Annotated in this window: 53 protein-coding genes and 1 pseudogene (1 of these 54 running past the window's edge); 24 read left to right on the forward strand and 30 right to left on the reverse strand. The window is 70.8% G+C overall.

Going from position 1 to position 56,594, the window contains the following annotated elements:
- Positions 1–91: 91 nt before the first annotated feature.
- Positions 92–730, reverse strand: a pseudogene (locus tag IE178_RS32170) (NsdA family TPR-like regulatory protein); the annotation flags it as partial.
- A 21-nt stretch (positions 731–751) separates the two neighbouring features.
- Positions 752–937, reverse strand: a complete 186-nt coding sequence (locus IE178_RS32175) for a hypothetical protein (RefSeq protein WP_193514705.1) — start codon at positions 935–937, stop codon at positions 752–754.
- Between the two features lie 158 nt (positions 938–1,095).
- On the opposite strand from IE178_RS32175, the gene IE178_RS32180 reads away from it, so the two are divergent.
- From IE178_RS32180 to IE178_RS32190, 3 genes are read left to right on the forward strand one after another with little or no spacing between them, the layout of a single operon-like run.
- A complete protein-coding gene (locus IE178_RS32180) occupies positions 1,096–1,515 on the forward strand; it encodes an ATP-binding protein (protein ID WP_193514737.1) in 420 nt (139 codons plus the stop codon).
- Positions 1,512–1,721 carry a hypothetical protein gene (locus IE178_RS32185; protein WP_184765880.1) on the forward strand — a complete coding sequence of 70 codons (210 nt, stop codon included), beginning with the start codon at positions 1,512–1,514 and terminating at the stop codon, positions 1,719–1,721. Before IE178_RS32180 ends, IE178_RS32185 begins: the two co-directional genes overlap by 4 nt.
- Positions 1,722–1,723: 2 nt before the next feature.
- Positions 1,724–1,906: a hypothetical protein gene (locus IE178_RS32190; protein ID WP_193514706.1), complete on the forward strand. Its 183-nt coding sequence runs from the start codon at positions 1,724–1,726 to the stop codon at positions 1,904–1,906.
- Between the two features lie 180 nt (positions 1,907–2,086).
- On the opposite strand, the gene IE178_RS32195 is transcribed toward IE178_RS32190, so the two are convergent.
- Positions 2,087–2,719 (reverse strand): histidine phosphatase family protein, encoded by a 633-nt coding sequence (locus IE178_RS32195; protein ID WP_193514707.1) that lies wholly within the window; start codon positions 2,717–2,719, stop codon positions 2,087–2,089.
- Positions 2,720–2,838: 119 nt separating this feature from the next.
- A complete protein-coding gene (locus IE178_RS32200; protein WP_184765877.1) occupies positions 2,839–3,444 on the reverse strand; it encodes a YdbC family protein in 606 nt (201 codons plus the stop codon).
- Positions 3,445–3,601: 157 nt separating this feature from the next.
- Here IE178_RS32200 and IE178_RS32205 point away from each other — a divergent pair, with 157 nt between their 5' ends.
- The gene (locus tag IE178_RS32205) at positions 3,602–4,135 is read left to right on the forward strand and encodes a TerD family protein (RefSeq protein ID WP_184765876.1); all 534 of its coding nucleotides are present in this window, start codon (positions 3,602–3,604) and stop codon (positions 4,133–4,135) included.
- A 396-nt stretch (positions 4,136–4,531) separates the two neighbouring features.
- Here the strand turns inward: IE178_RS32205 and IE178_RS32210 are convergent, their stop codons facing one another.
- The 4 genes from IE178_RS32210 to nrdR all read right to left on the reverse strand — a co-directional run bounded on the left by IE178_RS32210 (position 4,532) and on the right by nrdR (position 11,201).
- Positions 4,532–5,638 carry a hypothetical protein gene (locus tag IE178_RS32210; protein WP_318280369.1) on the reverse strand — a complete coding sequence of 369 codons (1,107 nt, stop codon included), beginning with the start codon at positions 5,636–5,638 and terminating at the stop codon, positions 4,532–4,534.
- A 109-nt stretch (positions 5,639–5,747) separates the two neighbouring features.
- Positions 5,748–7,199: an amidase gene (locus IE178_RS32215; RefSeq protein WP_184765935.1), complete on the reverse strand. Its 1,452-nt coding sequence runs from the start codon at positions 7,197–7,199 to the stop codon at positions 5,748–5,750.
- Positions 7,200–7,584: 385 nt separating this feature from the next.
- Positions 7,585–10,479: a vitamin B12-dependent ribonucleotide reductase gene (locus tag IE178_RS32220; protein WP_184765874.1), complete on the reverse strand. Its 2,895-nt coding sequence runs from the start codon at positions 10,477–10,479 to the stop codon at positions 7,585–7,587.
- Positions 10,480–10,643: 164 nt separating this feature from the next.
- Positions 10,644–11,201 carry a transcriptional regulator NrdR gene (gene nrdR / locus IE178_RS32225; protein WP_184765873.1) on the reverse strand — a complete coding sequence of 186 codons (558 nt, stop codon included), beginning with the start codon at positions 11,199–11,201 and terminating at the stop codon, positions 10,644–10,646.
- Positions 11,202–11,776: 575 nt separating this feature from the next.
- Between nrdR and lexA the strand changes: the two genes are divergently transcribed.
- Positions 11,777–12,556: a transcriptional repressor LexA gene (gene lexA / locus IE178_RS32230; protein WP_184765872.1), complete on the forward strand. Its 780-nt coding sequence runs from the start codon at positions 11,777–11,779 to the stop codon at positions 12,554–12,556.
- Between the two features lie 213 nt (positions 12,557–12,769).
- Here lexA and IE178_RS32235 read toward each other — a convergent pair whose 3' ends face one another.
- From IE178_RS32235 to IE178_RS32250, 4 genes are all read right to left on the reverse strand, one after another.
- Positions 12,770–14,767, reverse strand: coding sequence for an ATP-dependent DNA helicase (locus tag IE178_RS32235; protein WP_184765871.1), 1,998 nt, complete (start codon positions 14,765–14,767; stop codon positions 12,770–12,772).
- Positions 14,768–14,992: 225 nt separating this feature from the next.
- Positions 14,993–15,733: a GNAT family N-acetyltransferase gene (locus IE178_RS32240; protein ID WP_318280371.1), complete on the reverse strand. Its 741-nt coding sequence runs from the start codon at positions 15,731–15,733 to the stop codon at positions 14,993–14,995.
- Entirely contained in the window at positions 15,628–17,400 is a 1,773-nt protein-coding gene (locus IE178_RS32245; RefSeq protein ID WP_318280372.1) for an IucA/IucC family protein, read from the reverse strand. Before IE178_RS32245 ends, IE178_RS32240 begins: the two co-directional genes overlap by 106 nt.
- Before the next feature lie 205 nt (positions 17,401–17,605).
- Positions 17,606–18,010, reverse strand: a complete 405-nt coding sequence (locus tag IE178_RS32250; protein WP_193514710.1) for a hypothetical protein — start codon at positions 18,008–18,010, stop codon at positions 17,606–17,608.
- A gap of 367 nt (positions 18,011–18,377) precedes the next feature.
- On the opposite strand from IE178_RS32250, the gene IE178_RS32255 reads away from it, so the two are divergent.
- Together IE178_RS32255 and IE178_RS32260 are read left to right on the forward strand one after the other, a co-directional pair.
- Positions 18,378–19,598, forward strand: coding sequence for a trypsin-like serine peptidase (locus tag IE178_RS32255; protein ID WP_193514711.1), 1,221 nt, complete (start codon positions 18,378–18,380; stop codon positions 19,596–19,598).
- A gap of 134 nt (positions 19,599–19,732) precedes the next feature.
- Positions 19,733–20,941 carry a trypsin-like serine peptidase gene (locus tag IE178_RS32260; protein WP_193514712.1) on the forward strand — a complete coding sequence of 403 codons (1,209 nt, stop codon included), beginning with the start codon at positions 19,733–19,735 and terminating at the stop codon, positions 20,939–20,941.
- Positions 20,942–21,006: 65 nt separating this feature from the next.
- Here the strand turns inward: IE178_RS32260 and hflX are convergent, their stop codons facing one another.
- The 6 genes from hflX to miaA form a co-directional block, all read right to left on the reverse strand.
- On the reverse strand, positions 21,007–22,500 hold the full coding sequence (gene hflX, locus IE178_RS32265) for a GTPase HflX (RefSeq protein WP_184765866.1): 1,494 nt from the start codon (positions 22,498–22,500) through the stop codon (positions 21,007–21,009).
- A gap of 158 nt (positions 22,501–22,658) precedes the next feature.
- The gene (locus IE178_RS32270; protein WP_193514713.1) at positions 22,659–24,326 is read right to left on the reverse strand and encodes a M1 family metallopeptidase; all 1,668 of its coding nucleotides are present in this window, start codon (positions 24,324–24,326) and stop codon (positions 22,659–22,661) included.
- 143 nt (positions 24,327–24,469) lie between these two features.
- On the reverse strand, positions 24,470–26,629 hold the full coding sequence (locus IE178_RS32275) for a RelA/SpoT family protein (RefSeq protein ID WP_184765864.1): 2,160 nt from the start codon (positions 26,627–26,629) through the stop codon (positions 24,470–24,472).
- 300 nt (positions 26,630–26,929) lie between these two features.
- Positions 26,930–27,823, reverse strand: coding sequence for a diaminopimelate epimerase (gene dapF, locus IE178_RS32280; RefSeq protein WP_184765863.1), 894 nt, complete (start codon positions 27,821–27,823; stop codon positions 26,930–26,932).
- Between the two features lie 66 nt (positions 27,824–27,889).
- Positions 27,890–28,393 carry a hypothetical protein gene (locus tag IE178_RS32285; protein WP_184765934.1) on the reverse strand — a complete coding sequence of 168 codons (504 nt, stop codon included), beginning with the start codon at positions 28,391–28,393 and terminating at the stop codon, positions 27,890–27,892.
- Positions 28,394–28,501: 108 nt separating this feature from the next.
- Positions 28,502–29,440 carry a tRNA (adenosine(37)-N6)-dimethylallyltransferase MiaA gene (gene miaA, locus IE178_RS32290; protein WP_193514714.1) on the reverse strand — a complete coding sequence of 313 codons (939 nt, stop codon included), beginning with the start codon at positions 29,438–29,440 and terminating at the stop codon, positions 28,502–28,504.
- Between the two features lie 183 nt (positions 29,441–29,623).
- On the opposite strand from miaA, the gene IE178_RS32295 reads away from it, so the two are divergent.
- Both IE178_RS32295 and IE178_RS32300 read left to right on the forward strand, forming a co-directional pair.
- Positions 29,624–29,896, forward strand: a complete 273-nt coding sequence (locus IE178_RS32295) for a hypothetical protein (RefSeq protein WP_184765861.1) — start codon at positions 29,624–29,626, stop codon at positions 29,894–29,896.
- A gap of 23 nt (positions 29,897–29,919) precedes the next feature.
- A complete protein-coding gene (locus IE178_RS32300; RefSeq protein ID WP_184765860.1) occupies positions 29,920–30,192 on the forward strand; it encodes an antitoxin in 273 nt (90 codons plus the stop codon).
- A gap of 147 nt (positions 30,193–30,339) precedes the next feature.
- Here IE178_RS32300 and IE178_RS32305 read toward each other — a convergent pair whose 3' ends face one another.
- The 3 genes from IE178_RS32305 to IE178_RS32315 all read right to left on the reverse strand — a co-directional run bounded on the left by IE178_RS32305 (position 30,340) and on the right by IE178_RS32315 (position 33,317).
- Positions 30,340–31,056, reverse strand: coding sequence for a class III extradiol dioxygenase subunit B-like domain-containing protein (locus tag IE178_RS32305; protein WP_193514715.1), 717 nt, complete (start codon positions 31,054–31,056; stop codon positions 30,340–30,342).
- 125 nt (positions 31,057–31,181) lie between these two features.
- Positions 31,182–32,705, reverse strand: a complete 1,524-nt coding sequence (miaB, locus tag IE178_RS32310; protein WP_193514716.1) for a tRNA (N6-isopentenyl adenosine(37)-C2)-methylthiotransferase MiaB — start codon at positions 32,703–32,705, stop codon at positions 31,182–31,184.
- Positions 32,706–32,909: 204 nt separating this feature from the next.
- Complete coding sequence (locus IE178_RS32315) at positions 32,910–33,317, reverse strand: pyrophosphohydrolase domain-containing protein (protein WP_184765857.1); 408 nt, start codon at positions 33,315–33,317, stop codon at positions 32,910–32,912.
- A 105-nt stretch (positions 33,318–33,422) separates the two neighbouring features.
- Between IE178_RS32315 and IE178_RS32320 the strand changes: the two genes are divergently transcribed.
- Positions 33,423–34,418 (forward strand): TAXI family TRAP transporter solute-binding subunit, encoded by a 996-nt coding sequence (locus IE178_RS32320; RefSeq protein WP_193514717.1) that lies wholly within the window; start codon positions 33,423–33,425, stop codon positions 34,416–34,418.
- A gap of 88 nt (positions 34,419–34,506) precedes the next feature.
- Here IE178_RS32320 and IE178_RS32325 read toward each other — a convergent pair whose 3' ends face one another.
- Both IE178_RS32325 and IE178_RS32330 read right to left on the reverse strand, forming a co-directional pair.
- The gene (locus tag IE178_RS32325) at positions 34,507–35,940 is read right to left on the reverse strand and encodes a sensor histidine kinase (RefSeq protein WP_193514718.1); all 1,434 of its coding nucleotides are present in this window, start codon (positions 35,938–35,940) and stop codon (positions 34,507–34,509) included.
- Between the two features lie 9 nt (positions 35,941–35,949).
- On the reverse strand, positions 35,950–36,636 hold the full coding sequence (locus IE178_RS32330; RefSeq protein ID WP_184765854.1) for a response regulator transcription factor: 687 nt from the start codon (positions 36,634–36,636) through the stop codon (positions 35,950–35,952).
- A gap of 285 nt (positions 36,637–36,921) precedes the next feature.
- On the opposite strand from IE178_RS32330, the gene IE178_RS32335 reads away from it, so the two are divergent.
- The 8 genes from IE178_RS32335 to IE178_RS32365 all read left to right on the forward strand — a co-directional run bounded on the left by IE178_RS32335 (position 36,922) and on the right by IE178_RS32365 (position 43,620).
- The gene (locus tag IE178_RS32335; RefSeq protein ID WP_184765853.1) at positions 36,922–37,698 is read left to right on the forward strand and encodes an amino acid ABC transporter ATP-binding protein; all 777 of its coding nucleotides are present in this window, start codon (positions 36,922–36,924) and stop codon (positions 37,696–37,698) included.
- Positions 37,699–37,779: 81 nt separating this feature from the next.
- A complete protein-coding gene (locus tag IE178_RS32340) occupies positions 37,780–38,622 on the forward strand; it encodes a glutamate ABC transporter substrate-binding protein (RefSeq protein WP_193514719.1) in 843 nt (280 codons plus the stop codon).
- A gap of 111 nt (positions 38,623–38,733) precedes the next feature.
- Positions 38,734–39,411 (forward strand): amino acid ABC transporter permease, encoded by a 678-nt coding sequence (locus tag IE178_RS32345; protein WP_193514720.1) that lies wholly within the window; start codon positions 38,734–38,736, stop codon positions 39,409–39,411.
- Positions 39,408–40,313 carry an amino acid ABC transporter permease gene (locus IE178_RS32350; protein ID WP_193514721.1) on the forward strand — a complete coding sequence of 302 codons (906 nt, stop codon included), beginning with the start codon at positions 39,408–39,410 and terminating at the stop codon, positions 40,311–40,313. The genes IE178_RS32345 and IE178_RS32350 overlap by 4 nt, the downstream gene beginning before the upstream one ends.
- Positions 40,314–40,607: 294 nt before the next feature.
- Complete coding sequence (locus tag IE178_RS32355; RefSeq protein WP_193514722.1) at positions 40,608–42,269, forward strand: FAD-dependent monooxygenase; 1,662 nt, start codon at positions 40,608–40,610, stop codon at positions 42,267–42,269.
- A gap of 153 nt (positions 42,270–42,422) precedes the next feature.
- Complete coding sequence (locus tag IE178_RS36380; RefSeq protein ID WP_309506048.1) at positions 42,423–42,470, forward strand: hypothetical protein; 48 nt, start codon at positions 42,423–42,425, stop codon at positions 42,468–42,470.
- Positions 42,471–42,571: 101 nt separating this feature from the next.
- Positions 42,572–43,123 carry a cupin domain-containing protein gene (locus tag IE178_RS32360; RefSeq protein WP_193514723.1) on the forward strand — a complete coding sequence of 184 codons (552 nt, stop codon included), beginning with the start codon at positions 42,572–42,574 and terminating at the stop codon, positions 43,121–43,123.
- A 44-nt stretch (positions 43,124–43,167) separates the two neighbouring features.
- Positions 43,168–43,620, forward strand: coding sequence for a rhodanese-like domain-containing protein (locus IE178_RS32365; protein ID WP_318280373.1), 453 nt, complete (start codon positions 43,168–43,170; stop codon positions 43,618–43,620).
- A 6-nt stretch (positions 43,621–43,626) separates the two neighbouring features.
- Here IE178_RS32365 and recX read toward each other — a convergent pair whose 3' ends face one another.
- Complete coding sequence (recX, locus tag IE178_RS32370) at positions 43,627–44,439, reverse strand: recombination regulator RecX (protein ID WP_193514724.1); 813 nt, start codon at positions 44,437–44,439, stop codon at positions 43,627–43,629.
- Between the two features lie 3 nt (positions 44,440–44,442).
- Positions 44,443–45,564, reverse strand: a complete 1,122-nt coding sequence (gene recA, locus IE178_RS32375; RefSeq protein WP_193514725.1) for a recombinase RecA — start codon at positions 45,562–45,564, stop codon at positions 44,443–44,445.
- 300 nt (positions 45,565–45,864) lie between these two features.
- Between recA and IE178_RS32380 the strand changes: the two genes are divergently transcribed.
- From IE178_RS32380 to IE178_RS32395, 4 genes are read left to right on the forward strand one after another with little or no spacing between them, the layout of a single operon-like run.
- Positions 45,865–46,377, forward strand: a complete 513-nt coding sequence (locus tag IE178_RS32380) for a hypothetical protein (protein WP_184765846.1) — start codon at positions 45,865–45,867, stop codon at positions 46,375–46,377.
- Entirely contained in the window at positions 46,374–46,757 is a 384-nt protein-coding gene (locus IE178_RS32385; protein WP_193514726.1) for a transcriptional regulator, read from the forward strand. Before IE178_RS32380 ends, IE178_RS32385 begins: the two co-directional genes overlap by 4 nt.
- On the forward strand, positions 46,754–47,665 hold the full coding sequence (locus tag IE178_RS32390) for an ABC transporter ATP-binding protein (protein ID WP_184765844.1): 912 nt from the start codon (positions 46,754–46,756) through the stop codon (positions 47,663–47,665). The genes IE178_RS32385 and IE178_RS32390 overlap by 4 nt, the downstream gene beginning before the upstream one ends.
- Positions 47,662–48,579 (forward strand): ABC transporter permease, encoded by a 918-nt coding sequence (locus tag IE178_RS32395; RefSeq protein ID WP_193514727.1) that lies wholly within the window; start codon positions 47,662–47,664, stop codon positions 48,577–48,579. The genes IE178_RS32390 and IE178_RS32395 overlap by 4 nt, the downstream gene beginning before the upstream one ends.
- A gap of 34 nt (positions 48,580–48,613) precedes the next feature.
- Here the strand turns inward: IE178_RS32395 and IE178_RS32400 are convergent, their stop codons facing one another.
- Positions 48,614–49,876, reverse strand: coding sequence for an AI-2E family transporter (locus IE178_RS32400; protein WP_184765842.1), 1,263 nt, complete (start codon positions 49,874–49,876; stop codon positions 48,614–48,616).
- A 59-nt stretch (positions 49,877–49,935) separates the two neighbouring features.
- On the reverse strand, positions 49,936–50,130 hold the full coding sequence (locus tag IE178_RS32405) for a DUF3046 domain-containing protein (protein WP_184765841.1): 195 nt from the start codon (positions 50,128–50,130) through the stop codon (positions 49,936–49,938).
- Between the two features lie 78 nt (positions 50,131–50,208).
- Between IE178_RS32405 and IE178_RS32410 the strand changes: the two genes are divergently transcribed.
- Complete coding sequence (locus tag IE178_RS32410) at positions 50,209–51,153, forward strand: hypothetical protein (protein WP_193514728.1); 945 nt, start codon at positions 50,209–50,211, stop codon at positions 51,151–51,153.
- A gap of 93 nt (positions 51,154–51,246) precedes the next feature.
- Here IE178_RS32410 and IE178_RS32415 read toward each other — a convergent pair whose 3' ends face one another.
- The 3 genes from IE178_RS32415 to IE178_RS32425 are packed head-to-tail and all read right to left on the reverse strand — an operon-like array spanning position 51,247 to position 53,167.
- The gene (locus IE178_RS32415; protein WP_193514729.1) at positions 51,247–51,555 is read right to left on the reverse strand and encodes an AzlD domain-containing protein; all 309 of its coding nucleotides are present in this window, start codon (positions 51,553–51,555) and stop codon (positions 51,247–51,249) included.
- A complete protein-coding gene (locus IE178_RS32420) occupies positions 51,552–52,172 on the reverse strand; it encodes an AzlC family ABC transporter permease (RefSeq protein ID WP_438874431.1) in 621 nt (206 codons plus the stop codon). Before IE178_RS32420 ends, IE178_RS32415 begins: the two co-directional genes overlap by 4 nt.
- Entirely contained in the window at positions 52,169–53,167 is a 999-nt protein-coding gene (locus IE178_RS32425; RefSeq protein WP_438874432.1) for an AraC family transcriptional regulator, read from the reverse strand. Before IE178_RS32425 ends, IE178_RS32420 begins: the two co-directional genes overlap by 4 nt.
- Positions 53,168–53,264: 97 nt before the next feature.
- On the opposite strand from IE178_RS32425, the gene IE178_RS32430 reads away from it, so the two are divergent.
- On the forward strand, positions 53,265–56,594 hold the 5' portion of the coding sequence (locus IE178_RS32430) for an ATP-dependent helicase (protein WP_193514731.1). The gene runs 1,617 nt beyond the window's last position; 3,330 of the gene's 4,947 nt are visible here — the first part of the coding sequence; it begins with the start codon at positions 53,265–53,267; its stop codon lies beyond the right edge, outside the window.

The following is a 56,594-nucleotide window of genomic DNA, read 5'->3' on the forward strand; positions in this document are numbered from 1 at the left end:
GCGGGTACTTCCTCGGGGCAGGCATCGTCTGGGCTCCTCTCATGACACCCATCTGACCTGCTGTCACCTTTCCCCGCATCTCGGGGGAACCTCACAGGGACCGCAGGGCCGCCGCCCGATCACCGAGATTCGAATGCCCCACAGCCGTTCTGGCGTGCGCGAGCGAGGCGAACAGCGGGTCCCTCCGGGTGATGGCCGTGGCCTGGGCCGCGTAGCCGGCGTCCACAGCCTGTGTGTGCTGGCCCCGCTGGTGGGCGAGCATCGCGTACGAGTTCCAGACCCTCAGCTCCACCACGGGGTCCTTGGCCATCCCCGCCAGGTACAACGATCGGTCGAGGTACCCCTGAGCCCGGTCGAGCTGACGGGCGTCCAGAGCAGACCAGGCGGCGGTCGCGGTGTAATCGGCGGCCAGCGAGAAGAGCCGTTGCCGGATCCTTTGGGAGGCGGCCAGCTTGAGCTTGTCCAGGGCCTCCTCAGCTCCCGCCAGGGCGGCCCGCTCCAGGCCCTCGTGGCCTCCTCGGTTGTCGTCCAGGGCCATCAGGGCATCCAGGCCAGATCGAAGCCGGATCACGTCGGAGGTCCCGACGCGGGTGGGCCGCGAGTCCTGTGGCACCACAACGGCAGCGGCCGTGCCAGTGGTGGCGGTGAGGAAGTTCCTGCGCCTCACGGGAGCCTCCGCTTGGATGGTGGGGCAACTTGCCGCTGGCGGGCAGAAGCCCAGCTCCTCGGCCGTACATCCGAATACTGTTTCTTAGGCTTCCCGCTGGCGGGGGTGGGGCCAGCGGGTTTTTCCGGTCAGCCAATTCCGGACGGTGCGGTCACTCACCGTTCCGTCGTATCCACGAGAGCGCAGGAAGGCGTTGACGGCCTCGGCTAACTCGGCCTGCTTGAAGCCAGCTTCCTGCATGAGGCTGATGAGGTTCGCGTTCCCCTCCACGTACTCACCGTAGCCACTGATGCCAGGACAGTGAGGACGAGAACCAGGAAATTTCCGGTGGGCCGCGATGCACACCCGACCGACTTTTCCTCCTCCTCGTGAACGAGCGGTCGTTGACTGAACCAAGGCAGTCGTACACCGACACCCCTGAGGTTCGAATGATCGTGGCGAAGCCGCACCACACCGGGCGCCCCGGGTACTCCGAGACACTTCCGGGTCTGGAGGAGAGCGCCGAGGCCGCCCGCAAGCTTGTACGAACAGCCCTGGCTGCGTGGCACCTGGAGGAGCTGACGGACACCGCGATACTGCTCGTCTCGGAGCTGGTGGCCAACGCGGTCAAGCACACGAACAGTCGTGTGATCCGGGTCGTCATCACGCGGCCCAGTGAGCGGTTCGTACGGATCGGGGTCGTCGACAGAGCCCGCGTACTGCCGGAGCTGGCCAAGCCCAGTGACGACCTCCTCACCAGCGGCCGGGGCCTTCTCCTCGTCGATGCCCTGGCCGAGCGGTGGGGCACCGACCTCTACCGCTGGGGCAAGCAGGTCTGGGCTGAGCTGATGAACGAGCCGGCCCGGTGACCGGTGAGAAGTCCCCGTGGGTCGGGGATCAGGTGTACGACGCCAACGCGGACAGGGAGGGCGTCATCAGCGACGTGAGGAACGGGACATACATCCTGCGGCCCGTCCACAGTTACTGGGGACAGACCTGGACGGCTCCGGACCCCGAGAAGCTGACCGTCACCGTGCCGCGCAAGGAACGGATCAAGAGGGAGCGGGAGGTGTAGCCGTGCAGAGCCGCGCGTTCCCCTGGCTGAACGATCTTACGGACGAGCAGGCGTACGAGGTCCTGGACGAGGTGATCCAGGCGGCTCACGACGCCGGGACCCACACCGCCTTCCTCCACACGCTGGACGCCCTTGTGGAGCAGCACACGCCCACCCCCACACTCCCTCGCGGGGTCATGCCGTAAAGGCTCCCCCGTCCCGTGAGGGCAGAGAGGAGCCCCGGCCGTCGGTGCGGTCGGGGCTCCTCGTGTGGTCCTACTGGCAGCCCTGCCTGGTGAGGAGCCGCAATTCTGGGACCTAGCTCTTCGCGTAAGCGCGTTTGTGCAGGTCAGGCGGGAAGAAGCACTGAAAATTCAAAGGGTTCCCTACTTCCACCGCTTGAAGGGGCGGTCGAGGGTGTACTTGCCGTCGTCCCCCAGAACGAGCATCCGCATCTCGGCGTTCCCCGGGTTCGCCAGCGACTCGAATTCCGCCACGGTCCAGTGGAACCACCGCATGCAGAACAGCCGCATGGCCAGACCGTGGGTGACGATCAGGACGTTCGGCGGATGGTCGGGGGCCTCGAAGCTGCGGAACAGGCTTTCCAGGAAGCCGCCGACCCGGTCGTAGACGTCGGCTCCGGACTCGCCCTGGGCGAAGCGGTAGAAGAAGTGCCCGTACGCGTCCCGGTAGGCCTTCTGCAGACGCACGTCCTCGCGGTCCTGCCAGTTGCCCCAGTCCTGCTCGCGCAGCCTCGGCTCCTCCCGCACGCGTATCAGTGCCGGGTCGAGACCGAAGGCGCTCAGCGTCTGGTGCGTCCGGCGGTAGGGGGAGACGTAGACGCTGACGCGCTCGCGGCCGAACAGTTCCCTCAGCTGCTCGCCCGTCCCCTCCGCCTGCTGTCTGCCCCGCTCGGTCAGAGCCAGGGCGTGGTCGGGTTCGCGCTCATAAACGGAGTCATCAACATTGCCCGTTGATTCGCCGTGCCGGACAAGGACGATGCGCCGTGGTCGTGCCATGCCGAAACCCTAGATCGGGTGACCGCCCGGCGAGCACTCGTGCGGGCCTCATACGGCGTAGGTCACACACGTCCCGCACCGCATGCCACGCAAGAGCACACCTTTTCCGCGTCCGGACGTCAGACCGTCCAGGCCGCTTCCATGTCCACGATGTCTCCCGCGAGCGCGGCGACGTCGGCCTCCGTCTGCGCTCTCAGGGCGAGGCGCTCCACTCGCTCGGTGCGGTACTTGCCGTGCTCGGCGGCCGCCCGCCACATCGACAGCACCAGGAACTCGTTGCCGGGCGCCTCGCCGAACAGTCCCCGGACCATGCCGGGCGAGCCGGCCATCGCCGGGTTCCAGACCTTCTCCTGCATCAGCACGAAGTGCTCCGCCCGCTCCTCGTGCACCCGGCACAGCGCCACCCTGAGCAGGTCGGCGTCCGTGAAGCGCGGTTCGAAACCGGTCTTCACGTCGAAGCGGTGGTCGAAGAGTCTGACCTGGGCGTCCTTGAAGGTTCCCGACTGGGTTGAGGCGAGCCGGTCGTGGGAGCGCGCCATGAAGGAGTCGTAGAAGGCGCGGCTCTCCCAGAACGAGAAGATGTGCGCCACGTCCGACCGCCCCCGGCTCCAGCCTCCGCCCTGCCCGCGAAACCCCGGCTCCCCCAGAAGCCCCGCCCACTTTCGCTGCCCCCGCTCGAACCCTCGGCGGTCCACCACGGTGCAGCGAATCCACTTGACCAGCACCGCGCCATCGTAAGGCCAGGGAGCGTGGCGTCGGTCACCCTCGGGTGGACTGGTTCCCGGCGCCCACCGCCGCGCGCGTGGCAGGATGGACAACCTGCCGGGAGCACCCGGCAGTTGGGGTGAGCCGGCAGGACGGTCACGGGGAAGGGGAAGACTGGTGAACGGCCTCAACAAGGGCATCCGCAAGGTCGAGATCTCGCTGAGGTGGGACCCGAGTCCGTCGGGGCAGCCCTCCACCGACCTGGATCTCGTCGCCGCGCCCTATCCGGCGGGCGACCCACATGGTGATCCCGCCTATGTGGTGCACTTCGACAGTCGCTCCCCCGACGGCACGATCACACTGAACCGGGACAGCAAGGACGGCCAGGGCTTCGGTTACGACGAGGTCATGACGCTGGAACTGGACCGGCTCGACCAGCGGTACGCACGCGTGGTGGTCGGTGTCGTCATCCAGCAGCACCAGGCGCGGCGGACGTTCTCCGGTGTGGGCAATCCCGGTCTGCGCATCCGCGAGGGATACACCGTCCTGGCCGAGGACGACTTCGGCGGTGTCCTCGGGGACACGGCGGCGACGGTCGCGGAGTTCGTCCGGGACGGTTCGGGGGCCTGGCAATTCCGCCCGGGGGTCCAGGGCTTCGAGGGCGACCCGGCGTCCTTCACACGCACGATGGGGGCGGCACGCCGGCCGTGACGGGGTCCGGGCCTGCCGGACCGCCTGTTCCGCGCGTGATGTCCTGGCCGGGGGCACGGCCCTTGCTCGTCCGAGCCGGCCTGCGAGGATCACCGCATGATCGAGCGAAAGGGCACCTGGGCCGTCGTCCGGTGACACGCTCGCGTCGTACGACCACGCGGTGCGCGCGCTGAACGGTTGTCCGGCGCACTCCACGGCACGAGGCATCACACTGCGCCGGCTGTGGAGTCTCCTGTCGATCCACCGACAGCTGAACACGCCCACTGCGAGCGCGCTGTGCCGTGACAGGCGCGGTGAGGCGGGGAAACCTCCATGAGGATTCCCCGCCTCACCCCTCACTCAGTGGCCCTTGTTCCGCCCGGAACAGTGGCGGAGGGCGCGTATTCCCCAAGTGCGCTATTCCTCGGCTCTCGGCTCGTCGTTGCGGAAGGCACGCAGGTCGAGCTCCGGTGCCTTGGAGTCCGCAAGCCAGGTCAGCCGCCGGTCCCCGGCCGCGAGGCCCTCCCGTGCCGTGCCGCACCAGTCCGCACGGTCGACCAGGGAGAGATACGACGTCCGGGCCTCGTCCCAACGCGTCTTGAGTGTGGCGTCGTCAGACCAGGCGGGTGCCTCCTCGGTCAAGTACTGGGCGGTGGTCGCCGCCACGAAGTAGCGCTCGGCTGTCGGTCCCAGTTCTTTGATGTGGCGGACGTGCGCCTCCAACACCGCGAGCGCATCAGGGTACTGGCGCAAAGAGGTGCCCATGCCCTCGCAGCACTGCATGACGTGGAGGATCCGACCCGTGTGATCCACGACTTCGGCGTCGTCCCCGAACTGCGTGATGACCTCGTGGAGCATGGTCACTCGCGCGACTGCGGCGGCGAAGTAACCGTTGAGGTAATCCCCGTCGACGGCTCTGCGCAGCAGCCACGGCCGGACGGCCGGGTGATCGTCCACGTGTCGGCACAGCGCGTCCACTGCATGGACTCGGCCCCAGGCGGTCACCCGTTCCGCGAGCCAGATCAGTGCCTCGACACCGCCCGGCAGGCGATCCAGGGCCCGCACCGCCAAAGGGCCGAAGGCGTTCGAGAGGAGGCCGATGGTCTGGATCAGCCGGATGTCGTCCACCGTACCGACCTCGGCGAGCAGGGCGAGCCCGACGGCCACGGGAGCGAGGTCGGTCCCGTGCCGGACCAGCCACCGACCGGTTTCGCGGGCCCTGGCCGCCGATGCCCTCAGGGCCGCTGCGCCGATGCGCTCGTCGTAGCGACACGACACCGGGACGTCGCGGAGTTCGATGGCCAACCGACGGGGTGAGACCCGAGTGTCGAGAAAGTACGCGTCAAGGATGTTCGCGGCCTCGGCATCGCCGCACCTGTGGTCGAACGGCTGCTCCCACTGTCGTCGGCGTCGACGCCGCTCCGCGTCGGGAAGCGGCTCTCCGCTACGGAAAAGAGGTTCGTCCGGTGTCAGACGATGCAGCCGGAGGACATGCTGGAACAGCGTGGCCGGGGTGCCGGGCACTCCGGTTTCGGGCATCTCACTCATGAGCGGGGGGAAGACTCGATTCTCTCGTTCATGCCCGGAAGCCTGGCACCGCCACGCCCTCCGCGACAAGCCGTACCGGCTCCTGTTACCTCGGTGCCTGGAAGCCGCCGATCTTCTGCTCAAGCAATTCGGCCAGCCGCAGCGGGGTGCGGTCCTCGAACATCGGGCCGATGAGCTGCACTCCCACCGGCAGACCCTCGGGCGACCGGCCCGCTGGTATAGCGGTGGCGGGCAGACCGGGCATAGTGGCCAGACCGGCCCAGACGAGCTGGTCGAAGTACGGATACTCGACGCCGTCGATGTCGATCCGACGTTTCATCAGGTCGGGATGGTGGTCGTGCGGGAACGCGGGAGTGGGCGTGATGGGGCACACCACGGCGTCGAACTCGGCGAAGAACTGCCGCCAGCCATGGCGGTGGAGCTCGCGAGAGCTGTTCGCCTCGATCCAGTCGCGGTGGCTGAACACCATGCCGCGCAGCCGCGCCGCATCGAGACTCCGGTCGTCTGCGCTCAGTCCGGCGGCGCGGGCCTGCAGCTGCTCGTAGGCTTCGACGGGAAAACGTGCGACGGAGCCCGAGAACAGGAACTTCGTGTAGAGCACCGCGGCTTCGGTCAGATCGGGCAGCAGCGGACTGTCCCGCTCGACGCGAGCACCGCCGTCGACAAGCGCGTCGGCCACCCGCCCCACGCCCGCCCGCACGGCGGACCCGGTCGGAATGAGCGGATGCTCGTCGAGGACCAGGACCCGGAAGTCGCGGAGCCGTTCGTGGCGCGCGGGCGGCAGCGTCAGGTGGTACGCCACACCGAGCGTCAGCGGGTCCGGTCCGGCCATGACGTCGAGCAGGAGCGTGAGGTCGCGAGCGGTGCGCGCCATCGGACCGACGACGGCGAAGTCGTGCTCGACCGGCAGGGCCGGCCCAGGCGGCAGGACCATGCCGCGGCTCGCCGCCAGCCCGAGTGTCGGCTTGTGCGCGTAAATGCCGCAGAAATGCGCGGGGGTGCGCAACGAACCGGCGAGGTCGGAGCCGATGGACAGCGCGCCGAACCCGGACGCCAGGGCCGCCGCCGAGCCGCCGGAGGATCCGCCCGACGTACGACGGTGGTCCCACGGGTTGTTGGTGGTGCCGTAGATCCCGTTGAAGGTCTGCACGTCCTGCAGCCCCACGGGCACATTGGTCTTGCCGAGCACCACCGCGCCCGCGGCCTTGAGCCGCGACACCTGCACCGCGTCCTCGGCCGGCACGAAGTTCCGGTGCGGCGGCAAACCCCAGGTCGTGGGCAGCCCCGCGATGTCGTACGACTCCTTGACCGTCACCGGAATGCCCAGCAGCGGCCGGTCCTCACCGCGGGCACGCGCCCGGTCGGCACCGCGCGCGGCGGCCCGTGCACGGTCGAAGTCCGGCACACAGATCGTGTTGATCGCATCGTCGTCCCGTTCAATACGGGCGATCGCCTCGTCGGTCAGCTCCGCCGAGGTCACTTCACCGGCACGCAAGGCAGCCGCGAGTTGTTCGGCCGTCGAAAAATTCCAGTCCATGAATTCGACCGTATGGGCCGGTGGGAGGGGGCACGAAATGCCGCTTCGCACAACGGGGTGGATGTCTCCATACTCGTCTGCCTGGCGGTCCTCGACCCGATGGCCGTGGTGCTGGTGGCAATCGTTCGCCCGCGGGCGTCCGGCCGGCCGGCGGTGTGACGGCGCTGGACGTCATCACGAAATGGATCGTCAACCGGCCGCAGTCGCGGGAGAGTCCGGCGTCGCTCGAACTCGACGCGGAGTTGCGCGTAGGGGCGGGTGCCATAAACGCGGTGCGAGACACCGGAGAGGGTGCCGACCGATGGTCGGCACCCTCTCTCACGTGCTAATCAGCGTCCTCAGCGGCAGATGCTCGAAGTCGCGTCAGACGGGATTCCGCTCGTTCTCAGCTGCAACCGCTCGTCGAGCCGCAGCCCTCGCAGATGTAGCAGGAGCCGGCGCGCTGCATCTTCGTACCGCAGGAGAAGCACAGCGGAGCGTCCGCCTGGATGCCGAGCTGCATCTCGACCAGCTCCGCGCTGGTGTGCGCCTGCTTCGGGGCGGGCTTGGCCACCTCGACCTCGGCCTTCGGCGTGGACACCGCCTTCAGCTCCTGGGCGCGCGGCGCCGACTGGGCCAGGCCCTCGACGTCGACCTCGTCGTCGGTCGGCTCGTACGAACCGGTCTCCAGGTGACGCTGACGCTCCTCGGCGGAGTGGATGCCGAGCGCGGAGCGCGTCTCGAAGGGCAGGAAGTCCAGCGCCAGGCGGCGGAAGATGTAGTCGACGATCGACTGCGCCATCCGCACGTCCGGGTCGTCCGTCATACCGGCCGGCTCGAAGCGCATGTTGGTGAACTTCGAGACGTACGTCTCCAGCGGCACGCCGTACTGCAGGCCCACCGAGACGGCGATGGAGAAGGCGTCCATCATGCCCGCGAGGGTCGAGCCCTGCTTCGACATCTTCAGGAAGACCTCGCCGAGACCGTCGTCCGGGTAGGAGTTGGCGGTCATGTAGCCCTCGGCGCCGCCGACCGTGAAGGAGGTGGTGATGCCGGGACGACCCTTCGGGAGACGCTTGCGGACCGGGCGGTACTCGACCACCTTCTCGACCGCGGTACGGATCGTCTCCTCGGCCTTCTCGGTGATCTCGGCCTTCTCCTTCTCCTTGGTCTTGGCGGAGAGGGGCTGGCCGACCTTGCAGTTGTCGCGGTAGATGGCGAGCGCCTTGACGCCGAGCTTCCAGGCCTCGAAGTAGATCTCCTCGACCTCCTCGACGGTCGCCGTCTCCGGCATGTTGACCGTCTTGGAGATGGCACCGGAGATCCAGGGCTGGATCGCGGCCATCATGCGGACGTGGCCCATCGGGGAGATGGCGCGCTCGCCCATGGCGCAGTCGAACACCTCGTAGTGCTCCTGCTTGAGGCCGGGGGCGTCGATCACATTGCCGTGGTCGGCGATGTGGGCAACGATCGCCTCGATCTGCTCCTCCTGGTAGCCCAGGCGGCGCAGGGCCTGCGGGACGGTGCCGTTGACGATCTGCATCGAGCCGCCGCCGACCAGCTTCTTGAACTTCACCAGCGCCAGGTCGGGCTCGACACCGGTGGTGTCGCAGGACATCGCCAGACCGATGGTGCCGGTCGGGGCGAGCACGGAGGCCTGGGAGTTACGGAAGCCGTTCTTCTCGCCGAGGCGGAGCACGTCCTGCCAGGCCTCGGTGGCGGCGGCCCACACCGAGGTGTCCAGGTCGTCCATGCGGACGGCCGTGCCGTTGGCGTCGGCGTGCTGCTTCATGACGCGCTTGTGGGCGTCGGCGTTACGGGCGTAACCGTCGTACGGGCCGACGACCGCGGCGAGTTCGGCGGAGCGCCGGTACGCCGTGCCCGTCATCAGGGAGGTGATCGCGCCGGCCAGGGCGCGACCGCCGTCGGAGTCGTAGGCGTGGCCGGTCGCCATCAGCAGGGCGCCGAGGTTGGCGTAGCCGATGCCGAGCTGGCGGAACGCGCGGGTGTTCTCGCCGATCTTCTGGGTCGGGAAGTCCGCGAAGCAGATCGAGATGTCCATCGCGGTGATGACCAGCTCGACGACCTTCTGGAAGCGCTCGGCCTCGAAGGACTGGTTGCCCTGGCTGTCGTCCTTCAGGAACTTCATCAGGTTCAGCGAGGCCAGGTTGCAGGACGTGTTGTCCAGGTGCATGTACTCGCTGCACGGGTTCGACGCGGTGATCCGGCCGGACTCGGGGCAGGTGTGCCAGTTGTTGATGACACCGTCGTACTGGATGCCCGGGTCGGCGCAGGCCCACGCGGCCTCGGCGATCTTGCGGAAGAGCGCCTTGGCGTCGACCTCCTCGATGACCTCGCCGGTCATCCGGCCCCGCAGACCGAACTTGCCGCCCTGCTCGACCGCCTGCATGAACTCGTCGTTGACGCGGACCGAGTTGTTGGCGTTCTGGTACTGGACGGACGTGATGTCGTCGCCGCCCAGGTCCATGTCGAAGCCCGCGTCGCGCAGGACGCGGATCTTCTCCTCTTCCTTGACCTTGGTCTCGATGAAGTCCTCGATGTCCGGGTGGTCCACGTCGAGGACGACCATCTTGGCGGCGCGGCGGGTGGCGCCACCGGACTTGATCGTTCCGGCGGAGGCGTCGGCTCCGCGCATGAAGGAGACCGGGCCGGAGGCGTTGCCGCCGGAGGAGAGCAGCTCCTTGGAGGAGCGGATCCGGGACAGGTTCAGGCCGGCGCCGGAACCGCCCTTGAAGATCATGCCCTCTTCCTTGTACCAGTCGAGGATCGACTCCATGGAGTCGTCGACGGACAGGATGAAGCAGGCGGACACCTGCTGGGGCTGGGGCGTGCCCACGTTGAACCACACCGGGCTGTTGAAGCTGAAGATCTGGTGCAGGAGGGCGTACGCCAGCTCGTGCTCGAAGATCTCCGCGTCGGCGGGCGAGACGAAGTACTTGTGGTCCTCACCGGCCTTCCGGTACGTCTTCACGATGCGGTCGATCAGCTGCTTGAGGCTGGTCTCGCGCTGCGGGGTGCCCACGGCACCCCGGAAGTACTTGCTGGTGACGATGTTGACCGCGTTCACCGACCAGAAGTCGGGGAACTCGACGCCGCGCTGCTCGAAGTTGACCGAGCCGTCGCGCCAGTTGGTCATGACGACGTCACGGCGCTCCCAGGCCACCTCGTCGTACGGGTGGACTCCCGGAGTGGTGTGGATGCGCTCCACGTGCAGTCCCTTGCCGGCCTTGTTGCTCTTGGCTCGGGAACTCCGTGCCGGACCGCTCGCCGTCTCTGTCATGCCGCCTCCCTCTACGGGCGAAAACGCCCTGAAGTGCCCCGATGTTCCCGGGACACGGTGTTCTGTCTGGTGCTGCGGGCGCCCACTCACCTGCCCGCAACAGGTCTTCTCATCGCCGCCGCCCGGCCGGTCCCCGCATCTGGCGTCGGGGGCCGGCCCGCCGGTCAGTCGGCGGCGGGGGCGGGTTCGGGGACCTGGGCAGTCCCTCGGGACCCGCCGTCGTCTTCCTGGCTCCCCGGAACGGCCCCCTCGCCGTCCCCGTCGTCCACGGCGGGGCGCTCCGCCCGCCGGAGTTCCGCGATCGCGGCCTCGAAGTCCTCGAGCGAGTCGAACGCCCGATAGACGGACGCGAACCGCAGATAGGCGACGAGGTCGAGCTCCTGCAACGGGCCGAGTATGGCCAGCCCCACGTCGTGGGTGGTCAGCTCGGCACTTCCGGTGGCCCGCACCGCCTCCTCGACGCGCTGGCCGAGCTGGGCCAGGGCGTCCTCGGTGACCGGCCGTCCCTGACACGCCTTGCGCACCCCGTTGATGACCTTGGTGCGGCTGAACGGTTCGGTGACTCCGGACCGCTTGACCACCATGAGCGAACACGTCTCCACGGTCGTGAAGCGACGGGAGCAGTCCGGACACTGGCGGCGCCTGCGGATCGACGTGCCGTCGTCGGTCGTACGACTGTCGACGACGCGGCTGTCGGGGTGCCTGCAGAAGGGGCAGTGCATGAACTCCCAACCCTCCTCACAGCAGACTCAAGGGCCTCGCCAGGCCTCTTGGGCCTCACGAAGCAGCACCAGCATAGGCGATCGCGGAGGGCGTCGAGACCCGGGGGACCACAACTTCTGGGCTGCTGCCGCAATGCAACCACTAGATGTGGGGATTGGCTCATACACGCACGCCCTGCACGCGTGTCGCGCCCGGCAGATCCGGGGACCGGGCCGACATCCGCCTGCGCAGTACCCCCGCACGTCCGCCGCACTCCCCCGCGGGCGCCGCGCGAATGGGGAGATGCCGTGTTCGAGGCGAGGAGGCAGCGTGCGACTCCCGAAGAGAGCGGGCCCCCCACCCGCATCACGGGGTGCCCGATGGCAGACTGGGGCCCCGACCGGGGAGGTCATCACCTCGGCGGTGAAGAGTACAACAATAGGCCCGTTTGTCCGGCGCGAAGCGTGGCGGCCAATACACCTCGACAAGAGATTGCGTAAGGCAATTCGCGAATTTTCACTCGAACGTGTGTTTGGCGCAACCTTTCGAAAGCAACTACCGTTGTGCTGCAGGGAGACCATCGAGAGGGGCCGACGTGACCACCACCGCAGACAGTGCCGCCATCACTGCCCAGGACCGCTCCCAGGGCCGACTCGAGCCGGTGCATGCGATGAATGAAGCCACGAATCCCGAGGGGCCCAAGCGCTCCCTGCCGGGCCGACCTCCCGGCATCCGGGCGGACAGCTCCGGGCTCACCGACCGCCAGCGCCGGGTGATCGAGGTCATCAGGGATTCGGTGCAGCGACGGGGCTACCCGCCGTCGATGCGCGAGATCGGCCAGGCGGTCGGCCTCTCCAGCACCTCCTCCGTGGCACACCAGCTGATGGCACTGGAGCGCAAGGGCTTCCTGCGCCGCGACCCGCACCGCCCGAGGGCGTACGAGGTGCGCGGCTCCGACCAGGCATCCTCCGTGCAGCCGACGGACACCGCCGGCAAGCCGGCCGCGTCCTATGTGCCGCTGGTCGGCCGTATCGCCGCCGGCGGCCCGATCCTCGCCGAGGAGTCCGTCGAGGACGTCTTCCCCCTGCCCCGGCAGCTCGTCGGCGACGGCGAACTGTTCGTGCTGAAGGTGGTGGGTGACTCCATGATCGAGGCCGCGATCTGTGACGGCGACTGGGTCACGGTCCGCCGCCAGCCGGTCGCCGAGAACGGTGACATCGTGGCGGCGATGCTCGACGGCGAGGCGACCGTCAAGCGTTTCAAGCGCGAGGACGGCCACGTGTGGCTGCTCCCGCACAACGCGGCCTATGAGCCGATCCCCGGCGACGACGCGACCATTCTGGGCAAGGTGGTGGCCGTTCTGCGCCGCGTCTGAGCACGGCGCGGGGCCGGCCTCGACCGCCGCCCCGCCCCTTGACCGGGCCCCGGAACCCCTGCGCCGGTTCCGGGGTCCTGTGCTGTCCGGGCGGGCCTCCCTGGTCAGGGCATGCGTTGCTTGACGGGCCCTCGTCGCTCGACGTCCTCCGTTGTCTCGGGACGGTGGCGTGTCGTCGCGTCACGACACGCCGGCCGGGAGCTCCGCTGCCGTCTACGCCTTGGCCGGGGCCTCCGCCTCGGCCTCCGTCCGCTTCGCCGCCGCGTCGATCGCGGCCAGCGACTTCCTGACCTGGTTGCGGTCCGTGGTGTACCAGAAGTCGGGCAGCGAAGCCTTCAGATAGCTCCCGTAGCGAGCGGTCGCCAGCCGCTGGTCCAGTACGGCCACCACGCCCCGGTCACCCGAAGCACGCACGAGTCGCCCGGCGCCCTGGGCCATGAGCAGCGCCGCGTGGGTCGCGGCGACCGCCATGAAGCCGTTGCCGCCCGCTTCCTCCACGGCCTTCTGGCGGGCGCTCATCAGGGGGTCGTCCGGACGCGGGAAGGGGATCTTGTCCATGACCACCAGCTGGCAGCTCGGGCCCGGGACGTCGACCCCCTGCCAGAGCGACAGCGTGCCGAACAGACAGGTCCGGGGGTCGGCCGCGAAGTTCTTGATCAGCTCGCCGAGCGTCTCCTCGCCCTGGAGAAGGATCGGGAACTCGGGAATCCGGGAGCGCAGCTCCTCGGCGGCGAGCTGCGCGGCCCGCATCGAGGAGAACAGCCCCAGAGTGCGGCCGCCCGCCGCCTGGATCAGCTCGGTGAGCTCGTCCAGCATGTCCGCGCGATCACCGTCACGGGCCGGCCGCGCCAGGTGTTTCGCGACGTACAGAATGCCTTGCCTGGGGTAATCGAACGGCGAGCCGACGTCCACGCCCTTCCACTGAGGGAGGTCGTCACCCTCCGCCCCCTCGGCGCCGAGCCCCAGAGACGCTCCTACTCCGTTGAAGTCGCCGCCCAGCTTCAGCGTCGCGGACGTCAGGACGACGGAACGGTCCGTGAAGAGCTTCTCGCGCAGCAGGCCCGAGACGGACATGGGGGCGACCCGCAGGGAGGCGCCGAAACGATCATGGCGCTCGTACCAGACGACGTCCCATTCGGACCCGTTCGTGATCCGCTCCGCCACGTCGTGCACGCTCTCCACGGCGGCCAGCGCCTGTTTGCGGACCGCGTCCTCGTCCTGGACGGATTTGTCGCGGGTCGTCCCGATCGCGGAGATGACGGTCCGGCTGGCGTCGCGCAGCGCCATGAGCGCGTATCCGAGGTCCTCCGGGATCTCCTCCAGCCGACCGGGGAGGGCCAGCTCCATGAGCCGCTCGAACCCTTCGGCGGCGGTCTGGAGCTGGTCCGCGGCCTTCTCGTTCACCAGCTTCGCGGCGCGGCGCACCGCGCGGTTGACCTGCCCGGGGGTGAGCTCCCCGGTGGCGACTCCGGTGACCCGGGAGACCAGCTCATGGGCCTCGTCGACGATCAGCACCTCGTGCTGCGGGAGCACCGGCGCGCCCTCGATGGCATCGATGGCGAGCAGGGCGTGATTGGTGACGACCACCTCGGCCAGCTTGGCGCGCTCGCGGGCCATCTCGGCGAAGCACTCGGCGCCATAGGCACACTTCGTGGCGCCCAGGCACTCCCGTGACGACACCGACACCTGGGACCAGGCCCGGTCGGACACGCCCGGTGTGAGGTCGTCCCGGTCGCCGTTCTCCGTCTCGTCCGACCAGTCGCGCAGGCGCAGCAGGTCCTGTCCCAGCTTGCTGGTGGGGGCGGCCGCTTCGAACTGGTCGAAGAGCCCCTCCTCCTCGTCCTGCGGTACGCCCTCGTGGAGACGGTGCAGACACAGATAGTTGGACCGGCCCTTGAGCATCGCGAAGTCCGGGCGGCGACGCAGCAGCGGATGCAAGGCCTCCACCGTGCGCGGAAGGTCGCGTTCCACGAGCTGGCGCTGCAGGGCCAGGGTGGCCGTGGCCACGACGACTCGCTCCCCGTGGGCAAGGGCGGGCACCAGATAGCCCAGCGACTTTCCGGTGCCGGTGCCGGCCTGGACCAGCAGATGGGCGCCGTCGTCGATCGCCTCGGCGACGGCTTCGGCCATGGTCACCTGGCCGGGACGCTCCGTGCCGCCGACGGCGGCGACAGCGGCGTGCAGGAGTTCGGGGAGTGAGGGCTTCGTCATAGCGCGACCACCCTACGACCCGGCACTGACATTCGTGCGCTCACGGCGGAAGCGGGGGGTGCGATCAAGACGAGGGCTCCTGGGTCGGGACGGGCGCACCGGAGAAGTGGCCCGGGCGTGGACGGACAGGTCGTGCCGAGGCGTGCGGCCGGGACGTCTCTGTCATGCGCGGTAACCGCGGCGGCGCGAGCGGTCTGCCTGATGTGAGAGCACAGTGACGGAGCGCTACATCAGCCGACGCAGGGAGCGGTCCCGGATCATGAGGGCGGCCCGCTTGGTGGGCAGATCGACCTCGGCCGAGAAGCGAAACCCGGCGTTGAGGAAGGCGGCGACGGAGGGAACGTTGCGCAGGTCGGGTTCCGCGACGACACGTGCCGAGGCCGGCCTCTTGTCGAGGACGAGGTCGGCGACGGCTCGGAGCAGGATGCTGCCGAGGCCGCGTCCTCGATCGCCGACGGCCCCGAGGAGGAGGTGGAGTCCGCAGTCGTGAGATCGGGCCGGGTAGTGCCGGGCCAAGCGGTCGAGATCCGCCCGGTAGATCTCCCAGTAGCTCATCGGCGTACCGTCCAGCACGCCGATGCACGGAACGCTGCGTCCATCGCCGTCGAGTTGCGCCCGCAGGTGGCGCTCCGTCACGGCCGGCGGTCCGGACAGCTCCCAGAACGCGGCGACGGCGGGGTCGTTCATCCACGGCGAGAGGAGCGGCAGATCTCGTTCGACCCGGACGGGGACGAGCTGGAACAGGCCTGCGGCGGTGCCCGTCGGGCCCCAGTCCCCGATGTGGTCGAGCGGGTCGTCGGGGGCCTGGATGCTGTTGTCCCCGCGATGTGTGCCGGCCCCGTCGGGCGAGCGGTCGCGCATCATGGGTGGAGGGGGTTCGTGAGGGAGACATAGACGGACTGGGTGTCGACCGGGCCGACGAGTTCGTCGAGGCCGTGCAGCCGGGTCAGCAGGTTGGCCTTGCAGCGCAGGACGGGTGAGTCGAGCAGACGGGCGGGCAGCGTGCTGCGCGTCCGGGCCGGTCCGGAGGACACCCCGGCGAGGAACCGGCGGAAGGCGGCGAGCAGCAGCCGTTCGTCGGCGAGGCGCTGGGAACCGAAGGCGCCGACGAGACCGAAGACGTTGTTGATGCCCACGTAGTAGGCGAAGCGTTCGTCGGTGACCTCGTCGGGGACGAAGGTGTCGCTGTGCTCGCCGATGCCGGGCAGCCGGGCAGCGAGGTCCGCGCGTCGCGACTCGCGGAAGTAGTAGCCCTGGTTGTCCCGGTAGCGGCCGCCCGTGGGCCAGCCCTCGGTGTCCAGCAGGACCAGGGTGTTCTGCTGATGCGCCTCCAGGGCGATGCCGGCCTCTCCGTCCAGCCACAGCACGGGCCGCACCACGTGTTCGAGGTACCGCAGGAACCACTCGGCGGCGACGGTCCCAGGGGTGCGCCCCGTTCGGGCGGCGAGGCGGGTGATGAGTTCGGCCAGCCGGGACCTCATCCGTGCGTGAGGGCGGGGGGAGACGAGTCCGGCGAGGCAGGCGACGTCGTCGTGCGGCCGGAACGGGTTGTGCCGGATCACCAGGTCGAGCCCGCGCACCGGGTCGCCGGCCGGCCCGTTCACGGCGAGCCAGGCCGGGTCCCGGACGATGTCGAAGCCGGGGTGCGCGGCCCGCCACTGCCGGGACAGTCCGGTGCGCAGCAGCCGGTGCACCTCGACGCCTCGGTGGAGTTCCTTGCGGAGGTTTTCCCGCCGGGAGTTGGTGATGCGCAGGCCCAACGACAACTTGAGCATGGCGGGCGCACCGGTCCGGTGGACGGTGCGTACGGAGGAGGTGGGGTGCCAGGGGGCTCCGTGGCTGCCGAGGTCGCGGAGCAGTCCGGCATCGAGCAGGACGGCGGTCTCGGGACGGTGGCAGACCTGGCGCAGTTGCCAGGGGTGTACGGGAAGAGCCGCGTATCCGGCGGGCAGGGGCAGTCCGGTTCCGGCGAGCCGTGCGGTGAGGTGGGCGGCGGTGACGGGGCGGCCTCGCTCGGTCCAGGCGGAGTCGGTGGCGAGCGCAGCGGGGGCGACAGCCATCCAGTGCAGGGGGAAGGAGCCGCGCAGCTCGGGTGAGTACTGCTGTGCCTCGGCGTCGGAGAGGCCTACGCGGCTCTTCGGATCCGGGTGCAGCGGATGCCCGAGGACGAGTGCCTGTTCCGCGGCGAGAAAGAGGTCGGGGTGGTCGGCCGGGTCCGACCGTCGGCCGGTGACGAAGGAGACGACACGCCGGACGGAGTCGGCGACGCGCGCGGCGAGCTCGGTGCCGTCGCCGAAGGCCGGATCCGAGGAAGCGGGAGCGCAGGGAGATGTGTCGGTGGCAGGAGACGGGCCGGGGGTCCGCTCGGGCCGGGTGCCGGGGCGAGCTGGTTGTGGAATGCCGGCGTTCTCCCTGCTCAGGAGGGCTGCGAGCAGGACGGCGTCGACCGGTGGGGCGGGAGCCGGTGCGTCGGCCAGGTACGGGAGGCCGAAGCGGTGCCAGCCCGTCGGGGACCAGTACAGGACGGGGACGAGCAAGGCCGTGCCACTGGACGGCAGGAGGATGCGCAGGATGTCACCGTCCGGAGCGGGAAGACCGGTCTCACGGACCCAGCAGCGCAGCAGGTTCTCCATGGCCGCCGCCTGGGCCACCCTGTGGGGGTCCGGATGCTCCGGGGGGCACGTGCCCGTGCCCCGGAACCGCTCGATGTGGGGCCGCTCCCTCTCCTGGTACGGAACCACGGAGCTCGTGCGGTCGGCCGGAGTGGGGGTCGTGTGCAAGGCGGGTCCTCGTCGAGTGGGTCGGGGGCGTGCGGTGGGGGGGTCCGGGGGGCGTCGGTCATGCCCGGCCCGCGCCGGGCCGGGCCGTCCGCCGGACCGGCCCGTTGGGGAGGGGACGGAGGGCCGCGGCTGTGCCTGGCCGCTCTTCAGCCCGCCCGCGCGGAAGGGCCGTCGGGGAGGTGCCGGTCCGGCCGACGCACGTCAGGGTCTCGCCGGCGGTCAGCGGGACGGACCGGTCGGCTGTGCGACGCCGCGTGCGCCGCAACCAGTCGTCCGGCGCCTGAAGCACCCGGCCGTCTGCCCGCACCGGCTCGACGATCACCCCGGCGGGAAGCGGCTCGCCCGACGCGAGGCCGTCCATCACGGACTCGTTCCAGTGGGCGGCGCGTCCGGCTCCGTGCCCGCCGCCGGAGCCGTCCGTCGTCCGCCCGGTCCCGCGTCCCTCGTCCGTGGATCCCGCCACCGTCCTCCACCCTCCACCGAACTCCCGCCGCACCAGGGGCCTGAGGGCTCCGCACGCAGGCAGCCCAGCCCCCACCGCTACCAACCCCGGACCACTCACCGGGTTACGGGTTGCCTCGTTTTCCCCGGCCACTTGGGCCCGCGACTCCGGGGCCCCGCGGACTCAAAACGGCAGATCTCCGGACGAGTGTCCAGGTCAGGTGGCTTGTAGCCGAACCGTTGCCGTTCCGTCGGACGTCCCCCACAGCGACCGCATAGTGTGTGGTGCCGTTCCCGAAGGCCGTGGGAGCACCTGCGCGCCCCACGCGGATACCGGGTGCGACGACGGCCGAAGCGCCCAGTTCGTTCATCTCAGGGGGAGTCAGATCATGCGATCCATACGGCCGTCGTCCACCACTCGCCGAGGGGGGACGGCGCGCCGCAGAACCTCCCCCGTTCTGGCCGCCGTCGCAGTCGCCTCGGCGCTCGCCCTCACCGCCACCGCCTGCGAGTCGGGGAACACCGACGCGAGCGCCGACACCTCCGCGACCGCCGGTGCCGACGACGGCAAGCTCAAGATCCCGGACGACATCAGAGACCGGCTCAAGGAGCACGGGATCGACATCGACAAGTGGAAGAACGGCGCCTGGAAGAACTGGGACAAGGACGACTGGCTGCGCGAGGCTCAGGACTACGTCAACCCGATCATCGAGGACCTCTGGGACCCGGACCGCATGCGGGACGCGGAGCAGCCGGACCAGGGAGTCGACGAGAGTGACATCTCCGGCGACCAGGGCGTGACCGACCCCACGCCGGAACCGGTGCAGGCGGCGGCCATCTCGCCGTCGTTCCACGCCAACGCGCCCACGGCGGGCAAGGTGTTCTTCGACTCCCCCGAGGGCACGATGGTGTGCTCGGCGACGGTGGTGCGGGACCCGGCCAACCCGGGCAAGTCCAACATGGTGTGGACGGCGGGCCACTGTGTGCACGCGGGAGCGAAGGGTGGCTGGTACCGCAACATCGCGTTCGTGCCCTCGTACAACGACTCGGGCAAGTCGGCGAAGGAACTCGAGAGCGCCACCAAGGAGGAGGTCGCTCCGTACGGCGTCTGGTGGGGTGACTGGGCACAGACCTCGGACCAGTGGATCGAGCAGGGCGGCTCCACGGGCGGTGACGGCGCCTCGTACGACTTCGCCGTCATTCATGTGACGCCGGAGAAGGGCAGTGACGGCAAGTCGCTGGAGGAGACGGTCGGTTCGGCGCTGCCGGTGGACTTCGACGCCCCGGCGGTGCCGGAGGTGAAGGAGATGACGGCGATCGGTTACCCCGCCGCTCCTCCGTACGACGGTCAGACGCTGTACCGCTGCCAGGACCGGCCGGGCCGGCTGTCGCTCAACGCCTCCGACCCGACGATGTACCGCATCGGGTGCAGCATGACCGCCGGTTCGTCCGGGGGCGGCTGGGTCGCGACCGGTTCGGACGGGAAGCCGGCGCTGGTGTCCAACACCTCCATCGGCCCGGTGACGTCGGGCTGGCTGGCCGGCCCGCGGCTGGGTGACGAGGCCAAGGGCGTGTACGACGCGGTCAGCGAGAAGTTCACCGGACAGTGACCGGCGTACCCGGTCCCCGGGTACGCCGCGCACCCGGGGACCGGGCGGGGCGGTGGCCCCAGACGCCATCGCGCCCGCACGGGCATTCATGCGCGGCAGGACATTCATTTCGCCACAACGGGGGTCATCGCACCATGCGTTCCACTCGTACGTCCGCTCCGCTCAGGCGTGGACGTCGCACCGTCCTCACCGCCACCGGGCTCGTCGCCGCCCTGGCGCTCACCGCGACCGCGTGCGGCGGTAGCGAGAAGGACCAGGCGAGCGACAAGCCCGACGCCACCACCTCGGGAACCGCCGGCAGCGACGGCGGCACGGTCCAGATCCCGTCCGACATAGCGGACAAGCTCAAGGAGCACGGGATCGACGTGGACAAGTGGAAGAACGGCGGCTGGGAGGACTGGGACAAGGACACGTGGCTCAGGGAGGCCAAGGACTTCGTCAACCCGGTGATCGAAGGCCTGTGGAAGCCGGAGCGTATGCGTTCCGCCGAGGAGGCCGACAAGACCGTGTCGACCAAGGACGCCTCGGCCTCCGAGGGCGTCAGTGACCCGGAGCCGGCTCCGGTCGAGGCCCAGGCCGAGAAGACGCCGTACCACGACAACGCGGCCCCGGTCGGCAAGGTCTTCTTCGACTCCCCCGAGGGCCCGAGCGTCTGCTCCGGCACCGTGATCAAGGACGTGAACCACCCGGGCAGGTCCAACCTGGTCTGGACGGCCGGGCACTGCGTGCACGCCGGTGGCAACGGCGGCTGGTACCGCAACCTCGTCTTCGTCCCCGCCTACAACGACCTCGGCAAGTCCGGGACGGAGCTGGGCAACGCGAACCCGTCCGAGGTCGCCCCCTACGGCAACTGGTGGGCGGACTGGGCCTCGACCTCGAACGGCTGGATCCAGGGCGGCTCGGAATCGGGCGGCGACGGAGCTCCGTACGACTACGCCGTGCTGCACGTGAAGCCGGAGCAGGGCAGCAAGTCCCTGGAGGAGACGGTCGGTGCCGCGCTCGACGTGGACTTCTCGGCCCCGTCGGCGGCCGAGGCGGGTCAGATGGGCGCCTGGGGCTACCCGGCCGCGCCGCCCTACAACGGCCTGCAGATGTTCAAGTGCCTTGACGCTCCGGGCCGGTTCTCGCTCAGCCCCGGCCTGCCGACGATGTACCGCATCGGCTGCACCATGACCGGCGGCTCGTCCGGCGGCGGCTGGTTCCGGGTGCAGGACGGCGAGACGGTGCTGGTCTCCAACACCTCGATCGGCCCGACCGACAACACCTGGCTCGCGGGCCCGCAGCTGGGCGAGGACGCCGAGGCGCTGTACCAGAACATGAGCAAGACCTACGGCGGTCAGTGATCCGCACGGATGAAGGCCCGCCCCCTGCCGTGAGCAGGGGGCGGGCCTTCGTGTTGCCCTGGGGGTCAGCCGGCCGGGGTCGGAACGTACGGCGTGAGTTCCGCCGCGAGCTCCTCGTGCACCCGTACCTTGAGCAGGGTGCCCTCCGGGGTGTGCTCCTCGGAGATCACGTCACCCTCGTCATGGGCACGGGCGACCAGCTTGCCGTGGGTGTACGGCACGAGTGCCTCGATCTCGACGGACGGGCGGGGCAGCTCGTTGTCGATGAGCGCGAGCAGCTCCGCGATGCCCTGGCCGGTGCGGGCCGAGATCGCGATGGAGCGCTTCTCCACCCGCAGCAGCCGCTGGAGCGTCAGCGGGTCGGCCGCGTCGGCCTTGTTGATCACGACGATCTCGGGTACGCCGGTGGCGCCGACGTCCCTGATCACCTCGCGCACGGCGGCCAGCTGCTCCTCCGGGACCGGGTGCGAACCGTCCACCACGTGGAGGATCAGGTCGGAGTCGCCGACCTCCTCCATGGTGGAGCGGAACGCCTCGACCAGGTGGTGCGGCAGGTGCCGGACGAAGCCGACGGTGTCGGCCAGCGTGTACAGCCGTCCGCTGGGGGTCTCGGCCCGGCGCACGGTCGGGTCGAGGGTCGCGAACAGGGCGTTCTCGACCAGTACGCCCGCGCCCGTGAGGCGGTTGAGCAGCGAGGACTTGCCCGCGTTGGTGTAGCCCGCGATGGCCACGGACGGCACCTTGTTGCGCTTGCGCTCCTGGCGCTTGATCTCGCGGCCGGTCTTCATCTCCGCGATCTCGCGGCGCATCTTCGCCATCTTCTCGCGGATCCGGCGCCGGTCGGTCTCGATCTTCGTCTCACCGGGACCACGGGTGGCGAGGCCGCCTCCCTTGCCGCCGCCCATCTGCCGGGACAGCGACTGACCCCAGCCGCGCAGCCGCGGCAGCATGTACTGCATCTGCGCGAGCGCGACCTGCGCCTTGCCCTCTCGGGACTTGGCGTGCTGGGCGAAGATGTCGAGGATCAGCGCCGTACGGTCGATGACCTTGACCTTGACGACGTCCTCGAGGTGGATGAGCTGGCCCGGGCTGAGCTCACCGTCGCAGATGACGGTGTCCGCGCCCGTGTCGAGCACGACGTCGCGCAGCTCCTCGGCCTTGCCGGAGCCGATGTAGGTCGCCGCGTCGGGCTTGTCGCGGCGCTGGATCACGCCGTCGAGCACGAGGGCGCCCGCCGTCTCCGCGAGGGCGGCGAGCTCCGCCAGGGAGTTCTCCGCGTCCTGCACGGTTCCCGAGGTCCACACGCCGACGAGCACCACCCGCTCCAGGCGCAGCTGCCGGTACTCGACCTCGGTGACGTCCTCGAGCTCGGTGGAGAGGCCCGCGACACGCCGCAGGGCCGCCCTTTCGGAGCGGTCGAACTGGTCGCCGTCCCGCTCCGAGTCGATCTCGAGGCTCCAGGCGACGTCCTCTTCCATCAGGGCATCGGCCCGAAGACCCTCGGGATGGGTGTGCGCGAAGCGCTTGGTGTCCTGGGAAGGGGAAGAAGAGGAGGTCATTGGGTCCTTACGTCGTTGGGAAACCGTCTGCGGCGACGGACCGGGTCCGGGACCCGTCCGTCACTGTGCACAACGTCCGGGTGCCCCGGGAGATTCCCGTGTCCCGTGCTGCGCGGACCCGACGATGGTCGCACGGCACGGCCCGTCCGGTCATCGTGTTATTCCCGGCTTCCGCCCGGTCGATGCGCGCTCGCGCCCAGCAGGGATTCGGCCCGGTGCCCGCGCGTGCCCGGGCGGGGATCGGCCGTCGCGGTCCGAGCCGTGGACGTCCATTCCGGATGGCCGGGCATGGACGGGGTCCTGGCCCCGTAGAGCCAGGGGTTCAGGAAGCCGGCCAGGTCGCGTCCGGCGATGTGGGAGGCCAACCGGACGAAGTCGGAGGTCGTGGCCGTCCCGTCGCGGTGGCGGGTGACCCAGTCGCGCTCCAGGCGTTCGAAGGCGGTGCGGCCGATCTCCTCGCGCAGGGCATACAGCACGAGCGCGGCGCCGGCGTAGACGTTCGGCCGGAAGATGCCGATCTGCCGGCCGGGCTCCGGGGCCCTGGGGGCGGCGGGCGGTCCTCCGGCCGCGCGCCAGCCGTCGGAGGCCTCGTAGGCGGCCCGCATGCGGGCCTCGAGGGTTCTGCCGCCCCTCTCCTCCGCGTACAGCGCCTCGTACCAGGTGGCGTGTCCTTCGTTGAGCCACAGGTCGGACCAGGTGCGGGGGCCGACGCTGTTGCCGAACCACTGGTGGGCCAGCTCGTGCACCATGATCGATTCGACGTACCACGGGGGGAGGGCGGGATCGGTGAACAGTTCCCGCTCGAAGAGGGAGAGCGTCTGGGTCTCGAGCGCGAAGCCGATGGACGCGTCGGCCATGAGCAGCCCATAGGTCGCGAACGGGTAGCGCCCGGCCTTGTCCTCCATCCAGGAGATCTGGCCGGGTGTCTTCGCCAGCCATGGTGCGAGCTTCGCGCGGTGTCGGGTGGGGACGACGTCCCGCAGCGGCAGGCCGTGCGGGCCGGTGCGGTGCCAGATCGTGGAACGGCCGATGGACACCTGGGCGAGTTCGGTGGCCATGGGGTGCTGGGTCCGGTACGTCCATGTGGTGGTCCCGCGCGTGCGGTCGGCGCCGGCCGGCAGACCGTTGGCGACGGCCGTATGGCCGTCGGGCGCGGTGATCCGGAAGGTGAACATCGCCTTGTCGGAGGGGTGGTCGTTGCACGGGAACACCAGGTGGGCGGCGTCGGCCTGGTTGGCCATGGCGAGGCCGTCCGCGGTGCGCACCCAGCCGCCCTCACGGTCCCCGGCCACGGGGTCACTGGTGTGCCGCACGGTGATGCGCGTCCTCTCGCCCTCGTCCAGGTCGTCCTCGGGGGTGATCACGAGGTCCTCGCCGGCGCTGGTGAAGGTGGCCGGATCGCCGTCGACCTCGACCGAGCGGACGGTGCCGTGGGCGAAGTCGAGGTTGATCCGCTCCAGGTCGGCGGTGATCCGGGCGTCGATGGTGGTGACGGCCTGGAGCGGCTGGTCGTTGCGACCGGAGTGGCCGAGGGCGAGGTCGTACGCCAGCACGTCGTATCCGGGGTTGCCCAAGTGGGGGAAGAGGCGGTCGCCGATGCCCAGCGGGACGGCGGGAGGACTCGCGGCGAGGAGACAGCCGCAGACGGCGGAGGCGAGCAGCGCCGTGGCCGCCCGCCGGCGGCGTGCTTCACCGGCCCCGGCACGGGAGGCACGACTACGGCCGGCCTGACTTCGGGAGGCCTGACGGTGGAGCGCCTGGTCTTGGAGGGCCTGGCCCTGGGGCGCGTGGCTGTGGGGCGCGTGGCTGTGGGGGTGGCGCGGCATCCCCCACGGCTATCAGCGCGCGCGTGCGCTGCGGCGACGGCGCGCTCCCGCCCCACCCGATCGGGTCATCACACCACTGGGCCGGTGCGCCGAGTGCCGACGCCCGGCGGCCGAGGGCGCGGGAAGGCCGGACGCGGCCCGGGTCAGGCGCCCGGCGTCTGCGGCTGGGCCCGGCTCACGTCGTACACACCGGCCACGTTGCGCATGGCGCGCATGAGGGCGGGCAGGTGGGCGGCGTCCGGCAGCTGCACGGTGTAGGTGTGCCGCACCTGCTGCCGCTCCGGCGGTTCGACGGTCGCGGAGACGATCTCGGCGCCTTCGGTGGCCATGGCCTCCGTGAGATCCGCGAGCAGATGCGGACGCACGAACGATTCCGCGACCAGCGTGACCCGGCACTCGGAGCCCTCCCCCCAGCGCACCCCGACCTCCGCGCGCCCGGCGCTCTTCATGCGCGCCACCGCGGCGCACCCGACCCGGTGCACGGTGACCGCTCCCCCGCGCACGGCGAATCCGGTCACCTCGTCTGGCGGTACGGGCGTACAGCAGCCGGCGAGCCGTACGGTCGCGCCGGCCCGGTCGACCAGCACCTGGGCGGCGACGGGACGACCGGGTGCCGCCTCCGGCGCCTGCGGAACCGCGGGGTCGTCGCGCAGGGGCCGGGAGACTGCCACCGCTTCGGGCCCTGGCACGTCGTCCTGCGCGGGGTGCGCGGTCAGCCAGCGCTGGATGGCGATCCGGGCCGCGGGGGTGTGGGCGTGCTCCAGCCACTCCCTGGAGGGCTCGGAGGCGGGGTCCTGCCCCATGAGGAGCTGGATGGTATCGCCGTCCTTCAGGACGGTGCTCAGCGTCGCCAGACGGCCGTTGACCCTGGCCCCGATGCACGCGTGCGCGTCCTCCCCGTACTGCGCGTAGGCGGCGTCCACGCAGGTCGCCCCCTCGGGCAGGCCCAGCGTGCCCCCGTCGGGGCGGAAGACGGTGATCTCGCGGTCCTGAGCGAGGTCCTCGCGCAGGGTGGACCAGAAGGTGTCGGGGTCGGGCGCACCCCGCTGCCAGTCCAGGAGCCGCGAGAGCCAGCCGGGCCGGGTGGGGTCGACACGCTCGCCGTCGCCCGCGGACTGCTCCTCGGGCGGGGCGGCGTAGGGATTGCCGAGGGCGACGACTCCGGCTTCGGCGACCTTGTGCATCTGGTGCGTGCGGATGAGGACTTCGACGACCTGGCCGTCCTCCCGGGCCACGGCGGTGTGCAGCGACTGGTACAGGTTGAACTTCGGTACGGCGATGAAGTCCTTGAACTCCGAGACGACGGGAGTCATGCAGGTGTGCAGCTCGCCCAGGACCGCGTAACAGTCGGCGTCCTCGTTCACCAGCACCAGCAGGCGGCCGAAGTCGGCGCCGCGCAGCCGCCCCCGTTTGCGGGACACCCGGTGCACGGAGACGAAGTGGCGTGGGCGGATGAGGACTTCGGCGGCGATGTCGGACTCGCGGAGCACCTTGCGTACGTCGTCGGCGACGTCGGCGAGCGGGTCGTCCGCGCGGGCCGCGTTGCGGACGATCAACTCCCGCGTGTGCTCGTACTCCTCCGGGTGCAGGATCGCGAAGACCAGGTCTTCCAGTTCCGTCTTGAGCGCCTGGACGCCCAGGCGCTCGGCGAGGGGGATCAGGACGTCCCGGGTCACCTTGGCGATGCGTTCCTGCTTCTCGGGGCGCATCACGCCGAGGGTGCGCATGTTGTGCAGCCGGTCGGCGAGCTTGATCGACATCACCCGGACGTCGTTGCCGGTGGCGACGAGCATCTTGCGGAAGGTCTCGGGCTCGGCGGCGGCGCCGTAGTCCACTTTCTCCAACTTGGTGACGCCGTCGACGAGATAGCGGACCTCCTCCCCGAACTGCTCGCCCACCTGATCGAGCGTCACATCCGTGTCCTCGACGGTGTCGTGGAGCAGGGAGGCGGTCAAGGTGGTGGTCTCGGCGCCGAGTTCGGCGAGGATCAGGGTCACGGCGAGCGGATGCGTGATGTACGGCTCACCGCTCTTGCGCATCTGGCCCCGGTGCGAGGACTCGGCCAGGACGTAGGCCCGGCGCAGCGTTTCGAGATCGGCGTCGGGGTGATGGGCGCGATGGGCGTCGACCACATGTCCGATGGCGTCGGGGAGCCGGTCGCGGGTGGCGGGGCCGAGCAGCGCGGCACGGCCCAGACGGCGCAGGTCGAGCCGGGGGCGAGCCTTCCTGCGCGTCACCGCGGGTGTGACGTGACCAGATGTCACAGAGCCTGGGGTCGCAGGATTCGCGGCCTCCGCGTTCATGGGCACCTCCGGCTGCGTGGACCGGCGGACGGCGTGCCCCAGGGCGGACTCGGGCTCAGGAGACGGCGTTCGTCCCCGGTCCGGGCCGGTGCTTGATGCTACCGACCCCGACACCGTCGGGCTCACCGCCTCCGGCCGAGCGTGAAACGGATCACCCCTTCGAGCGACGGTCCATCGAGAGTCGCTTTCACGCCAACGAGTAGGCGGTCCGCCATGATCTCGAAGCCGAACAGCGTCCCGGAGCCTGCGGAAGTCGCCACGGGACAGGCCGGAAGCTGGGTTGGCGGGGCGTCGATCCGGTCAGCGAAGAGCGTTCTCCAGCCACTCGGACTCGATCACGCCCTCGGCGACGATCACCGCGGGGCCGGTCATCTCGATCTCGCCGTCGGGCCGTTCGGTGATCACCAGGGTGCCGCCGGGCACATCCACCGTGTACGTCGCCGGGGTGCCGGTGACGCCCGGGTCGGCGCCGTCCCGGCGGGCGGTGGCCACGGCGACCGCGCAGGCGCCCGTGCCGCAGGAGCGGGTCTCGCCGGCCCCGCGCTCGTGCACCCGCAGCGCCACGTGCCGCGGGCCGCGGTCGACGACGAACTCCACGTTCACCCCGTCCGGGTAGGCGGCGGCCGGGCTGAACGGGGGCGGGGTGCGCAGGTCGCCGGCGTGGGCGAGGTCGTCCACGAAGGCCACGGCGTGCGGGTTGCCCATGTTCACGTTCCGTGCGGGCCAGCCGCGCTCGCCGACGCTCACGGTGACGTCGCCCTCGGGGAGCAGCGCCTTGCCCATGCCGACGGTGATGTCACCCGCGGCGGAGCCGCTGTCGGACACGGTCTTGGCGATGTGCACGGTCTTCACGCCCCCACGCGTGGCGACCGCGATGTCCCCCGCGGACACATGCCCGGCGTGCTGGAGGTAGCGCGCGAACACACGCACTCCGTTGCCGCACATCTCCGCGATCGAGCCGTCGCCGTTGCGGTAGTCCATGAACCACTCGGCCTCGGCCGCCATGGGGAGCGCCTCGGGGTGTGCCGCGGACCGCACGACGTGCAGCAGTCCGTCGCCGCCGATGCCGGCGCGGCGGTCGCACAGGGCGGCGACGGCGGCCGGGGGGAGGTCGATGGCGTTCTCGGGGTCCGGGACGATCACGAAGTCGTTCTCCGTGCCGTGCCCCTTGAGGAAGGCGATCCGCGTGCTCATTCCTCGATCGTACGGGGTGGCGGTGACAGCGTGTCGCCGCCGGTGGACCGGCTCCGCGCGCAGACGTCAGCGGAGCCGGGCGACCCGCCAGACCGCCAGGGCCACCACGGCGGCGACCATCACGGCGTAGGCGAGCACGACCCGCCAGTCGAGTCTGCGTCCGGAGCCCCGGGCCGGCAGCCCGGGCCAGGTGTAGCCCACCCTGCGGGCGGCCGTCATGCCCCAGCCGGCCGCGCAGGAGCAGATCAGCAGCCCCAGCATGGCGATCACGGCGCCGCTGTCGCCGAAGTCGAAGGCGAGCGGGAAGGCGAACATGAGGGAGCCGACCGCGGCCAGTCCGACGATGGGCGCGAGCTGCCAGATGCGCAGCCGGCGCTGCGGGCGCAGCTCGACCTCGACCTCGTCCCCGCCGGCGAACATCTCGTCCGGCTCGGGGCCGTCGTCGGTCACGCCGCCCTGCGTCTCATCGGGCCCGTCGGGGCTGAGACGGTCGGTTTCCTGCTCCGGCGCACCTCGCTCGGTGGTGAGGTGTTCGGTGCCTTGTGCGGTGTCGCGAGGGCCGGCCTCCATCGCCACGCGCCCTCCCAACTAGGACTCCACTTGGTCGATCGAAGCTCGATGATGGCACGGCGCCACAGGACCGGATGGCGGCCTGGGCGTCCCGATGCCAGGACGTGATCAGGCTGTAACCGGTCGTTCGACCAACGACAACGCGAGCTGCGGAAGTTCCGTCAGGTCCGCCGCGGCCCCACTCAACCAGTGCACCCGGGGATCGCGCCTGAACCATGAATCCTGACGGCGCGCGAAGCGCTTGGTGGCACGCACGGTCTCGGACCGCGCCTCCTGAAGGGTGCACGCTCCGGCGAGCGCGGCGAGCACCTGCTGGTAGCCCAGCGCACGCGAGGCCGTACGCCCCTCGCGCAACCCCTGCGCCTCCAGTGCGCGCACTTCGTCCACGAGGCCCGCCTCCCACATCCGGTCGACCCGGCGGGCGATGCGCTCGTCCAGCTCGGGGCGGGCCACGTCGACACCGATCTGGAGGGTGTCGTAGACCGAGTCGTGGCCCGGGAGATTGGCGGTGAAGGGTCTTCCGGTGATCTCGATGACTTCGAGCGCGCGGACGATACGGCGGCCGTTGCTCGGCAGGATCGCCCGCGCGGCCTCGGGGTCCGCCACGGCGAGGCGTGCGTGCAGCGCCCCCGGGCCGCGCAGCGTGAGCTCCTCCTCCAGGCGGGCCCTGACCTCGGGGTCGGTGCCCGGGAACTCCAGCTGGTCGACCGCGCCGCGGACGTAGAGGCCGGACCCGCCGACCAGGACGGGCCAGCGCCCTGCGGCGAGCAGCGCGTCGATCCGCTCCCGGGCCAGCCGCTGGTACTCGGCGACGGACGCGGCGACGGTGACGTCCCAGATGTCGAGCAGGTGGTGCGGCACACCCCCGCGCTCCTCGGGCGTCAGCTTGGCGGTGCCGATGTCCATCCCCCGGTAGAGCTGCATGGAGTCGGCGTTGACGACTTCACCGCCGAGCCGCTGGGCCAGGAAAACACCCAGATCGGACTTTCCGGCCGCAGTGGGTCCGACGACGGCAATGACGCGGGGGACTTGGGGTGCGCTGCTCACTGATCCAGTCTCGCAAACCTCACACCCCGGCCTCGAACGGGTTACGTGACGCGACAGACGCCGGGTCGTTGCCCGTTGCGAGATCACTGCCGCCGGATCACCGGGGTGACTGCCCGGATCCACACGAATGGACACACCGGGCAACGCGGGATTTCGCCCGCACGAGTAACATATGGAGTGGATATGGGCGTTTTTGCACGAATTTTTCGGAGGTCGAAGGCCACGGAGGAGACGCGGACCGCCGAGGCCGGGACCGATGGGGCGACGGCCGAGCCCGGTGCGCAGGACGCGGCCGGGGCCGCGGAGCCGAAGGGCTCGGCCGAGGCACCGGAAGGCGTCGACCCGGCGGTGAAGGAGGCCGACGGCGAGGTCACCGGCACCGAGAGCGTCGAGATCCCGAAGCAGCAGTCGTCCGAGGCGGCCGACAACGATGCCGGTGAGGGCGCCCGCACGTAGATGGCCTCGAGGGAAGGTACGTCATGGGTCTCCTGGACAATCTGAAGGCCAAACTCGGCCCCGCCAAGGACAAGGTCTCCGGCCTCGCGCAGCAGCACGAGGACAAGATCCAGCACGGCCTGGACAGGGCCGCGCGGACCGTCGACGAGCGGACCAAGGGCAAGTACAGCGACCGGATCCAGACGGGTACGGGCAGGGCCAAGGGTGCCGTGGACCGCTTCACGCACAAGAACGGCCCCGGTCCGGACACGGGCGGCACCACCACGCCGCCGGCCGGGCCCCCGCCCGCCTCCTGACCGGTACACCGACGGACGGCCGTGGAGCGCGTTGAGGGCTCCCGGCCGTCCGCCGCCGCTTCAGCCCGTTCGACCGCTCCACCGACGGACGCCGTATCCGGCGGCGGGGAACCGGCGCCGGATACGGGACCGGGATGCGGCCGGTACCTACGACCAGGTGGCCACGATGTAGCCGACCCCGTACGGGGCGTCCTCGTAGAGCAGCGCGCCCTCCAGCGCGGTGTTCCCCGCGGCCGCGCCGGCGAGCACCTGCCAGGGGGCTCGGCCGGAGACCTTCAGCTCGCGCGCCAGTCCGATGTCCAGCGCACGCAGGGCCCCGGTGTCGGCCGCGCCCAACGCCCGCGCGATCTCCGCGTCGAAGGGAGCCGCACGCTCGTCGAGGTAGCCGGGCGCCTTGAGCGTGCGGCAGGCGCTGGCGTCGCCCATCACCAGCATCGCCACCCGCTCCGCCCGGGTGGCGATGATTTCTCCCTCTTCCGTACACCGCTCGACCGCGAGGAGTTCCCCCACGGCCCGTCCCTCGACGGGGGCGTCCGCCCATCCGGTCCGGCCCAGCAGCCACGCGCCCACGGCGAGCCCGTGGGGAAGTCTCCGTCCGGTCGGCGTGCCCTTGTCCGGTCCCAGCCGTACGCCCAGGTCGACACCGAAGCCGCGGAAGGACCCCTCGGTGCCCTTCGGGTAGCTCTCGAGCCCGGTGCCGTCTGCCGGGCCGACGACCACGAGCAGGTCGGGCCGGGCGGCGGCGAGCACACCCAGCGCGTCCGTGCATGCGGCACGCGCGGTGTCCAGCTCGGGGGCGGCACCCGCGGCGACCTCGGGCACGAGCAGCGGGGGGCAGGGGCAGACTGCGGCGGCGACAAGCATGATCGGCAGCGTAACCCCCGTGGGGCGGCTCACCTCGCCGGTCGGCCCGTCCGCTGCTCCGGTCGGGCCGTCCGTGCCCTGCCCGCGGTCGGCCTGTCCGCCGCCGCGGCACGCTCCCGTCGGCGTCAGTCGCAGCCGCAGCCGCTCGTCGCCATCGGGAGCGGTTCGGGAACGCCGATCTTCGGCAGGCCCAGCATCACGCCCGCGGGCTGCGGCGCCGCAGCCTTCTCGGCGTTCCGCTTCTCCCAGGCGTCCCCCGCGCGGGTGCGGCGCACGTCGAGCACGGCCCCCTCGGCGAGGAGGTGGTGCGGGGCGGCGTAGGTGATCTCGACGGTCACCACGTCGCCGGGGCGCACCTCCTGCTCCGGCTTGGTGAAGTGCACCAGGCGGCTGTCAGGGGCCCGTCCGGACAGGCGGTGGGTGGCGTCGTCCTTGCGGCCCTCGCCCTCGGCGACCATCAGCTCCAGGGTGCGGCCGACCTGCTTCTTGTTCTCCTCCCAGGAGATCTCCTCCTGGAGGGCGACGAGCCGCTCGTAGCGCTCCTGGACGACCTTCTTGGGGATCTGACCGTCCATCTCGGCGGCCGGGGTGCCGGGGCGCTTGGAGTACTGGAAGGTGAACGCCTGCGCGAATCGGGCCTCGCGCACCACGTGCAGCGTCTGTTCGAAGTCCTCCTCGGTCTCGCCGGGGAAGCCCACGATGATGTCCGTGCTGATCGCGGCGTGCGGAATGGCGGCGCGGACCTTCTCGATGATGCCGAGGTAGCGCTCCTGCCGGTAGGAGCGGCGCATCGCCTTGAGCACCGTGTCCGAGCCGGACTGGAGCGGCATGTGGAGCTGCGGCATCACATTGGGCGTCTCGGCCATGGCGGCGATCACGTCGTCGGTGAAGTCGCGCGGGTGCGGGGAGGTGAAGCGGACACGCTCCAGGCCGTCGATCTTCCCGCAGGCCCGCAGCAGCTTGCTGAACGCCTCGCGGTCGCCGATGTCGGAGCCGTAGGCGTTGACGTTCTGGCCGAGCAGGGTGATCTCGGAGACGCCCTCGGCGACCAGGGCCTCGATCTCGGCGAGGATGTCGCCGGGGCGTCGGTCCTTCTCCTTGCCGCGCAGCGCGGGGACGATGCAGAAGGTGCAGGTGTTGTTGCAGCCGACGGAGATGGACACCCAGGCCGCGTAGGCGCTCTCGCGCCGGGTCGGCAGCGTGGACGGGAACGCCTCCAGCGACTCGGCGATCTCGACCTGTGCCTCCTCCTGCACGCGGGCGCGCTCCAGGAGGACGGGCAGCTTGCCGATGTTGTGCGTGCCGAAGACGACGTCCACCCAGGGGGCCCGCTTCACGATGGTGTCGCGGTCCTTCTGCGCCAGGCAGCCGCCGACCGCGATCTGCATCCCGGGCCGGCTCGCCTTCTTCGGGGCCAGGTGGCCGAGGTTGCCGTACAGCTTGTTGTCGGCGTTCTCGCGGACGGCGCAGGTGTTGAAGACGACGACGTCGGCGTCGCCGTCGGAGCCCTCGGGGGCACGGACGTAGCCCGCGTCCTCCAGCAGCCCGGCCAATCGTTCGGAGTCGTGGACGTTCATCTGGCACCCGTAGGTGCGTACTTCATAGGTGCGCGTGCCGCCCACTGACTGGCTCCGGTCGATGCTGCTCATGCCCATAAGGGTAGGCGGTACCACGGACAGCCTTCCGCCACGGCAGAGGTCAGCCGCATACGGCCAGGTGGCACGCGGTGGCCCGGAGCACGACGGCGCGGCCCGGACCCGCCACGGTCCGCACGCTCTCGCCCGCCGGACCGGCCGCGGCCGGCGCTCGACCGACGACCGCGCGGTGTGCGGTACCCCGGCGGGCGTGCCCGCTCAGGACTCCCCGCGCGGCACCCATCCCTGTTGCCGCAGCACCGCCGACACGTCCGGGGCCTCGTAGTGGTCGCCCTTGAGGACCTTGCCGTCGGGGCGGCGGCTGACCTGGCCGTCGGGGCCCAGCTTGGTCATGTTGGAGCGGTGGATCTCGGCGATCACCGCGTCGAGGTCGATGCCGTGGACCAGCGCCGTGCCGTACGCGACGTAGACGACGTCGGCCAGTTCGTGCGCGAGCCGGTCGAGCGGGCCCGTCACGGACACCTCGGCGACCTCCCGGGCCTCCTCGGCGAGCAGTTCGCCGCGGTGGGCGGCCAGCTCCGGCGAGACCTCGGACGGTATGTCGCGGGCGTCCAGCCCGAAGGCACGGTGGAAGGCACGGACCAGATCGGCGGGCGAGGAACTCATGCCGCGACTGTAACGGCCGCCTCGGACACTCCCTGGGCCCCGCCCGCGCGGGGCCTGTGAGCCCCGCCCTGGTCAGCGGGCAGACGGGCTGGCAGGATCGCGCGCATGTCCAACGCGCTGTCCCGGATCGGCAGGCGGCGGGCCCTGCGGGGCGCGACCGCCGGTTTCGTGGCGCTCGGACTGCTGCTGTGGTGGCTGGCGCCCTGGAGCGAGGAGCCGCCCGGCGGCACGATCACGCTGAGCACGGGCACCCGGGCGGGCGTCTACCAGAAGTACGGCGAGCTCCTGCGCAGCGCGCTCGGCAAGCACATGCCCGACCTCGAGGTACGGCTGACGACGAGTGACGGCTCGCAGGAGAACGTGCGCCGCGTGGCGACCGGGCAGGCCGACTTCGCCATCGCCGCGGCGGACGCGGTGGAGACGTACAAGCTGGCCGGCCGGCCGGGCGCGGACCGGCTGCGCGGAGTGGCGCGCCTGTACGACGACTACGTGCAGCTCGTGGTCGCGCCCGACTCCGGTATCCGCTCCGTCGCGGACCTGCGGGGCAAGCGGGTCGCCATAGGGCCGCCCAAGTCCGGGGTCCGGCTCATCGCCAACCAGGTGCTCGCGACGGCGGGCATTGACCCGGAGACGGACATCCGGCCCTCCTCGGACGGCATCGACGCGGGGCCGGACCGGCTGGGACACGGTCTCGACGCGTTCTTCTGGTCGGGCGGGCTGCCCACGGACGGTCTGAAGACGCTCGCCGAGAAGTCCGCGCTGCGGTTCGTGCCGATCGACGCCGGCCTCGTCGCCGAGCTGCACGAGCAGGGCAGCGCCACGCGCTACTACCGCGCCACCAACATGCCGGAGTCGGCGTACCCGGGCAGTCAGCTCGGCTCGGCGGTCCCGACGATGGCGGTGTCCAACCTCCTCATCACCCGGGCGGACGCCGATCCCCGGCTCACCGAGTGGCTGACCCGCATCGTGCTCAAGAGCCGGGACGGCATCGGGGCGCACGTCCACTCCGCCCAGCTGGTCGACGTACGCACCGCGATCTACACGGACCCGCTCCGGCTGCACGAGGGCGCCCGCCGCTACTACCGGTCCGTGAAGCCCTGAGCCGTACCACCGGTCGTGAAGCCTGGAGCCGTACCACCGGTCCGTGAAGCCCTGAGCCCTACCACCGGTCGTGAAGCCTGGAGCCGTACTACCGGTCCGTGAGGCCCTGCGCCGTCGACTCACCCGTGGGAGCGTTCCTCGGCACCGTCACGGTCACCCTCAGTCCGTGCGGCTCGTGGCGTTCGTACGCGATCGAGCCGCCGCCCGACGCGAGCAGGGCCCGGGAGATGGACAGGCCGAGGCCCGAGCCCCTGATGTTCTGGTGCCGGCCGCTGCGCCAGAAGCGGTCACCGACGCGGGTCAGCTCCTCGTCGGTCAGGCCCGGACCGTTGTCGGTGACGACGACCGTGGAGGTGTCCCCGTTGGAGGTGACGGTGACCTCGACGGTCTCGTCCGCCGGCGTGAACTTCACCGCGTTGTCGATGACCGCGTCCAGGGCGCTGGACAGCGCGACCGGGTCGGCCCACGCCGTGGTCGGCGGACAGTTCCCGGTCAGGCGGACGCCCTTGGCCTCGGCGGTGGGCGCCCAGGCCGCGACGCGCTCGGCGGCCAGGGCGCCGACGTCGGCGACCTGGAGGCTGGCCTCGCTGTGCTCGGCGAGCGCCAGGTCGAGCAGGTCGTCCAGGACCTGCGCCAGGCGCTTGCCCTCGGCCCTGACGGAGGCGATCTCCTCGTTGTCCTCGGGCAGCTCCAGGGCGAGCAGTTCGATGCGCAGCAGCAGCGCCGAGAGCGGGTTGCGCAACTGGTGGGAGGCGTCGGCGACGAAGGCGCGCTGCTGCTCCAGGACGTCCTCCACGTTGTCGGCCATCTCGTTGAACGAGCGGGCGAGCCGCCTGAGTTCCGGCGGTCCGCCGGCCGCCGCGACCCTGGACTTCAGCCGCCCGGTGGCGATGTCGTGGGTGGTGGCGTCCAGGATCCGTACGGGTTTGAGCACCCAGCCGGTCAGCCGCAGGGCCGCGCCGACGGCCAGCAGCATCGCGGCCGCCTCGCCCGCGGCGATGACCAGCCAGCCCTGCAGGATGCGGGAGCGCATCTGCCCGGTGGGCGAGTCGGTGACCACCACCGCGACGACGTCGCCGTCCCGGATGACCGGCGAGGCCACCACGAGGCTGTGCCGCTGCCAGGGCCACACCTGTTCGGGGTCATGGCTGCGGCGGCTGAGCAGCGCCTCCTCGAAGGCGTCGCGCACCTCGCCCGCGCGGGGCAGGAACCAGTCGTCCGGGGCATGCGCCATGGGCGAGTCGTTGCGGTAGAAGACCCCCGCGCGGATGCCGTAGACCTCGTGATAGCTGCGGAGCTCGCTGCGCAGCGTCAGACGGCGCTCGTTGATGTCCCCGCCGGCCGGGTCGGCGGGCTCGGTGACGAACTGGGCGAGGGCCGCGAAGCGTGCCGTGTCGTCGATCCTGTCGACGACGACCTTCTGTTGCTGCGCACCGGCCAGACTCACGGCCAGCGGAACGCCCAGCGCGAGCAGCACGGCCGCCATGAGGACGATGAGCAGCGGAAGCAGACGAGTGTGCACCCGGCCCCGCTACGCCGCGGGCGCGACGAGCCGGTAGCCGACGCCTCGCACGGTCTCGATGAGGGCGGGCATGCGCAGCTTGGCGCGCAGGGAGGCGACATGCACCTCCAGGGTGCGCCCGGTCCCCTCCCAGCTGGTACGCCACACCTCGCTGATGATCTGTTCGCGGCGGAAGACGACCCCCGGCCGCTGGGCGAGCAGGGCGAGCAGATCGAACTCCTTGCGGGTCAGTTGGACCACCGAACCGTTCACGCTGACCTGGCGGGTGGGCAGCTCGATACGGACCGCGCCGAGGCGCAGCTCGGTCTCCGTGCCGCCGGTCGCCTCCTCGTGGACGGTGCGGCGGCTGACGGCGTGGATCCGCGCGAGGAGCTCCCCCGTGTCGTACGGCTTGACCACGTAGTCGTCGGCGCCCAGGTTGAGGCCGTGGATGCGGGAGCGCACGTCGGACCGCGCGGTGACCATGATCACCGGTGTGCTGGTGCGCTTGCGGATCTTGCCGCAGACCTCATAGCCGTCCTGGTCGGGCAGCCCCAGGTCGAGCAGGACGACGCCGAAGCCGTTGCCCTCGGGGACCAGCGCCTGAAGGGCCTCCTCGCCGCTGCGCGCATGGGTGACGTCGAACCCGTGCCGCGCCAGAATCGCCGACAGGGCGGCGGCGACGTGGTTGTCGTCCTCGACGAGAAGCAGTCGCACGAGGGCCCCCTTCGGTTCATCAGCCGTACGCTCTCCATGTGTACAAAAAAGCGTGCACGCGCGCGTGCACCTTGCAGTGAGTCCGACGGACGAGGTCGGCGTCAAGGGTGTTCCGGTTGCTGTTGCGTACCGTTACCCGGCCGATATGAGCGCTGCTGACAAGTGCTACGACAGGTGTCCGATTGCTATCGGATCGTGATGCTCAGATTCACCTCAGATGTAATGACGCAGGTCTGAAGGATTACTACTGTCCTCCGAAACCGAGGAGGACGGAGCCTGAGAGCGATGACCGAAGTATCGGCGGCCAAGGACAGTGTGGCCGCGACCGGCGAGCTGGTCGTCCTGAAGAGCGTCAACAAGCATTTCGGCGCGTTGCACGTACTCCAGGACATCGACCTGACGATCGCCCGCGGCGAAGTCGTCGTCGTCATCGGACCTTCCGGGTCCGGGAAGTCCACCCTGTGCCGCACCATCAACCGTCTGGAGACGACCGACTCCGGGTCGATCACCATCGACGGCAAGCCCCTCCCCCACGAGGGCAAGGCACTCGCCCGCCTGCGGGCCGACGTGGGGATGGTCTTCCAGTCCTTCAACCTCTTCGCGCACAAGACTGTGCTGGAGAACGTCATGCTGGGCCAGATCAAGGTCCGCAAGAAGGACAAGAAGGCAGCCGAGGAGCGGGCCCGTGCCCTGCTCGACCGGGTCGGCGTGGGCGCGCAGGCGGAGAAGTACCCCGCGCAGCTCTCCGGTGGCCAGCAGCAGCGCGTCGCCATCGCGCGGGCCCTGGCGATGGAACCCAAGGTCATGCTCTTCGACGAGCCCACGTCGGCTCTCGACCCGGAGATGATCAACGAGGTTCTGGAGGTCATGCAGCAGCTCGCCCGCGACGGCATGACGATGATCGTCGTCACCCACGAGATGGGATTCGCCCGTTCGGCGGCGAATCGCGTGGTGTTCATGGCGGACGGTCGCATCGTCGAAGAGGCTTCGCCGGATCAGTTCTTCAGCAATCCGCGCAGCGACCGCGCCAAGGACTTCCTGTCGAAGATCCTGCACCACTGACGGCGCAGCTCGCGCCTTGACGACTTGCGTCACCGGACACCGACCCGGCCGCATCACTTCACCAGTCAAAGGATGTGCACCATGAAGCTCCGCAAGGTCACCGCCGCCTCGGCCGCCGTGTTCGCTCTTGCCCTGACCGCCACCGCTTGTGGTGGTGACGACAGCGACAACAGCGGGTCGTCCTCCGGTGGTGGCGACAAGATCAAGATCGGCATCAAGTACGACCAGCCCGGTCTGGGCCTGAAGGAGCCGGGCGGTACCTTCGCCGGCTTCGACGTGGACGTCGCGACCTACGTCGCCAAGGAGCTCGGCTACGAGCCCAACCAGATCGAGTGGGTCGAGACCAAGAGCGCCGACCGCGAGAACGCTCTCGAGCGCGGCGACGTGAAGTTCATCGCGGCCACGTACTCGATCACCGATGAGCGCAAGGAGAAGGTCGACTTCGCCGGCCCGTACCTGCTGGCCCACCAGGACCTGTTGGTGAAGAAGGACGCGGACATCACCAAGGCCACGGACCTGAACGACAAGAAGCTGTGCTCGGTCGTCGGCTCCACGTCGGCGCAGAACGTCAAGAAGGACTTCGCTCCGGACGCCCAGCTGACTGAGCGCGGCGGCTACTCGGAGTGCCTCTCCGCCCTACAGAGCGGCGCCGTGGACGCACTGACCACGGATGACTCGATCCTCGCCGGCTACGCCGCGCAGGACCAGTACAAGGGCAAGTTCAAGCTGGCCGGTCTGAAGCTGAGCAACGAAAACTACGGCATCGGTGTCAAGAAGGGCGACACCGAGACCGTGAACAAGATCAACGACGCCCTGGAGAAGATGGTCAGCGACAAGTCCTGGGACAAGGCGGTCGAGGCGAACTTCGGTCCGGCCGAGTACAAGAACGAGCCGGCTCCGCAGATCGGCAACATCGTCAAGTAAGCCCAGGACCGCAACGCGGGTTCTCGAACGGCGTGCCGCCGTCCGTCGCGATCAGGACGGCGGCGCGCCGCGTCCGCCACGTAGACCACACACCCGGAAGCGCGGGAGATCGTGTTCGACTTTATTTCTGATTATGATGACCCGTCCCTGCTGGGCGCTTTCTGGGTCACGGTGCAGCTCACCGTCTTCTCGGCCATCGGATCCCTGATCTGGGGCACCCTGCTGGCGGCCATGCGAGTCAGCCCGGTGCCGCTGATGCGTGGTTTCGGCACCGCCTACGTGAACATCGTCCGGAACATTCCTCTGACCGTCATCATCGTCTTCACGTCGCTCGGTCTCGCCGACATCTTCGGCGTGGCGATGGGCGCGCCGGACGACTTCGAGCTCAAGTACTTCCGACTGGCAGTGCTCGGCCTCGTCGCCTACACCGCGGCCTTCGTGTGCGAGGCGATCCGCTCCGGCATCAACACGGTGCCCGTCGGACAGGCCGAGGCGGCACGGGCCCTCGGACTGAGCTTCAACCAGGTGCTGCGGCTCGTCGTGCTGCCGCAGGCATTCCGCTCGGTCATCGGACCACTGGCCAACGTGCTGATCGCACTGACAAAGAACACCACCGTGGCGGCCACCATCGGTGTGGCGGAGGCCGCGCTTCTGATGAAGGAAATGATCGAGAACGAGGCACAGACGCTGCTCATCGGCGCGGTGTTCGCCTTCGGGTTCGTGGTACTGACCCTGCCCACCGGCCTGATCCTCAACTGGCTGAGCAAGCGCCTGGCGGTGAAGCGATGACTTCTGTTCTCTACGACGCCCCCGGCCCGAAGGCCAAGCGGCGCAACCTGATCTTCTCGGTGGTCTTCTTCGTCCTGCTCGCCCTGCTGCTGTGGTGGGTCTGGCAGGTGATGGACGACAAGGGCCAGCTGGAGTGGTCCCTGTGGAAGCCCTTCACCACGTCCGAGGCGTGGACGACCTATCTGCTGCCCGGCCTCGCCGACACGCTGAAGGCCGCGGCGCTGGCCATGGTCATCGCTCTGCCGCTGGGGGCGATCCTCGGCATCGCCCGGATGTCCGACCATCGGTGGGTACGCATCCCCGCCGCCGTGGTGGTCGAGTTCTTCCGGGCCATCCCGGTGCTGCTTCTGATGCTGTTCGCCAACGAGTTCTTCGCCCGTTCCACCGATGTCAGCAGTGCGGACCGACCGCTGTACGCGGTCGTCACCGGCCTGGTCCTCTACAACGCCTCGGTCCTCGCCGAGGTGGTCCGGGCCGGCATTCTCGCCCTGCCCAAGGGCCAGAGTGAGGCGGCCCAGGCGATCGGTCTGCGCAAGAGCCAGACGATGAGCAGCATCCTGCTGCCGCAGGCGGTCACGGTGATGCTCCCGGCGATCGTCAGCCAGCTGGTCGTCATCGTGAAGGACACCGCGCTGGGCGGCGTGATGCTCGGCTTCACCGAGCTGTTGAACTCGCGCGGCACGCTGGCGGCCAACTACGCCAACGTCATCCCCAGCTTCATCGTGGTGGCGATCATCTTCATCGTGCTGAACTTCATCGTCACCTCGTTCGCCTCCTGGCTCGAGGGTCGCCTGCGCCGCAGCAAGCGCAGCACGGGTGCGGTGCTCGGCGCCGAAGAGGTCGACGACCTCAACGCGGCCGAGGTCGGTGGTACGCGCAAGACCGGTGGCGGCGTCCTCTGACGCACGTCCGCCGTACGACATGACTGTGGCCCGCCGTTCCCCGGCGGGCCACAGTCATGTCGAGTTGCCGGCCGCCCTCAGCGGTGCGGAGGAGCGATACGCCCCGGACTCGTGTGATGAACCGTCAAGTGGTGTGACGGGCCCCCGGCCCATGTCATGATCGCCACTGACCTTCGGTCACTTGACGCAAGCACCGGCAATAGGTTGCATACGTTCTGTGATCGTGCACCCTGCTCCATCGTCCTGTTCCGCTCCGTCCCTTCGGACGTCACTTCGAGCAGGGGGCGCCGCGCCGTGGACCCGGTGATCATCGTCGGAGCCGGCCCCGTCGGGCTGGCGCTCGCACTGGCGCTGGCACGTCAGGAGGTGCCGTGCGTGGTCCTCGACGAAGGGCCGGGCAAGGACGAAGCCCGTCCGGCCCGCACCGTCGTACTGCGCGAGGACACCGCCGCGCTCATGGAGCGGCTGACCGGCGTGCGGCTCGCACACGCCGGTGTCCGTTGGGCCGGATGGCGGTCGATGCGGCGCAAGCAGGTGATGTGTGAGATCCCCTTCGGCGACTCGGAGCCCGCTCCCCTGCACATCGCCCAGCACGTGCTGACGGGCGCCCTGCGTACCGCCCTCGCCGGCGAACGGCTCGTCAGGATCGCCGTGGACAGCAGGCTGGACACCATAGAGCAGGAGCCCTCGGGCGTCACCGCCCATACCCGCGGCGCTACCGGCACCTGGTGGCGCGGCAGTTACCTGGTCGGCTGCGACGGTCCGCGCTCGACCGTGCGCAAGCTCCAGGACATCCGCTTCCCCGGCCGCACGGCGGTGGAACGTCACGCCGTGGCCGCGCTGCGCACGGAACTCCCCTGGCACGACGAGGCGCTGCTGCACCGGGTACCGCCGTGGCGTACGTCCGGGCCCTCGGCCGGTGAGATCACCGCCCGGCCGCTGCCCGACGGGGTGTGGCGCCTGGACTGGCTGCTGCCGCCGGGCAAGGAGCTGGTCACCCCCGAGCTGCTGCTGACCCGGGTCCGGGAGACGCTGGCGGGCTGGACCGACGGTCCGACCCCGCCGTACGAACTTCTGGACACCGGGGTCCACACCGTTCACCACCGGCTGGCCCGGCGCTGGCGGGCGGACCGGGTGTTCCTCGCCGGGGACGCCGCCCATCTGCTGGGTGCGCTGGGCACGCACGGCCTGGACGAGGGGCTGCGTGACGTCGACAACCTCGCCTGGAAGCTGGCGCTGGCCTGGCATCACGGTCCGCACGACGCGCTGCTGGACAGCTACCAGACCGAGCGCCGCGCGATCGTCGCCTCCCGGCTGCGCGCCGCCGACCAGGCACTGCCGCTGGTGCGGGGCGGCGGAGGGCTGCGTTCCTATGTCCCCGGCTCTGCGCGTGGGCACGATGTGCTGCTGATGGACGGTCATCTGGGGCGGGGCGCGCTGGGTGCGCCGGGGACCTACGCCGACTCGCCGCTCGCGCCCGGCCGCCTCGAGGGCGAAGTGGCCGTCGGGACGGTTCCCGGGTCGGCGGTGACGGATGTGCGCGTCACGGCGGAGGACGGGACGTTCGTCCGGCTGCGCAGCAGGCTGGGCCGAGGTGCGCTGCTGGTGGTGCTGATCGCGCCGGGTACGGGGGTGTGGGAGCGCAGGCACTGGGTGTCCGCGGGGATCATGCCCCGGCTGGCGGCGGCGGTCTCGGCGTTGCCGCACCCGGCCGAGCTGTTGGTCGCGGAGAGCTATCCGGGGGCGGCGGCCCACACGGTGCTGCTGGTACGCCCCGACGGTCACCTGGTCACGGCGCTGAGCGGGGTGCGCCCGGCGGATCTGTACGCGGCGGCGGAAGCGGTGGTCGGCGGTACTCCGACGGCGGGAGCGGGCGCCGAAGACGGGTCCGGGGAGAGTGCCGGGGACGGGACCAGGGCGGGTGCCAGGGCCGATGCCCGGGCGGGGTCTCGGTGACGGAGCGGGGCGTGGGCGGGTTCGCGTCCCGGTCCGGCCGGTCGTGGTCACCCTGTGGTCCGCATGGTGACGGTGAGTTGAATCGGGGTGCGGCCTCGTGGTGTACTCCGCTTTGTGACCGACACCTGCGTGCACCTGTGGCGGAGGGTCCATATGGACCTCGTCCGCTATGCGGGCTGCGTGTGTCGCCCGTCCTGTTGATGCGCCTCTCCCTCCTTCTCGCGCGCCGCTCGCAGCAGCCTCGTCCGCCGCGTATGCCGATGCCGCGCGCCTGAGCGAATTCCTTCTTCAGGACGGTGTACGTGTCTGTCTCCCCTTCTTCTGTTTCTTCTTCCGCCTCTCCGGTCCCGGCCGCCGTTTCCGCACCCACTCAGGCGGATCTCCTGGACTTCGTCCGGCGTACCGCTGGCGACGCGCAGTTGATCGCCGCGCTCCCGCTCGACCCGGAGGGACGCACCTGGGTGCGGCTCGACGGACCCGGTGGCAGCGAGGCCTGGCTGATCGGCTGGCCGCCGGGCACCGGCACCGGCTGGCACGACCACGCCGACTCCGTCGGTGCCTTCATGACCGCGTCCGGCGAGCTGAAGGAGCACTCGCTCGCCGCGCGGCTGCCCACCGACGGCTGGAAGACCCTGGAACTCACCGACGGCGTGGACCGGGAACGCCGGCTGCCGGCCGGGCAGGGCCGGTCCTTCGGGCGGCATCACGTCCACGAGGTGCTCAACGAGTCCCCGGACCGGCACGCGATCTCCGTGCACGCCTACTATCCGCCGTTGCCGCGGATCCGCCGCTACAGCCGCAGCGGCGGAATCCTCCGGCTGGAGCAGGTCGAGCGCCCGGAGGACTGGCAGTGAGCGGGACGTACGAACGGGCCGCCGGTGCCGTGGACACCGAAGCCATGGGCACGGACAACGTGGGAGTCGAAGCCATGGGGATCGACGCGCTGCTGGAGCGGGTGCGCGCGGGGTACGAGCGCATCGGACCCGGGGACGCGCACGAGGCCGCCCGCGCCGGCGAGGCCCTGCTGGTGGACATCCGCTACGCCGCGCTGCGTGAACGGGACGGACTCATCCCCGGCGCCCTCGTGGTCGAGCGCAACGAGCTGGAGTGGCGCCTGGACCCGCAAGGAAGCCATCGCCTCCCCGAGGCCACGGGCCATGACCTGCGCGTCGTCGTGATCTGCAACGAGGGCTATGCCTCCAGCCTGGCGGCGGAGTCCCTCCACCGGCTGGGGCTGCACCGGGCCACCGATCTGGTGGACGGTTTCCAGGCCTGGCGGGCGGCGGGGCTGCCGGTGGTGCCTGTCTCTGGGTCTAGCTCTGGCTCTGGGGCTGGGTCTGGCTCTGGGTAGAGCTACTCAGAATCCCCCGTCGCCGAGGAACTCCGTGTCCTCGCCCTCTTCCTCCAGCGCCTGTCGGACCACGCGGAGGGCCAGGCCCTCGGGGTAGCCCTTGCGGGCGAGCATGCCCGCGAGGCGGCGGATCCGCTTGTCGCGGTCGAGTCCGCGGGTGGCACGCAGTTTGCGGGCGACCAGTTCGCGCGCGGTCGTCTCCTCCTGCTCGGAGTCGAGCTGGGAGACGGCCGCGTCGATCAGCGTGGGGTCGACGCCCTTGGTGCGCAGCTCCTGGGCGAGCGCACGCCGTGCGAGTCCCCGACCGTGGTGCCGGGACTCCACCCAGGCGTCCGCGAAGGCGCTGTCGTTGATCAGTCCGACCTCCTCGAACCGGGACAGCACTTCCTCGGCGGCCTCGTCCGGGATCTCCCGCTTGCGAAGGGCGTCGGCGAGCTGTTTGCGGGTGCGCGGAGTCCCGGTGAGCAGGCGCAGACAGATCGCCCGCGCCCGCTCGACCGGGTCCCCCGGAGGCTCCTCCTGCTCAGCCCTCGACAAGGAAGAGGCACCCCCGTCCGCCGCGGCCGCCTCGCCGAAGCCCCGGCGCCTGCGCCCGCGTCCACCGGGCGACCCGCCGTCACGCGAGCCGCCCGCCCGTGCGCCCCCGGAACGCCGCCGGCCGCTGCCGGAGTCCGCGTCCCGGGGACCGCTCGCGTCGGTGCTGTTGTCGTACGCCGTGTCACCGCCCACGGCTGAGCCCTCGTCGCCTTCGGTGTCCCTCCCCCGTGGGACACCGAAGGCGGCGAACTCGTACTCGGCCCAGTCGGTTCGTCGGGTCACGGGTCAGCTCTTGGTCGCCGCGGCCTTGGACTTGGTGGCCTTGGCCGCCGGGGCCGGCACCGCGGCCGCCTCGGCCGGGGCGGTGGTGCCCGCCGCGTCCGCAGCCGGTTCGGCGGCCGGCTCCTCGGGCCGCACGCCGACGCCCAGCTTCTCCTTGATCTTCCTCTCGATCTCGTTGGCGAGGTCGGGGTTGTCCTTCAGGAAGTTGCGGGCATTCTCCTTGCCCTGGCCGAGCTGGTCGCCCTCGTACGTGTACCAGGCGCCCGCCTTGCGGACGAAGCCGTGCTCCACACCCATGTCGATCAGGCCGCCCTCGCGGCTGATGCCCTGGCCGTAGAGGATGTCGAACTCGGCCTGCTTGAAGGGGGGCGCGACCTTGTTCTTGACGACCTTGACACGGGTGCGGTTGCCGACCGCGTCGGTGCCGTCCTTCAGCGTCTCGATGCGTCGGATGTCGAGTCGCACCGAGGCGTAGAACTTCAGCGCGCGGCCACCGGTCGTGGTCTCCGGGGAGCCGAACATCACGCCGATCTTCTCGCGCAGCTGGTTGATGAAGATCGCGGTGGTCTTGGACTGGTTGAGCGCGCTGGTGATCTTCCGTAGGGCCTGGCTCATCAGGCGGGCCTGCAGACCGACGTGACTGTCACCCATCTCGCCCTCGATCTCCGCGCGCGGGACGAGCGCGGCGACGGAGTCGATGACGATGAGGTCGAGGGCACCGGAGCGGACCAGCATGTCCACGATCTCCAGGGCCTGCTCGCCGTTGTCCGGCTGGGACAGGATCAGGTTGTCGATGTCGACGCCGAGCTTCTGCGCGTACTCGGGGTCGAGAGCGTGCTCCGCGTCCACGAACGCGACCTGGCCGCCGGCCTTCTGCGCGTTGGCCACCGCGTGCAGGGTCAGGGTCGTCTTGCCGGAGGACTCGGGGCCGTAGACCTCGATGACGCGGCCGCGGGGCAGGCCGCCGACGCCGAGGGCCACGTCGAGCGCGGTCGACCCGGTCGGGATGACCTCGATGGGCTCCTTCGACCGGTCGCCCATGCGCATGACCGCGCCCTTGCCGAATTGCCGTTCAATCTGTGCGAGCGCGGCGTCGAGCGCCTTCTCGCGGTCGGTTCCTGCCATGGGTTCCACCCGATTTGCTTGAGTCGATCGTTTCACGTCAAAGACGCTAACGCCTGCCACTGACAACGCGCCCCGACGCACGTCCGGCCTGTGGATAACGCGGATACTTTCCTACCCAAACCGGGGCAGAGCACCCGTCGTTGAGCCTCACCGGCCCTTCCATAAGAATGGATGTTCGATTTTTGTGTCAAGCCGCACCGCGCCCACCCGCGAAGGAGCCCCGACTTGCCTTACAGGAAAGCCAAGCGGTAACTTTCCCGTCAGGAAAGTGAACTGTCCCGCAGTCGTCACGGGGAGGCGATGGCCGTGAGCACACCAGTGGATGCCGAACAGGCCTGGAAGGATCTGCAGCGCATCCGGGTACCGCAGGAACGGGTGTACGACGAGATCGAGCGGTGCGCATCCGGCGGCCCCGGCGCGACCTACACCACGGCCGCGACCATGTGGGCCTTCCTGGCCTGCACGGGCCTGGACCTGCCCCGGTGGGGTGTCTGGCTGGCCGTCGCCGCATATGTCGCGCTGCTGAGCGTGCTGGCCGTGATCTACAGCCGAAGGAGCCGGGTGCGCCTGCACCACTCCCGCTACAACTGGCGGATGTCCGCCACGTTCGTCGCGGGCGCAGTGGTGACCGGCGGGACGACCCTGCTGTCCGGCCGCTTGGTGGAGTCACTGGAGCCGACGGTCGCCGGTCTGATCCGGGCGACGATCACGACGGCCGCTTTCCTGCTGTTCATCGGGCCCGCCACCCGCTGGGCAACCGGCTCGTTGCGTGGTCACGGCGAACGGGCGACCCGCGGGGGCGCGGGCCGATGAGCACTCCCAGCGGCTTCGACGAGTTGATCCATCCCGCCACCCGGCTGTCGGTGGTCTCGCTGCTCGCCACCACCGAATGGGCGGACTTCGCCTTCATCCGCGACAGCCTCTCGCTCAGCGACTCCGCGCTCTCCAAACAGCTGCACACCCTGGAAGAGGCCGGATACCTCGACATCCGCAAGGAGGGCGGCGGCCGCAAGCGGCGCACGAGGGTACGGCTGACGGACCGGGGCCGCACCGCCTTCGAGGGGCATGTGGCGGCGCTCCGGGCGATCGTCGAGGGCGCCGTGCCCAGGGCGGAAGGACTCCCGGCGGCCGGCGACGTCTCCGCGGCCCCCTCAACCGGGGTGGCACAACGGCACGCGGAGGCAGGACGATGACGCCGGCCGTCTCCACCGACCGATCCGTCGTCCACGCACGCGGTCTGACGATGACGTACGGCGATGTCGATGTCCTCCACGGCATCGACCTGGACATCCACCGGGGCGAGATCTTCGCACTGCTCGGGCCCAACGGCGCCGGGAAGACCACCACCGTGGAGATCCTGGAGGGCTTCCGGCAGCGCTCCGCCGGGGAGGTCCGCGTCCTCGGTGCGGACCCGCAGCGAGGCGACGATGCCTGGCGCGGCCGCATCGGACTGGTCCTGCAGTCCTGGCGCGACCACGGCCGCTGGCGGGTCGCCGAGCTCCTGGCGCACTTCGCGACGTACTACCCCGACCCGCGCGACCCGGCCGAACTACTGGCCCTGACGGGTCTGACCGACCAGGCCGACCAGCAGGTGGACCGGCTGTCCGGCGGCCGGCGCCGGCGGTTGGACGTCGCGCTCGGCATCGTCGGCCGCCCCGAGCTGCTCTTCCTGGACGAGCCGACCACCGGCTTCGACCCGGAGGCGCGGCGCGAGTTCCACGTCCTCGTCGAACGGCTGGCCCGCGACGAAGGCGTCACCGTCCTGCTCACGACGCACGACCTGGCGGAGGCCGAGCGGCTCGCCGACCGGATCGCCATGCTGGTCAGCGGCCGGATCCGGGCCTGCGGCACCCCGTCGGAACTGGCCCGGCGGGCCGCCGCACGGGCCGAGGTCCGCTGGACGGCCGACGACGGGACGCCCCGCCGCGAACGCACCGGGGACCCCTCACGGCTGGTCTGGGAACTCCATCGGGACGCCGACGGCCCGATCCCCGGCCTGGAGGTCCGCCGCCCGACGCTCGAGGACACCTATCTGCACATGGTGCACCAGGAGGACGACGACGCCGACGGGGACGTGGGCGGGGAGGCACGGACCGCATGAAAGGCACACACGTGACGAACGAAGCGGACGCGACGGGCAGGACACGCACGCCGCGCCGCCCCACCCGGTCCTCCTGGCGGGCAGGCCTCCTGCGCGGCGGCATCGAGCTGCGGCACCTCCTGCGCAATCCCAAGGAGATGTCCGGCCATCTGACCAATGTGGTCGTCGCACTGCTGGTCGCCGCCTACATCAGCGACGACGTGCCCGGCACCCAAACCCCGATGGGCCATCTGGCGCTTGCGGGCTTCGCCGCCTATCTGCTGTTCCAGATCGGTCTCATCAACCTCCCGCAGATGCTCGTGACGGAGCGGGAGGAGGGTGTTCTGCTGCGGCTGCGCGCCACACCCGGCGGGATACCGGCCTATCTCGTGGCCAAGTGCCTGCTGCTGGTCGTCGTGGCGGTCGGCACCCTGGCCCTGCTGCTGGGAGCCGCGGCGCTGCTGGTGGACGGTCCGCTGCCGCGCGGAGGCGGCGACTGGCTTACGCTGCTGTGGGTCACCACGCTCGGACTGCTCGCCGTCGTACCGCTGGGCGCGGCCATCGGGGCCGTGCTGCCCAACCCGCGCGAGGCACTGGCGCTGATCGTTCTGCCCACGATGGGGCTGCTGATGACCTCCGGAGCGGTGTTCCCGATCACCTCGCTGCCCGTACCGGTCCAGCAGGTGGCCGCGGTCTTCCCGCTGAAGTGGATGGCCCAGGGGCTGCGCTCGGCGCTGCTGCCGGACGCCGCACGGACCGCCGAGCCGGCCGGCTCCTGGGAGCTGCCCATGGTCGCCCTGGTACTGGCCGCCTGGGCGGTCGTCGGCTTCCTCCTGGCGGTACCCCTCCTGCGCCGCGCCGCCCGCCGGGAGTCCGGTTCCCGCCTGGCCGCGCGCCACCGCAAGGCGGCGGGAAGCGGGTCGGTGCCCGCATAGAGGCAGGCGTCTGCGAGCGGCCCGGGCTCGGTCGTCAGGAGGCTGTGGGGTCGTCGCCCCGGGGGCGCACCACACGCGGTCGGCGGCCCCACAGACGCCGGGCGCGTGTGAGAACCCCCGGCTCGCCGCCGGGGCCCTGGTGGCCGTGCACACGGGGGTCGTCCGTGACGTCGTACCGCTTCACATACGCGCCGAGGAACGCCTGGAGGGTGGCGATCGCGGGGATGGCGATCAGCGCGCCGACGGCGCCGAGCAGGGCGGTGCCCGCGACGACCGAGCCGAAGGCGACCGCCGGGTGGATGTCGACGGTCTTGGAGGTCAGCTTCGGCTGCAGCACGTAATTCTCGAACTGCTGGTAGAACACCACGAAGATCAGCACCCACAGCGCGTACCAGGGGTCGACCGTGAAGGCGATCAGCATGGGCAGGGCACCCGCGAGATAGGTGCCGATGGTGGGGATGAACTGCGACACCAGGCCCACCCACACGGCGAGGACGGGCGCGTAGGGCACCTCGAGGAACTCCAGCAGAACGAAGTGCGCCAGGCCGGAGACCAACGCCATCAGTCCGCGCGAGTACAGATAGGCGCCCGTCTTGTTCACGGCTATCTCCCACGCGCGCAGCACCTCGGCCTGTCGGGCGGGCGGCAGCAGGGAGCAGACGGTTCGCCGCAACCGCGGACCGTCGGCGGCGAAGTAGAACGAGAACAGACCGACGGTCAGCACCTGGAAGAGGCCGCCGAGGACCTGCGCGGACACGTCGAGCACACCGGTCGCGCTGTTCTGGACGTAGTTGCGCAGCCAGTCGGAGCGCAGCAGGCCCTCCTGGATGTCCACCCGCCGCAACTCGGTGTGGAAGTGCGCGTTGATCCAGCTGATCACGGAGTCGAGGTAGGCCGGGAAATCCTCGACGATCTTGATGATCTGGCCCGCCAGCATGGACCCGAGCAAGGTGACGAAGCCCGCCGCCATGATCAGCACGGCCAGGATGACGAGGAAGGTGCCCAGGCCCCGGCGCACCCCGCGCGCGGCCATCCAGCTCACCGCGGGCTCGACGGCGAGCGCCAGGAAGAACGCGATGAGGACGTTGATCAGCAGGCCGGTGAGCTGGTGGAAGGCCCAGCTGCCGAGCTGGAACACGGCGATCAGCGCGAGCGCGAGCACCATGGCACGCGGCAGCCAGCGAGGCATGCGGGCGCCCGGCCCGGCCGTGGGGTCCACCGGAGGCCCGACGGGCGGCGGCGCTCCGGGCGTGGTGAAATGCCGGGCTGCCTGCCCGGTCTCGTCATTGGTTGCCACGGCTCAAGTCTCGCCCACGCCGACGGCGGCCGTCCGCCCCCCGGCGATCTCTGTGACGATCAGTGCTTCTCCCGGGGAACGCCCATCACCGTGCAGACCACGTGCCAGACGTCCTTGGCGTTCCATCCGGCCGCCAGCGCCTCGTGCACGGTGCGCCCGCCGAGCTCGGACATGACATGGTCACGCGCGAAGGTGTCGGCATAACCCGCGCCGAAGTGCTCCGTCATCCGCTCCCAGAAAACCGTCAACCGCATGCCCCCAGTATCCCGCCTGCGGGGGTGGCCCCGAGCCGGTGGGCCTGCCCGCGGCGCTTTCCGCCTACGGTCGGACCCATGGCCGACACCGGAGCTGTCCCAACGCCCCCGACCTCCCCGCCGCAGGGCCCGCTCGCGCGGGCGGAGCGGTTCGTCTGGCTCACCGCGCGTGTGCTCGAGCAGCACCTGTTCGCCCACCACTTCCGCGACGGCGGTGCCGGTCCGGTGGAGACGGCACTGGACGCCTATCGCAACGAGGACGGCGGTTACGGACACGGGCTGGAGCCCGATCTGCGCGGTCCGGTCAGCCAGCCGCTGCACACTGCCCGCGCGCTGCGCGTGCTGGACACCGTGGGGCGTTGCGACGGCCGCCGCGCGGAGGACGTCTGCCGCTATCTGACGTCCGTCTCCACGGCGGACGGCGCGCTTCCGGCGATCCATCCCGGTCAGCGCGGCTACCCGGCGGCACCCTTCGTGCCGGTCGTGGACGACCCGCCCGGCGAGCTGCTGGCCACCGGGCCGGTGGTGGGGCTTTTGCACCGCAGCGAGGTGTGGCACGCATGGCTGTTCCGCGCCACGGATTTCTGCTGGCGGGCCACGGAGTCGCTGGAAAGGTCCCACCCCTACGAGGTGCAGGCGGCCGTGACGTTCCTGGACCACGCCCCCGACCGCACCCGCGCGGAGGCCGCCGCGGACCGGCTGGGCCGTCTGGTGCGCCGGCAGCGGCTCGCGGCGCTCGACCCGGACGACCTCGACGCCTACCCGGTCGCGCCGGGCTACGCCCCGGGCGAGCACCACTTCCCGCACGACTACGCGAGGACGCCGGACTCCCTGGCGCGCGCGTGGTTCACGGACGAGGAGATGGCACGCTCCCTGGACTTCCTCTCGGCCGAGCAGCAGGAGGACGGCGGCTGGCCCGTCCGGTGGCGCCAGTGGGCGCCGGGCCCCTACCTGGAAGCCCGCCCCATGGTGACGATCGAGGCCCTGCGAACGCTGGAGGCGTACGGCCGCCCCGCCGGCTGACCGAGCGGCCGGCGGCGCTGTGTCCCCCGTCCGAACGCGTCCCCGCGCGGTGCCGCCGGAACGCGGTACCGCCGGAGCACCGTGGCCGCCGCCTCATCCGCCCAGGGCGCGCACCCCCGCCGTCACGACGACGGCCGATCCGACGACGAGCAGGAACGGGACACGCAGCACCAGGGCCACGCCGGCCGCCGCCAGCCCCGCCGCCCTCGCGTCCAGTACCAGGCTCTGGCCGTCGGAGAAGGTCTGCTGGGCCGTCAGGGCGGCGAGCAGGGCGACCGGCAGGAGTGCGGCGAGATGCCGGACGAGGGGCCGTTCGAGGGCCCCGGCGGGTACCAGCAGTCCGGCGAGTTTGAGGGCGTAGCAGCCGAGCGCGGTCACGCCGATCGCGATCCAGATGTTCAACGGTCCTCCTCCGGTGCGCCACCGCGCGATGTGCTCCTGCGGCCCTGTGCCCACAGGACGGCCGGCGCCGCGAGCGCGGCCACCAGAACCGGCGCGCCGGCCGGCAGGACGGGCAGCAGACCGAGTCCCAGGAGGACGGCGAGCCCGGCGACGGTCCGCTCGGTGCCGGTGCGCAGCATCGGTGCGAGCAGCGCCAGGAAGACCGCGGGACCGGCAGCGTCCAGACCCCACGCGTCGGTGTCCCCGATGGCCTCGGCGCCCAGCGCGCCGAGCAGCGTCGTGAGGTTCCACAGGAGGTACAGGCTGAGCCCGGTCACGACGAATCCGATGCGTGCGCCGCGCCGGGTGGGCTGGGCGAGGGAGACGGCGGCCGTCTCGTCGATGACCCACTGGGCGGCGAACGGCCGCACCGCGCGGGGAAGCGCCAGCAGCTGTGACAGGCGCAGTCCGTAGAAGGCGTTGCGCGCCCCGAGGAAGAACGCCCCCGCGGCGGCCGTGAACGGGCTCCCGCCGGCCGCCAGCGCCCCCACCAGGGCGAACTGGGACGCGCCGGTGAACACCAGCAGGCTGAGCGCACACGTCTGGAGGAGGGTGAGCCCGCTGCCCGCCGAGGTCACACCGAAGGCGAACCCGGAGAGTCCGACGGCGATCCCGACGCCGAGGGCGTCCCGTACGACGGCGCCGTCCGGCTTTCCTCCTGCGTCGTCCCGTAGGTCTGTGAGTGTTGCTGTCCGTTCCGTTGCCACCTCCCGGACGGTACGGGTGCGACGCGCCGCGTGTCTTGTACGTTCTTGCGCTCGCGCTGGTACGCGCCCGGGGGCACGCCGACGATCCGGCTGAAGTGCCGGTTCAGATGCGGCTGGTCGGTGAACCCGACCGCGACGGCCGCCCGTGCCGGCGCCGTCCCGGCGTCCAGCAGCCGCCGCGCCCGCCGTACCCGCGCGTCGGTGAGCCAGGTGTGCGGCGGCATCCCGTAGGTGTCCCGGAAGGCGCGCAGCAGGGCGAAGGGGCTGGTGCCGAGTTCGCCGGCCAGCCGCTGGAGGGTCGGCGGCTCGGCCATCCGCTCCTCCAGCAGGGCACGCGCGCGTGCGGCGGTCCTGGCGCCCGCCGTGCGTACCTCGCGCCGCGGCAGTAACCCGCCGTTCAACCGCAGCAGCCGGGTGACGGCCACCCGGAGCAGGGTGTCGGCGGCGAGCGCGTTGCCCTCGTCGGTGGCCCGCAGCACCCGGTGCACCAGATGGACGGTGTACGGATCGTCGAGCACCGGCATGACGAACCCCGGTGTGCCGCGCAGCGTGGTGGTCTCGGCGGCGATCGCGGCCACCACCTCCGGCGACGGGTACACCGCCCCGTACCGCCATCCCTCGGGGACACCCGCCCGGCCGGTGTGCGGGGTGTCCGGGTTGACGAGCGCGAGGGCTCCGGCGCCCGCGTACACGTCACCACCACCGTGTTGGAAGACCTCCACTCCGTCGGCGATGGCGGCGATCACGAAGTTCTCGTGGGTGTGCCGTACGAACGTCTTCCGTATGTACCGGGCACGCAGCAGATCGACACCGGGCAGTTCGTCGTACTGCCAGTGCCGCGCACGTTCCTCGCGCGATTCCGCCATGCGGCCATTGTCCCGCGGCCTCGGCCACCCCTGTCCTGAACACCCCTCGGCCACCCGCCTCAGCCGCATTGTCAGTGGCCGGGTGCACGATGGACGCATGGTCAGCGATCCGCACCGAGCCCTCGAAGGCTTCTCCCCCGCGACCCGCGGCTGGTTCACGGGGGCGTTCTCCGCGCCCACCGCCGCCCAGGCCGGGGCGTGGCAGGCCATCGGGGAGGGCTCGGACGTGCTGGTGGTCGCCCCCACCGGCTCAGGGAAGACGCTGGCCGCCTTCCTCGCGGCCCTGGACCAGCTGGCCTCGACGCCTCCGCCCGCCGATCCGAAGAAGCGCTGCCGCGTCCTGTACGTCTCACCCCTGAAGGCCCTGGCGGTCGACGTCGAGCGCAACCTCCGCAGCCCGCTGACCGGAATCCGTCAGGAATCCGTTCGCCTGGGCCGGCCCGAGCCCGAGGTGAAGGTCGGCATCCGCTCCGGCGACACCCCGCCGGCCGAGCGCCGTGCCCTGGCCACCCGGCCGCCGGACATCCTGATCACCACCCCGGAGTCGCTGTTCCTGATGCTGACGTCCGCCACGCGCGACGCGCTGACGGGCGTGGAGACGGTGATCCTGGACGAGGTGCACGCGGTCGCGGGCACCAAGCGCGGAGCGCACCTCGCGCTCTCCCTGGAGCGGCTGGACGAACTGCTGCCCCGGCCGGCCCGCCGGATCGGCCTCTCGGCGACGGTGCGGCCGGTGGACGAGGTCGCCCGCTTCCTTTCCCCGCGCCGCAAGGTGGAGATCGTCCAGCCGGAGTCGGGCAAGGAGTTCGACCTCTCCGTCGTCGTGCCGGTGGAGGACCTGGGCGAGCTGGGCGGTTCCCCGGTCGCCGAGGGCTCGGAGGGTGCCGAACGCCCGTCGATCTGGCCGCACGTCGAGGAGCGGATCGCCGACCTGGTGCAGTCGCACCGCTCGACCATCGTGTTCGCGAACTCCCGTCGCCTCGCCGAGCGCCTGTGCAACCGGCTCAACGAGATCGCCTACGAGCGGGCCACCGGGGAGCCCTTGGACGAGCACCACTCCCCCGCCGAGCTCATGGGCGGTTCCGGAGCCGCCCAGGGCGCGCCCGCGGTCATCGCCCGCGCCCACCACGGTTCGGTGTCCAAGGAGCAGCGCGCCCTGGTCGAGGAGGACCTCAAGGCCGGCCGGCTCCCCGCGGTGGTGGCCACCTCCAGCCTGGAGCTGGGCATCGACATGGGCGCCGTCGACCTGGTGGTCCAGGTCGAGTCACCGCCGTCGGTCGCCTCCGGGCTCCAGCGCGTCGGCCGCGCGGGACACCAGGTGGGCGCGGTCTCCACGGGTGTGGTGTTCCCGAAGTACCGGGGCGACCTCGTGCAGGCGGCCGTGGTCACCGAGCGGATGCGCACCGGAGCCATCGAGTCCCTGAGGGTTCCCGCCAACCCTTTGGACGTCCTGGCCCAGCAGCTCGTCGCCATGACGGCCATGGACACCTGGCAGCTCGACGACCTGCTCGCCATGGTCCGGCGCGCGGCGCCGTTCGCCTCACTGCCGGAATCCGCCTTCACGGCCGTGCTGGACATGCTCGCCGGCCGCTACCCGTCCGACGCCTTCGCGGAGCTTCGCCCGCGCGTGGTGTGGGACCGGGTCACGGGCGAGATCACCGGCCGCCCGGGTGCCCAGCGCCTGGCCGTCACCTCCGGGGGCACGATCCCCGACCGCGGCCTCTTCGGGGTCTTCCTGGCCGGTGCCGACCCGAAGAAGGGCGGCGGACGGGTCGGCGAGCTCGACGAGGAGATGGTCTACGAGTCCCGTGTGGGCGACGTCTTCACGCTCGGCACCAGCTCCTGGCGCATCGAGGACATCACGCGCGACCGGGTCCTGGTCTCCCCGGCGCCGGGCGTGCCGGGCCGGCTGCCGTTCTGGAAGGGCGACCAGCTGGGCCGCCCGCTGGAGCTCGGCCGCGCGGTGGGCGCCTTCCTGCGCGAGGTGGGCTCGCTGTCCGAGGAGGACGCCCGGCTGCGGCTCCTCGCGGCGGGACTGGACACCTGGGCCGCGGACAACGTGCTGTCCTACCTCGACGAACAGCGCGAGGCCTGCGGCCACGTCCCCGACGACCGCACCATCGTCGTGGAGCGCTTCCGCGACGAACTGGGCGACTGGCGGGTCGTCGTGCACTCACCGTTCGGCGCCCAGGTGCACGCCCCGTGGGCGCTCGCGCTCGGCGCCCGTCTCTCCGAGCGGTACGGCATGGACGCCCAGGTGATGCACGCCGACGACGGCATCGTGCTGCGCCTGCCGGACGCCGACCTCATGGGCCTCGACCTGCTCGACCAGGAGCCGAGGAAGGCCGGCACCGAGTACGACGCGGACCAGGCTCCCGTGGGCGCCGCCGACGTGGTCTTCGACAAGGGCGAGGTCGACCAGGTCGTCACCGACCAGGTGGGCGGCTCGGCACTGTTCGCCTCCCGCTTCCGCGAGTGCGCCGCCCGCGCACTGCTGCTTCCGCGCCGTAACCCCGGCCGGCGCACCCCCCTGTGGCAGCAGCGTCAGCGCGCCTCCCAGCTCCTCCAGGTCGCAGGAGAGTTCGGCTCGTTCCCGATCGTCCTGGAGGCGGTCCGCGAATGCCTCCAGGACGTCTTCGACGTTCCCGGACTCGTCGAGCTGATGGGCGACCTGGAGTCCCGAAGGGTGCGCCTCGTCGAGGTCACCACCCCCGAGCCGTCCCCGTTCGCCCGCTCCCTCCTCTTCGGCTATGTCGCCCAGTTCCTGTACGAGGGCGACTCCCCGCTCGCCGAGCGCCGCGCCGCCGCCCTCTCGCTGGACTCGCGGCTGCTGGCCGAACTGCTCGGACAGGCGGAGCTGCGCGAGCTGCTCGACGCGGAGGTGCTGACCGAGCTGGAGCGCGAGCTGCAGTGGCTCACCGAGGACCGGCGCGTCAAGGACACGGAGGGCGTCGCCGACCTGCTGCGCGTGCTCGGCCCGCTCACCGAGTCCGAGCTGGCCGAGCGGGGCGCCGAACCGCAGTGGGCACGGGACCTGGCCTTCGCGCGGCGCGCCATCCGGGTGCGGGTCGCCGGCGTCGACCACTGGGCGGCGATCGAGGACGCCGGACGGCTGCGCGACGCGTTGGGCACGGCGCTGCCGGTCGGCGTGCCCGAGGCGTTCACCGAGCCGGTCAAGGACCCCCTGGGCGATCTCCTCGCGCGGTACGCGCGCACCCACGGTCCGTTCACGTCGGCCACCGCCGCGGCCCGTTTCGGACTGGGTGTCGCGGTCACCGAGGGCTGCCTCCAGCGGCTCTCCGCGGCGGGCAGGGTCGTCCAGGGCGAGTTCCATCCGGCCGGGATCGGACAGGAGTGGTGCGACGCGGCCGTACTGCGCCGACTGCGCCGTCGCTCCCTGGCCGCCCTGCGGCACGAACTGGAACCG

It is taken from the genome of Streptomyces griseoloalbus (assembly GCA_014650015.1).
Taxonomy (GTDB): Bacteria; Actinomycetota; Actinomycetes; order Streptomycetales; family Streptomycetaceae; genus Streptomyces; species Streptomyces griseoloalbus.

What these genes read in the sequence shown, in the direction of transcription:
- IE178_RS32255 (WP_193514711.1), top strand. Translation starts at nt 18,378, where the DNA reads ATGCGATCCATACGGCCGTCGTCCACCACTCGCCGAGGGGGGACGGCG.
- IE178_RS32385 (WP_193514726.1), top strand. Translation starts at nt 46,374, where the DNA reads ATGAGCACTCCCAGCGGCTTCGACGAGTTGATCCATCCCGCCACCCGG.
- IE178_RS32405 (WP_184765841.1), bottom strand. Translation starts at nt 50,130, where the DNA reads ATGCGGTTGACGGTTTTCTGGGAGCGGATGACGGAGCACTTCGGCGCG.
- IE178_RS32300 (WP_184765860.1), top strand. Translation starts at nt 29,920, where the DNA reads ATGGGTCTCCTGGACAATCTGAAGGCCAAACTCGGCCCCGCCAAGGAC.
- dapF (WP_184765863.1), bottom strand. Translation starts at nt 27,823, where the DNA reads ATGAGCACGCGGATCGCCTTCCTCAAGGGGCACGGCACGGAGAACGAC.
- IE178_RS32350 (WP_193514721.1), top strand. Translation starts at nt 39,408, where the DNA reads ATGACTTCTGTTCTCTACGACGCCCCCGGCCCGAAGGCCAAGCGGCGC.
- IE178_RS32390 (WP_184765844.1), top strand. Translation starts at nt 46,754, where the DNA reads ATGACGCCGGCCGTCTCCACCGACCGATCCGTCGTCCACGCACGCGGT.
- IE178_RS32305 (WP_193514715.1), bottom strand. Translation starts at nt 31,056, where the DNA reads ATGCTTGTCGCCGCCGCAGTCTGCCCCTGCCCCCCGCTGCTCGTGCCC.
- IE178_RS32245 (WP_318280372.1), bottom strand. Translation starts at nt 17,400, where the DNA reads ATGGAGAACCTGCTGCGCTGCTGGGTCCGTGAGACCGGTCTTCCCGCT.
- IE178_RS32320 (WP_193514717.1), top strand. Translation starts at nt 33,423, where the DNA reads ATGTCCAACGCGCTGTCCCGGATCGGCAGGCGGCGGGCCCTGCGGGGC.
- IE178_RS32275 (WP_184765864.1), bottom strand. Translation starts at nt 26,629, where the DNA reads ATGAACGCGGAGGCCGCGAATCCTGCGACCCCAGGCTCTGTGACATCT.
- recA (WP_193514725.1), bottom strand. Translation starts at nt 45,564, where the DNA reads ATGGCAGGAACCGACCGCGAGAAGGCGCTCGACGCCGCGCTCGCACAG.
- IE178_RS32260 (WP_193514712.1), top strand. Translation starts at nt 19,733, where the DNA reads ATGCGTTCCACTCGTACGTCCGCTCCGCTCAGGCGTGGACGTCGCACC.
- IE178_RS32285 (WP_184765934.1), bottom strand. Translation starts at nt 28,393, where the DNA reads ATGGAGGCCGGCCCTCGCGACACCGCACAAGGCACCGAACACCTCACC.
- IE178_RS32295 (WP_184765861.1), top strand. Translation starts at nt 29,624, where the DNA reads ATGGGCGTTTTTGCACGAATTTTTCGGAGGTCGAAGGCCACGGAGGAG.
- IE178_RS32195 (WP_193514707.1), bottom strand. Translation starts at nt 2,719, where the DNA reads ATGGCACGACCACGGCGCATCGTCCTTGTCCGGCACGGCGAATCAACG.
- IE178_RS32180 (WP_193514737.1), top strand. Translation starts at nt 1,096, where the DNA reads ATGATCGTGGCGAAGCCGCACCACACCGGGCGCCCCGGGTACTCCGAG.
- hflX (WP_184765866.1), bottom strand. Translation starts at nt 22,500, where the DNA reads ATGACCTCCTCTTCTTCCCCTTCCCAGGACACCAAGCGCTTCGCGCAC.
- miaB (WP_193514716.1), bottom strand. Translation starts at nt 32,705, where the DNA reads ATGAGCAGCATCGACCGGAGCCAGTCAGTGGGCGGCACGCGCACCTAT.
- IE178_RS32220 (WP_184765874.1), bottom strand. Translation starts at nt 10,479, where the DNA reads ATGACAGAGACGGCGAGCGGTCCGGCACGGAGTTCCCGAGCCAAGAGC.
- IE178_RS32315 (WP_184765857.1), bottom strand. Translation starts at nt 33,317, where the DNA reads ATGAGTTCCTCGCCCGCCGATCTGGTCCGTGCCTTCCACCGTGCCTTC.
- IE178_RS32380 (WP_184765846.1), top strand. Translation starts at nt 45,865, where the DNA reads ATGGCCGTGAGCACACCAGTGGATGCCGAACAGGCCTGGAAGGATCTG.
- IE178_RS32335 (WP_184765853.1), top strand. Translation starts at nt 36,922, where the DNA reads ATGACCGAAGTATCGGCGGCCAAGGACAGTGTGGCCGCGACCGGCGAG.
- IE178_RS32215 (WP_184765935.1), bottom strand. Translation starts at nt 7,199, where the DNA reads ATGGACTGGAATTTTTCGACGGCCGAACAACTCGCGGCTGCCTTGCGT.
- IE178_RS32235 (WP_184765871.1), bottom strand. Translation starts at nt 14,767, where the DNA reads ATGACGAAGCCCTCACTCCCCGAACTCCTGCACGCCGCTGTCGCCGCC.
- IE178_RS32425 (WP_438874432.1), bottom strand. Translation starts at nt 53,167, where the DNA reads ATGGCGGAATCGCGCGAGGAACGTGCGCGGCACTGGCAGTACGACGAA.
- IE178_RS32340 (WP_193514719.1), top strand. Translation starts at nt 37,780, where the DNA reads ATGAAGCTCCGCAAGGTCACCGCCGCCTCGGCCGCCGTGTTCGCTCTT.
- IE178_RS32365 (WP_318280373.1), top strand. Translation starts at nt 43,168, where the DNA reads ATGGGCACGGACAACGTGGGAGTCGAAGCCATGGGGATCGACGCGCTG.
- IE178_RS32395 (WP_193514727.1), top strand. Translation starts at nt 47,662, where the DNA reads ATGAAAGGCACACACGTGACGAACGAAGCGGACGCGACGGGCAGGACA.
- IE178_RS32270 (WP_193514713.1), bottom strand. Translation starts at nt 24,326, where the DNA reads ATGCCGCGCCACCCCCACAGCCACGCGCCCCACAGCCACGCGCCCCAG.
- IE178_RS32410 (WP_193514728.1), top strand. Translation starts at nt 50,209, where the DNA reads ATGGCCGACACCGGAGCTGTCCCAACGCCCCCGACCTCCCCGCCGCAG.
- nrdR (WP_184765873.1), bottom strand. Translation starts at nt 11,201, where the DNA reads ATGCACTGCCCCTTCTGCAGGCACCCCGACAGCCGCGTCGTCGACAGT.